Raw genomic sequence first — 57,671 nt, forward strand, 5'->3', positions numbered from 1 at the left:
ACCAATTCAAGGCTTTAATCATACGCTATGAAACCAGAGTAGATACGTGGGTAAATTTGTTAATTTTATCCTTTATGGTCATTTTTATCCGAAGAATTATCAAAAAAAATAAATCCTAAACAACCTCCGAATTTTAATTACTTACTGCCTTGGAAGTGCAAAAATTTATAGAGTCAGGTATATTGAGTGTGTATGTTTTAGGGATTGCCACCGAAGAAGAAAAGCAAGAAGTGGAACGTATGGCGGCTTTGTATCCTGAAATTAGAGAGGAGTTGGAAAGCCTGCAAAATGCTGTAAATGAATATGTAGCTCAATACGAAGTACCTGTACCTACTCATCTCAAACAAAAAGTTTTTGAAAAAATTCAAAAAACTGAAAATGTACAGACAAAGCTAAAATCTGACCATAACCTTGAGGGCTATTCAGTGCCTTTTCCTTCGGTGCAAAAGTGGAAATATGGTTTAGTGGCTTCTTTGATGTTGCTGGCTTTCAGTGCTTTGTTGAATGTACAATTGTACCAAAACTTGAAAGAAACGCAAAGAGAGCTATCTATTGCTCAAGCCCAAAATATGGAAAGCGAGAAAAAAATCACCGCTTTGCAAACTCAATACCAAAGTATTGAGCAAGAACTTGCTTTGTTGCAAAATCCTGATTATCAAATTACTTATCTAAAAGGTTTGCAAGAGGTTGCTCCAAGAGCTTATGCAACAGTTTTCTGGAATGAAAAAGAAAACAAAGCCTTTATTTTTACTAATTCACTCCCCCAACCACCCCAAGGCAAACAATATCAACTTTGGGCACTTACAGATGATAACATCGTTTGGGACGCAGGGGTATTTGATTGGGGTAGGTTTTCACCTGTCAAATGTTTCAAAAAACCTCAAAAATTTATCATTACACTTGAAAAGAAAGGAGGCGTCCCCAAAGCCGAAGGTGCCGCTTATGCTATGGGAAGTGTGAAAAGTTAGGAATGCTCATTCTGCTCCATTGATGCTTTTTGAAAGAAAACCCAAGTATTTTCTTGCCATTGGTAGCTTTCAAGAGCAGAAAAGCGTTTTTTGTAATCGTAAAATGAGCTTTTATCGTAAGCATAGCCCAAATATAAATATTTCTTGTCTAACTCTTTTGCCCATTGTATTTCTTGCAAAAGAGTAAAAATCCCCAAACTATACTCCGAGTAGTCTGTATCAAACATTGCATAAATGCTTGAAAACGCTTGTGGCGTAATATCTACAAAAGTGCAAGCTATTAGCTTTTCTTTATCCCAAACTTCAAGATTATACGTAGGTAGGGGCGTAATATCGGGAGTTTTTGAAAGGAAATTGTATAAAGACATAGGACGGCTATGCTCTGAAAAACGCAAGGCGTGTTTTTCAAATAAGAGGTGCTTTTCAGAGGTGAGTTTCACCAACTGCCTTTTGATAGAAAACTGCTCATTTTTTCTTAAAATTTTACGCTGACTTTTAGAAAACTTGAAATTTGGCAAAAAAATACGCAAAGGAATTACTTTCACAGGGAGATATTCGTTTTCACTTTCCAAATAAGAACTTTCATAACGAAAAAAGTAAGTTCCAAAGTGCCTCCAGCCTTGCGAAAGTAAAAAATCTAAATATTCGGGTGAGATATTTTCTTGATAAAAGTGTTGATTGAGCATTGCTTGCGAGTTATTTTTTTACTTTTTCCATATTGCGGGCAAAATCAAAGCCAATGGGTTCTCGCTTGTTGCATTCCCAAGCGGTCATTTCTTGCATAAACTCTTCAATATGGCTCAAAATAAGGGTTTGATTGATGTCTTTGGGCTCAAAATTTCCAAGCACAATAGGCTCTCGTTTTTCAACCCATTGTTCAATGTAAGGGAAATAAATGGTGGCTGTAATGGTTCGGTTGTAGGTTTGGGCATAGCTCAACATACCGCCATATTTGATGTAAGATTTTACACTATCAATGGTTTTGAGTAAAATACCGCTATATGTATTTTTAAGATGTAAAGAAACGGCTTCTAAATTGATACTTTGGGGGGCGTGGTCGTTGTATTCCTGCAAACCTATGTACCATTCCAAAGGCACTTGCTTGGTAACCTTATCCATTACCTCAATGAGAAAGTTTTTGGTGCTTTGAAGCCAAATTTGATGCCTTTCCTGAATTTTGGCGAGGCTTTGCAGATACGCCTCACGATGCTTCTTGATTTTTTCTATCAATTGTTCCATAAAAACAAGTTTGGGTGTTCAACTTTCTAAGTTACATCTTTTGCCTTAAACATTTTTCAAACTATCAAATATTTTTCAGAAATACAAATAAAAATTTTTGAGTAATGCCTTAAATTCATCTGTATATTCGCCTTTTTCGTTTCTGATAAATAAATTTTCATTTACAAGATTACTTTCATTAAATCCAAAAGCCGCAATTTCACGCAGTATTGGGTGCTTGGGGCTATGAAAAATATGCAATTTTTTTTGAAGTAAGAGGTTGTGATTTTTGGCTAAAATGCAAAACTTATTCATAAAAAACGGAGGAAGCAATACAAAGGCTTTTCCTGATGATTTTAGCAATAAATCTAAAATTTCTGCTAATTCGTGCAATTGGAGGCAATTTTGGTGCAGAGCCAAGTTAAGTTTTTCATCTTTACTTTGCAAATAATCGGCATAAAAAGGCGGATTGCAAACTATAAGGTCGTAGGTGGGTGCTTTTTGGGTTTGGGCAAATGCCTGAATGGAAGTATGATAAAGGCGAATTTGGGAGGAAAAAGGACTATTCTTAAAATTGCTTTGGGCTTGTTGAAAAGCCTTTTTTTCTATTTCTACGGCTTCAATTTGGCTCTTTGGGAAGCGTTGGGCAAGCATTAGCGAGAGCAGTCCTGTACCTGTGCCAATATCTAAAATCTTTTGTGGATTTTCCGCAAAAGCCCAAGCACCTAAAATACAAGCCTCTGTACTTACTTTCATAGCGGTATCGGCTTGCTCTATGCGAAATTGTTTGAACTGAAAATAAGTGTTTTTTTGTCTTTTCACAAAATTACTTTTGACAAAAAAAGCTAAAATCTGACTAATTGCATAGCTCAAAAGAAAAAAAATAAAATTTCAAGCAGAATAAAATTTTGTTTGAATGAGGTTTTTGGTTTTTATTTTAGGTTTTAATAAAAGTTTTATTATTGCATTTTGAAAAGTAAATTTATTGACAAATTGACATTTTTTTGAATTTCAATTTGTATTTTTTCAATCTTTTTATTGAATTTTTTTAAGTTAAAAATTTTACCATTAAAAATTTTGTACAAAATTTTGTTTGGCAAAAAATTTGTTTATATTTTTGCGTAAGAAACAGCAAAAACGAGTTTTAGCTATGTTGAACTTTAAGGAAATTTTGACCGTATCATTGATTTTATTTTCGGTAATTGACATTTTAGGCTCTGTACCTGTCATTATTGATTTGAAAAAACGCACAGGTGCATTACACGCCACGCAAGCCACTTTTGTAGCAGGTCTGATAATGATTGCTTTCCTTTTCTTGGGGGAAAGTATTTTACGAGTTTTAGGCTTGGATACCCCTTCTTTTGCCATTGCGGGGGCATTGGTTATCTTTTTTTTAGGGCTGGAAATGGTGCTTGGGATTCACTTTTTCCGTGGCGAAATGCAAGGTAGTGGCTCTTCGGCTTCTATTGTACCTATTGCGTTCCCGATTATCGCAGGGGCAGGTACAATGACAACTATCCTTTCGCTTCGTGCTGAATATCAGCAAGTTTCTATTCTTATTGCTATCGTTCTAAACTTGATTTTAGTGTATGTGGTTTTGAAGGCTTCGGGCTGGATAGAACGCAAACTCGGACAAGCAGGCACAGATGTACTGCGTAAAGTATTCGGCGTGATTTTACTGGCTATTGCTATCAAAATGTTCAGGGTGCATTTAGGAATGTAAAATAAAACCTTCACTTCGCCGTGAAGGTTTTATTTTTGGGATCTCACTTCAATATTTACAATAACTTCATCACCAAGCACCCAACTTTTGCCTCCTACGCCAAAATCTCTGCGATTGATACTAAAACTACCCGAAAAACTTGCTTCATTACCATTAGGTATAAAACGAAAAGGCATTTGTACTGCTTGGGTTTTATTGCGAATAGTAAGCTCAAAATAGCCCACAAACTGGTCTTTCTCTCTGATAATTTTCGTTGATTTCATACGCAAAAACGGAAATTGCACTGCATCAAAATAATCATCTTGGCGTAAGTGTCTGTCGCGACTTTTATTGCCTGTGTTAATGGTTTCAGCCTTTACAGAGGCTTCTATGGTGCTTTGGGCTAAATTTTCAGGTGAAAACTCAATTATTGCCTCCAAACCACTCAAAGAGCCATTTACGTAGCTACCAAAATTTTTAATTTTGAAGTTGATTTGAGCATCTTTCACTTGCCAATTGGTTTGGGCTTTTGCTTTGAAACAGCAAAAGAGTAAAGTTGAAAAAATCAACACCTGACAGATTTTCATAGTATTCTTTTGCCTAAAATAACACATTTTTTCACAAATTGTTTGGGCAATGTACTAAATTGCTTATGAAAACGTTTTGAAAAAAACAAAACCTAAAAGCAATGCAAAAGAAATCACTTATTCTATTGTTTTTGGTGGGCTACTTTTTTCAAGTATTTGCCCAAGAAGATTTGAAGTATCAGAAGCCCTCTGCTCCTATACTGGCATTAGCCGATTATGAAAGACCCCCTTCCATCAGTATGGATAAGGATAAAAACTATATGCTTTTGCTCTACCGAGACACTTACAAAAGTTTAGACGAACTAAACCAAGACGAATTAAGGCTGGCAGGGTTGCGTATCAATCCTAATTTGTTTGTAAGTTCTACAATGAACTATGTCAAAAATCTTAAAATCAGAAAAGTAAAAGATGTAAAAGCTGAGCCCACTCCTGTAAAAGGGCTACCTTCTAATGCGAAAATCTCTTTTATCACTTGGTCGCCCGATTACAAAAAAATAGCCTTCACCCATACTACTGAAAAAGGGGTAGAACTCTGGTGGATAGATGTAAGCTCTGCCCAAGCTCAAAAAATAACAGAGGCTACCCTGAATGCAAGTGTAGGAAGTCCTTTTGTTTGGTATAAAGATAGTGAGCATTTGCTTGTGAAGTTCATTCCCGAACCACGCCCCCAACTGATTGATAAATCCAAAGAAACGCCCAAAGGTCCCATTGTTTCTGTAGCCGAAGGCAAAGCCTCACAGAATAGAACCTTTCAAGATTTGCTTAAAAACAAAATAGATGAACAAAACTTTGAAAGTTTGCTTAGTTCCCAACTTTTCAAAGTCCATATTAGCGGTACAAAAAATTTACTTAAAGATAAAGAACTCTATGTAGGTATGTCGTTTTCGCCTGATGGCAATTATTTAATGCTTACCAACTTGCAAAAGCCATTTTCTTACCTTGTGCCTTACAATCGGTTTCCACAAATAAGCAAAGTATATGACAACAAAGGCAATTTGATAAAAGTTGTGAATGAAGTACCTTTGAACGAAATTATGCCCAAAGGTTTTTCGGCAGTTCGTAAGGGCAAGAGAAATATGGCTTGGCGTGATGATATGCCCGCAACTTTATACTTTGTAGAAGCCCTTGACGAGGGCGACCCTGCTAAAAAAGTAGAGTACCGCGATGAAATTTTTGTGTGGCAAGCTCCTTTTGATAAAGACCCTGTTTCCATTGCAAAAACTCAACAACGTTTTGCAGGGATTATTTGGGGTAACGAACAAGTTGCCATAATGTATGATTCTTGGTATGATACTCGCAATCAGAAGACCTATCTTATCAATCCATCGCAACCTAATTTATCGGCTCGTGTCATTGCCGACCGCAATTATCAAGACCTTTACAACGACCCAGGCAGGTTCAGCACCCAAATCAATCAGTTTGGACAGGAAGTTTTAGCTATTGAAAATAATAAATTATTTCTTATAGGCGAAGGTTTTAGCCCCAAAGGGCAATTTCCTTTCATAGATGAGCTTGACCTGAAAACACTGAAAAAACAGCGTTTGTATCAGTCTGCTTTTACGGATAAAAAAGAGGACATCGTTTCTATTGAAGACCATAAAGCAGGTGTAGCTTTGGTCCAAATTCAATCTCCAACCGAGTACCCCAACTATTTCTTGAGAAACTATAAAAAGCGTATTGCTCCTGTGCAAATTACTTTTACGCCCAATCCTTTTGAAAGCATCAAAAATATCAAGAAACAGGTAATCAAATACAAAAGAAACGATGGTTTGGAACTTTCTGGAACGCTCTATCTGCCCTTGGGTTATGATGAAAATAAAAAAGAGAAATTACCCTTGCTTATATGGGCGTACCCACGTGAATATAAAGATATGCAAACAGCAGGGCAGTCCAACCAAAATCCAAATGAGTTTACTTTTCCCAATTATGGTTCATTTATCTATTGGGTAACCAAAGGGTACGTGGTATTAGACGATGCCTCATTTCCGATTGTAGGGGAAGGCAGTCAAGAACCCAATGATACTTTCATTGAACAACTGGTTGCCAATGCCAAAGCCGCAATTGATGCCGTGGATAATCTCGGATATATTGATAGAAACAAAGTAGCCATTGGAGGGCATTCTTACGGGGCATTTATGACAGCCAATTTGCTCGCACATTCCGATTTGTTTGTGTGTGGAGTGGCTCGCAGTGGAGCGTATAATCGTACCCTTACACCTTTCGGCTTTCAGAGCGAACAGCGTAACTATTGGGACGCTCCCGAAGTGTATAACAAAATGTCGCCTTTTATGAACGCTCATAAAATCAAAAAGCCTATTCTGCTTATTCACGGCGAAGCAGATAATAATCCGGGTACTTTTACTTTACAAACAGAGCGACTTTTCCAGGCTATAAAGGGTTTAGGGGGTACGGCAAGAATGGTTATTTTACCTCGTGAAAGCCACGGTTACGTCGCCAAAGAAAGTATCTTGCACGTATTATGGGAGCAGGAGCAGTTTTTAGACAAGCATTTGAAAGGGGTAAATAAATAAAAAAAATCAAGCGACCATAACATCAAATTTATGGTCGCTTTTTGATTAAAATTAGCTGACAATACTGATTTTTATGGCGTTGGTGCGTTGTTTTTCTTCAATAGGCATACTGGCAAGCTGAATAACTACATCACCTTCTTTGAGGTAGTTTTTATCTTTCAAAATTTCAATAATATCTTTGAAGGTCGTATCTGTGGAAACGAACTTATCATAAAAGAAAGTTCTTACTCCCCAAACCAAGTTAAGCGTATTCATTAAGGGGTTGTTGCTGGTAAAAATAAAAATATCTGCTTCGGGACGATGGCTTGCCAAACGATATGCAGTGTAACCCGAGTTAGTCATTCCAACAATAGCTTTGGCACCTGTCTGACGAGCCAAATTGCAAGCCGCCGCTATCAGACTATCGCTGTAAAAGGTTTTAGAATTTTTATCTACTTCTAAATTTTTGTGATACAATTTCTTAACGCGTTCTTCTACATATTGAATAGTTTTCGCCATACTGCGAATTACCTGCATTGGGTACAATCCTGTGGCTGTTTCTGCTGAAAGCATCAGAGCATCTGCTCCATCTACTACGGCATTGGCAATATCATTGGTTTCGGCACGTGTAGGACGTGGATTGTTTATCATACTTTCCATCATTTGCGTAGCAATGATAACAGGCTTTGCGGCTTTTTGGCATTTTTCTACAATCATTTTTTGCAAAAGAGGTACTAGTTCAGCGTCCATTTCTACACCCAAATCGCCCCGAGCTACCATAATACCATCAGCAACCTTGATGATTTCGTCAATGTTTTCAATAGCTTCGGGACGCTCAATTTTAGCGATAATTTTGGGATTTTTGCCTTTGAGCTGAACCAAATGCTTCAAGAGCAAAATATCAGTAGCTGTTCTTACGAAAGAAAGAGCTATCCATTCCAAATTATTTTCCAAGCCAAAAAGTACATCTTCGCTATCTTTTTCTGTAAGCGAAGGAGAGGAAACTTCGGTTTGGGGCAGGTTCATACCCTTTTTAGATTTGAGCAAACCGCCGTGAATGACCTTTGTAAATACTTGTCTATCGTTTTTTCCTGTAACAATCAGTTCTATTTTGCCGTCATCAAGCAAAATTGTTTCGCCAATTTTAACATCTTTGGGCAAAAACTGATACACCGTACTTACCATTTGCTTATTGCCAAGCATTTCGTCTATGGTAATGATAAAATCTTGCCCTTCTTCCAGTTCTACACCATTGTTTTCTACTGCCCCAATGCGAATTTTAGGACCCTGTAAATCTTGCAGACAGCACAAATTTAAGCCATATTCTTGGTTGATTTCCCTAATATGATTGATAACTTCCTGATGCCCTTCGTGAGTACCGTGAGAAAAATTGAGCCTAAACACATCTACGCCTGCTTGGGCAAGTTGGAGAATTTTCTCTTTGGTATTGGTAGCAGGACCGAGCGTGGCGATGATTTTGGTTTTGTTGAAAAGAATTCCCATAGCTTTAAGAGTTGTAGATTGCGAAATTTTGCTTCAAGTTAAAACTATTCGGCTAAAAGCCCAAATTTTGCATAAAAACATTTTTTTCACAAGAAAAGCAATTTGGTTTTTCAAAATGTTGTAAATTAGAGCAACCTTTTTCAATATTTTTACTAAAAAAATCACGTATGAAAGCAACATCAACTTTGCTGGTATTTTTGTTTTTAGCTCATTGGGGAGCGTATAGCCAAAATTTTTGGCAACCTACCGAAGAAAGTAAAATTCTCCCTAATCCTGCAAAAAAGCGTTTGGTTCTTGCAAATGAGTACAAAGTGTTTCGCTTGAATGTGAGTGCATTTAAGATTTTTGCTCGTTCTGTACCTATGGAAACTGCTGACCGTAGTTTTTCAGCTCAAAATTCTGATGTAGAAATGGATTTCCCGCTTCCCAATGGTACTTTTGCCCGTTTTCGTATAGCTAAAACACCTGTTTTGCACCCTGAATTAGCCGCTCAATTTCCCGAAATACAAACTTTTGAGGGCTATCGTGTAGGTGGTTATGGTTATGTGCGTTTTGATTTTACTCATCAAGGCTTTCACGCTCTTATTTTTACAGAAGACGGACAAATCTACATAGACCCTTACCGCCAAAATGACCAAGAAAACTACATCTGCTACTACAAAAGGCATTTTGTTTCAGATAAAAAAATGAGTTGCACGATTGTAGATGAAGATGAACAAGCGGAAAGAATACGCAATTGGCTTCGTGATAACAATGCCCGCCCCGCAGGGGCTCGCTTGCTCACCTACCGAGCGGCTATTGCCACCACAGGGGAATACACGCAGTTTCACGGAGGTACCGTAGCAGGAGCTTTGAGTGCCGTTACCACTTCGCTCAATAGAGTATCAGGTATCTATCAAATTGAAACTTCTATTCGCTTTCAACTAATTTCTAACAATAATACCATTATTTACACCAACCCAGCTACTGACCCTTATACTAACAACAACGGTGGGGCAATGCTCGGGGAAAATCAAAGCAATCTTGATGCAGTAATTGGTAATGCAAATTACGACATCGGACACGTGTTCAGTACAGGTGGGGGAGGAATTGCAGGATTAGGCGTAGTTTGTAGAACAGGGCAAAAGGCAAGAGGCGTTACAGGCAGTGGCTCTCCTGTGGGCGACCCTTTTGATGTAGATTATGTAGCACACGAAATGGGGCATCAGTTTGGAGCAAACCATACTTTTAATAGCGTGCAAGGTGGTTGTAATGGTAATCGTAGCAGTTCTACTGCTTATGAGCCGGGTAGTGGCATTTGTATAATGGGTTATGCGGGTTTGTGTGGTACGGATAATCTTGCCCCCAATAGCATTGAAACTTTTCACGTGATTAGTTTTGATGAAATTTTCGCCTACACACGTGGTTCGGGTGCTGGTGCCACCTGTCCCAACGATACCCCTAATGGTACTAATTTGCCTCCTGTGCCTTCTGTACCTACGGGAGGCTGGGTAATTCCTATCAATACCCCCTTTGAACTTACTGGCTCTGCCACAGACCCTAATAGCGATGCTCTGACTTATTGTTGGGAACAATTCAATTTAGGTCCTGCGGGCTCGTTGAGTAGCCCTTCGGGTGATGCCCCTATTTTTAGGAATTTCTTGCCTTCTACTTCGCCTACACGAACATTCCCTCGTCTTTCGGATATTATTGCTAATAATCTCAATCCTTTGGGAGAGCGACTGCCTTCTTATACACGTAATCTAACTTTCCGAATGACCGTGAGAGATGGCGTAGGGGGCTATGATTATGCTTCGGTAAGTTTTACAGCCAATGCGGCAGCGGGTCCTTTTTTAGTTACTTACCCCAATACAGCTATTACTTGGCAACAAGGCACACGCCAAATGGTAACTTGGGACGTGGCGAACACTCATCTTGCCCCTGTCAATTGCCAAAATGTGAATATTCGCCTTTCCACAGATGGGGGTTTTACATATCCGATTGCTTTGGCGACCAATGTTCCTAACAATGGCTATGCTGAAATTACGGTGCCTGCTGTTACTACTACACAGGCACGTGTGCGTGTAGAAGCCGTAGGCAATATTTTCTTTGATATTTCTAATGCCAATTTTACGATAAATAACTCAACTCCTTCGGGAAATCCTTTGGTAAATTCGTTTTCGCCTCCCGACAACAGCACCACAGCCCCTGCCAATACCAACTTGCTGATTTATTTTAACCAAAATATTCTCAAAGGTACAGGTAATTTGCTTATCAAGCGTTATGCCAATGATGCTGTGGTAGAAACTATAGATGTAGCTGGCTCGCGGGTGAGTGTATCGGGTAATGTGGCTACCATTGACCCCGTGAATGATTTAGAGGCAGGAGTTATGTATTATGTAGAAATTCCTAATACGGCTTTCCGAAATGCAAGCAGTCAGTTTTATGCAGGTACAGCCAACAAAGATACTTGGAATTTCTCAGTTTCCGACAATGTCGCACCAAACATCGTCAGTCTTGAACCTGCTGATAATTCGGAAGGCGTGCCACTCAATGCCGATTTGCGTATTACTTTTAGTGAGCCTATCAATAGAGGTACAGGTAGTATTACTATTAGAAGAGCCGATAATTCCGTAAAGCAAACGCTTTCTGTCAATAATCTTGCTGTAAATGTAAGTGGCAGTATAGTAACTATTGACATCAGCGATTTGGAGCAGAATACAGACTATTACGTACAAATGCCTGCGGGTACGTTCAGAGATTTAGCAAACAATAACTTTGCAGGTATTACTGATAATACCACTTGGAACTTTTCTACTCGCCCTCCTGCCTCATTGGTTATGCTTTCCAAAGGAAAACTCCTCATTTATCCTAATCCAACCAAAGGTAAAATTTTCTTACGTCTGGAAAATGGAATGAACATAGAGAAAGCCGAAGTTTGGAATGTTTTAGGTCAGAAACTTTCAGATTTGCAAGTAAAAAATAATCAAGAAATATCTTTGGATCATTTGCCTGCGGCAATGTATTTGCTTAAATTGCAAATATCGGGCGAAATTGTTCAACAAAGAATTATCAAGCAATAGTTTATAGCTTTCTTGCAATCATCAAGCCATCTCGCAAGGGTAGAAGTAGATTTTCTACCCTTGCATCGTTTTGAACCAACTCATTAAAAGCCCGCAGTGCCTCTGTATCCTTATCAATAAATTTCGTATCTGCCACCTTGCCCGACCAAAGCACGTTATCGGCAATAATCCAGCCTCCCTTGCGTACTTGGGGCAAAACCATTTCGTAATATTTGGCATAATTGAGCTTATCGGCATCAATAAACACCAAATCCCAAGTTTCTTGGAGGGTAGGGATAATTTCCAAAGCATTGCCAATAAGCATTTCAATTTTTTTCTCCAAACCTGCTTTTGCAAAAAACTTTTTGGCAAAATCTTCTAATTCTTCGTTTTTATCAATTGTAATGAGTTTGCCGTTTTCTTGCAAACCTTCCGCAAGGCACAAAGCCGAATAACCCGTATAAGTACCTATTTCCAGAATACGCTGTGGGGCAAGCATTTGCGAAATCATTGCTAAAAAACGCCCCTGCAAATGCCCCGAAAGCATACGAGGCATTAGAACTTTTAGGTGTGTCTGCCGATGGAGTTCTCTTAAAACAGCATTTTCTGAGGAGGTATGTGTTTCAGCATACTTTTGGATAGCTTCAGAAAGTAATTCCATTGATTAGCTAAATTAAAACATAATTTTTATGACGCAAAGATAGTTATGAATGTGCCAATTAACATAAAATTCACATACTTTACTTGATTTTTTTCCTAAAAATGCTAAACTTTGTGTATAACAAAATTATGAACACTTATGAAACATTTTTTGGTTGTGGTAAAGATTGTATGATATTTTTGTAAAAGACAAAGAGGGCGTATTTTTGTAATATGTGTGAAGTATTAACAAAAGTAAACTGCCCTCACTGTCAAGGTGCAAAGGTAGTGAAAAATGGTCGTAAAAAAGATGGGACACAAAATTTTTTGTGTAAATCTTGTGGTAAGCAGTTTCAACAGGCTTATCGGTACAAAGGAGCTGACCCTAAAATTAAACATCTGATAGTGAGTATGTTGCTAAGAAATAGCCGCATACGAGATATTGCTATGGTCTTACAAGTCAGTCGTGTTTGTGTGTTAAATCAGCTACTAAAACAGTCTGAAAAGTGTGTGCTAACTCCCAAGCAAAAGCACTACAAAAGTGTTCAGATAGACGAATTTTGGTCTTATGTTCAACACAAGAAAAAGCACAAGCGATGGCTTTTCTATGCGTATGCTCCTGAAACGAATGAGGTCTTAGGCTATGTGATAGGCAATCGCAGTGCTAAAACAATTAAAAAACTACTTCAAATGCTTAAAGATATTGAAATTGAACAGTATTGTACCAACAATTGGTCTGCTTTTGCAGAGGTATTAGCAGGGCAAAACCATCAAGTTGGCAAACACCTGACGCGGCATATTGAGGGAGTGAATAATGCTTTACGAGCCAGAAATAGACGTTTGGTACGAAAAACTACTTGCTTTTCTAAAAAAGACAAGTATCACGAAGCAGCTATCAAAATTATGTTTCAACAATGGAATTATGACTATCATACATTCTAAACCACAGCCCATTTTTTACTCTTATTTCTAACGACAATTTTGCTTACCACTTGCAAACCTTTTTTAGAAAGAAAGGTAATGCTTGCGACGCTTCCCATTGAAGAAAAAAACGATAGCACGCTCATTCTGAAAGCTCATCTGATAGACTACAATCCTAAAAAGGCTATTAAAGAATTTGGTTTTGCAATAGGAATTGATGACTCCACGCAACTGCACACACTTTCTAAAAAGATTTGCACTCAACACCCTGACTCGGTGAACTTGGAACATTTGACCTTGCAATACATTGATACCAACCTGCTTTACAGAAATCCAACCCCTGCTACTCTTGTGAGCAAAAAAGTCTATGCTAAAAGCTATGTATGGCTTGAAAATGACCAAATCATTTGGGGCAATCTGCAAGAAATTGAATTAAGTTGGGGAAGCATTGAGAATATCTCTGCCACAACTACAAGCATTACTTTTGATTATGTGATTGATTGGAGAGAGAATTGTCCTGATGTTGTTGATAATAACTATGGACTTGAATATGGTTTTTACTATCACATTCAGCCCAATCCATCGGAAAGTAATTATTTAGGAAAAATTACAGAGGCTTTGGGTGATGACTTTCTACTCGCTTGTTTCGCTGAACTTCCACGTTATGTAAAAACAATCACTATTACAGGTTTGCAGCCACGCACTACTTAGTCGTCCCTTAAAAAGTATATTTGAATTTATTTTTCACCCAGAGCAACCTTTGAAGCGAGTAAAAAAGTCTCTGCAAAAATAGGCAAAAAGAAACCTTGTAGTGGTTCATCAGCCTCTTGAAGTTAAAAGCAGCCGCAGCAAGCATAATGTTGATGTTATCGCCCACGATACCCTTGTAGAAGTTTCGCTTCAATCGGTAGTCAGTTTTCAAATGTCCAATCACCGCCTCAATACCTGCTCGCTTTCGGTGTAATCGGCTTAATTTGCGTTTCTGGTAGTAGCTTTGTGTCTTATCGGGTGGGGAGGGTAACAAAATTTCTGTCCCCTCAACATTTTTTTCGCCCCTGTAACCTCTATCCACTTTGGCTTGCTTGGGCAACTTACCCACCAAACGCTTGACCTGTTCAAGGGCAGGTCGCAAAGTGTGTCCATCATATTCATTGCGAAATCCCATAGCCCCCACGATTACTCCACTATCAGTAAGCACAATAGAGACCTTATTCCCAAATTCATAAGGCTGATGCTCTTTCCCTTTGGAAATACAACAAACATCTACTTCGTGCAATGAATAAATCTTTCCTTTACTATGCCTTTCCTGTGCCAAGACCTGCTTGTATAATTGCAAATCCTTCTGATACACCGAACCCACAGGCAGTTTCCGCTCCAACTCCCTGACCAGCCTACCTGCTATCGTTTTTATCTTTTTATCCGCTTTCCTTGCTCGCTTTTTATTCTTGGGGTGATTGCGAAAACGTTGTGCCCGTTTCAGTTGCTTTAAGGTTTGCTCATAGCTTTGTCTTAACACCACCTGCTCTTGCTTAGCTATCGCTTGACAGCGTTTGATGATTTTTTGGTGCAATTTAGCGTCAGTGGGAAAGGTGATATTTTTTTCCTGTACCGTCGTATCTACGCTTACCTGCTCATCTTGGCTGTCTTGACCATTCACTCGAATGCTCTCTTGCAGAATCAATTCTATCCCTTTTTCTCCTATCCTTTTCCTAAAATGCACTAATTCAGAAGCCTCACAAGGATAACCCGGTACAAAAGATGTCGCCCCACAAAAATATTGGTAGTAAATGTTTTCACTCCACTGCTCTACTACACTTTCATCAGAAAGATTGCGGATATGCTTTAACATCAACAAACCCACCATTAGCCGAATAGGCTTGGCTGGTCTGCCATTAGTGCTACTGTACAAAGGCTCAAATGCCTGCTCAAAGATTGACCAATTGATTTGTTGGGCTAAAACATAAAGCGGATGTTTTTGATTGAGCGTATCGGCAAAACTAAAAAATAAACTCAACTGATTGGTAGATGCTTTCTTGGGTAGCATAACAAACAATAATTTTGCAGGATTTTTGACACAAATTTACAAAATCTTGCATTTTCTCAAACGAAAATACCCAAATAATTTATTGATATTGAAATACTTATACCATTTTTAAGGGACGACTACTTACTATATTAGGTACTACGTAATAGTAGGTAATGAAATTCACTATGGACAAAGTTTTAGTGCAAGAACACTATGAGAACAAAAATCTTATTCGGTTTTTTTTTGTTTATTCTTACTACCTGCAAACCTTTTTTAGAAAGAAAGGTAATGCTTGCGACGCTTCCCATTGAAGAGAAAAACGATAGCACGCTCATTCTGAAAGCTCATCTGATAGACTACAATCCTAAAAAGGCTGTTAAAGAATTTGGCTTTGCAATAGGAATTGATGACTCCACGCAATTGCACACACTTTCCAAAAAGATTTGCACTCAACACCCCGACTCGGTACATTTAGAGTTTTTAACTTTTGAATATGTTGATAGAACTTTAATTAACCAAAACCCCAACCCTGCTACTCTTGTGAGCAAAAAAGTATATGCCAAAAGTTATGTATGGCTTGAAAATGACCAAATCATTTGGGGTAGCCTGCAAGAAATTGAATTAAATTGGGGAAGCATTGAGAATATCTCTGCCACAACTACAAGCATTACTTTTGATTATGTGATTGATTTGGCAGGGGACTGTTTGAATGCGGCTTTTAATAATTTTAGCATAGAATATGGTTTTTACTATCACATTCAGCCCAATCCATCGGAAAGTAATTATTTAGGAAAAATTACAGAAAGCTATGCCGATGACTTACTTTTAGCTTGCCAGTTTGGCGAATCACGTTTTGTAAAAACAATTACCATTGCAGGTTTGCAGTCTCGTACTACTTACTATATTAGGTACTACGTAAAAGTAGGTAATGAAATTCGCTATGGACAAAGTTTTAGTGTAACTACACAATAATAACTCCTACTTACTTTTTAACTCCACTTCATCGCCATCTTTCAGTTTTTTATCAATGGCTTGAAAGGGAGCAATTACAATTTTTTCGCCTACTTTCAACCCCGAAACAATTTCAATATTTTCAAAATCGCTAATACCTGTTTTTACTTCACGAAGAGCTACTTTTTTGTTTTTTTCATCATACACAAAAACATACTCTTTCTTTTCATTTTCAGCTTTTCCCTTTTTTTCGTCTTTGGTATTATCAGTAGAACTTTTTTCTGTTTTTTCTTGCTTTCCTGTTTGTTTTTTCACTTCCTCATCACTTTTGGCTACTACCGCCGCAAGAGGTACAACAGGAATATTTCTTTTGGTTTGCGTAATAATTTCTACGCTGGCACTTGTGCCTGGGCGAAAAGGCGAAAGTCTGCCACTTTTCGCCTTCAAATCTTGATAAGATTCGCCCAAAATCTTCACTTTTACTTGAAACTCAGTAACCGCCTCTGCTGAAACAGTAGCATTGGCAGTATTTGCAATAGCCGTAACAATGCCCTTGAATTTACGATTACGATAGGCTTCTACCTCTACATCAGCGGTATCACCCAAAGAAACTCGGATAATATCATTTTCATTGACATCAACACGCACTTCCATTTCATTCAGATTGGCAATGCGTAATAGTTCTGTTCCTGCCATTTGGGCTGTTCCTACGACACGCTCGCCTTTTTCTACGGCAAGTTTGGAAATAACACCACTCATAGGGGCATATACGGAGGTACGCGTAAGGTTCTGGATAGTTTCATTGACGGTAGCCGAAGCACTCTGAATGTTGAATTGTGCGGCAATTACATTTTGTTTGGCAGATTCTAATTCTTGCTGAGCTACTTTGTATTCGGCGGTGGCTTGCTCAAACTCTAATTCAGAAATGACTTTTTGCTCAAAAAGTTTTTTTTGCCTTTCGTAGTTGGCTTGGCTACGTGTAAATTGAGCTTCTGCCTGTAATTTACGAGCCTCTGCCTGTGCCAAAGCGGCACGGCTGTTGTTGAGCGTTGCTTGCGAACGTTGAACTGCCAGTTCGTAGTTATCAGGGCGGATACGCAAGAGTAACTGCCCTTTTACAACCGAATCCCCTTCTTTTACGTAAAGTTCTGTAATTTCTCCCGAAACATCAGGGCTTAATTTTACTTCTGTAACAGGTTGCACTTTTCCCGAAGCACCCACCTTTTCGGTGATTGTTCCATTTTTGACTTCCGCAATTTCTATTTGCTCCAATTTTTTCTTGTTACCACCTAAAAAAACAGATAAAACAACTAAAATAACCACAATTCCTATCAGATACCCAATAACTTTTTTTGATGATTTTTTTTTCTTTTCCTTGCTCATAACATTAGAACTTTCCATAGCTTTTATTTTGCTTGTTGATTTTTTATTTAGGTTGAACAATAATACCTCCGCCTGCCCCTACATACTGGGGAGTTTGCCCATTCCATTTTTTAATTTTCTCGTACTCAATAAGATTGGGAGATATAGATTCTGCCAATTTACGATTGTATTCAGATTCAGCTTCGGCACGAATACGCATTGCTTCGGCGTAACCCTTGGCTTTTTCTACTTCTTTTTGAGCTTCGGCACGTTCTTGGGCTACCTCTTGCTCTTTTTTGAGGGCAATTTGGCGAGCATTGATTTTAGCATTGATATTATCTACAACACCTTGTGGCAAACGAAGTTCATTGAGTAATACAACTTGCTCCACCACAAAACCCTCTCTTCCCAAAAAACTCTTGATTTCCGCTTCCGATTCGTTCTGAAACTGAATTTTGTTTTCATATAGTTGCTCGGCAGTGTATTTACCCGAAACCTTATTGTAAGCCTCACGCATATAGTTACGCATCACGGTTTTGTCTAACTCTTCTAGCGGTTTTCTGTACTTTCGGAAAATTTCAGCGGCTTTGTTGGGGGCAACACGGTAATTCATTGAAACATCAAAAGAAACCACTAACCCATCTTTGGTTGTAACTCTGAACTCCTCGTTACTTCTGCTGCCTTCGGTGGCATCGCGAGTAAAAACTACATTCTGCACAAAGGTAGGAAACTCAATTTGGGTAGTAAAGGGATTGTACCAAACCCAGCCTGTAGCTTCGGTAACATCTTGCACACCACGCTCCGAGCCATATAGTTTTACAACAAGCCCTACGTGTCCTGCGTCTATACGTTTGCAAGCACTGGAAATAATTGTGATTATCACAATTACTGCGGCTAATGCTCCTATAATTTTGAACAAACCACCAATACCACTTGAATTTTTGATTGCCATAACAATAATGTTTAGTTCTAAACGCAAAGATAAATTTTTTAGTACAGAAATTGCAATATTTAATTAGAGTAATAAAAAAACCCTGCTTAAACAGGGTTTTTAGTTTGGGAATAAGTTTTCTTAATATTTAGTTGGAGGCTTTTAGAGTAAGCATTTGGTTATTTCCTTTTCCAACAAATTTAGATTTAGAAAGTTCTAAAATTTCCATTTCACTTTCTTTTTCGCCTTCAATTTGCATTTTCAATTTTTTACCATCATCACTGATAGACCACATACCTTTCACTTTTTGTCCTGTTATACTTGCCTCAAAAGAACCGTCTTTTTTGAATTCAAAGTACATATCCTTCATCATTTCTTCGGCAAGTTTCATTTGAGCATCAGAAAGTTTGTTACCGCTTTTTTCACTTTCCTTTTTCAAAGATTCTATATCAATTACCCATTTTCTAGCGATTAAATCTTTGGGACTTCCTTTGCAGGCTACCATAGCAATAGCTACAACTAAAAGCAAAATTTGGGATAGTCTTTTCATAAAAACAAAATTAAATTGTGAAAGAATTGAACATTTTTTTTCAAAGAACTTGTTTTTTTTTTTCAAAACCAAAAAAAAATCAAAAAAATATTCAAAATCTTACTCAAATAGGAGTAAAACGCAGAAAATAGCCATTGGCTAAGCAAACTCCAAAGTATAGTTTTAGAAAAAATGGAAACATTATCACACACAAAACTAACCTAATAAATATTTTTGCAGAATGCTCAACAAAACATTATTTTTGAGTGTTTTTTGATAATAAAAAATAGTTGAGGCTTTTGAATGCAAATTTTCTTAAAATTAAATAGAGTATAAGAGTTAATTGGCAATGTTTCAATCTAAAAAAATGCGTGTAGTAGTTGGAATGTCGGGGGGGGTAGATTCCAGTGTGGCGGCGTATCTGCTCAAAGAGCAAGGTTACGAGGTAATTGGGATTTTTATGAAAAACTGGCACGATGAGCGGGTCGTTATCAATAATGAATGTCCTTGGGTAGAAGATAGCAACGATGCTCTCATTGTAGCAGAAAAACTAAATATTCCTTTTCGGGTATTGGATTTGAGCAAAGAATACAAACAGCGAATTGTTGATTATATGTTTGCCGAGTACGAAGCAGGCAGAACCCCTAACCCCGATGTACTTTGCAACCGAGAAATTAAATTTGATGTATTTCTGAATGCCGCCCTGCAATTAGGTGCTGATTTTGTAGCCACAGGGCATTACGCACAGAAAGATACTTTTACCAAAGAAGGGAGAACTATTCATCGCTTACTTGCGGGCAAAGATGAAAATAAAGACCAAAGCTATTTTCTTTGTCAACTTACACAAACACAACTCGCCAAAGCACTTTTTCCCATCGGGAACTTGAAAAAAAGCGAAGTGAGAGCTATTGCCAAAAAAGCAGATTTGATTACAGCCGAAAAAAAAGATTCGCAAGGGTTGTGCTTTGTAGGAAAAATTCGCCTGCCTGAATTTTTACAACAACAACTTGCCCCTAAAAAAGGCAGAATTATTGAAATTGATGCTAATAGTCCTATTTTCAGACAAAATGGAAAAACCGAAACTTTACACACGCTAACTGAGCCTTATCATTTCCACCCCACTGATGGAAAAGTGGTGGGAGAGCATATTGGGGCACATTTTTTTACGATAGGTCAAAGAAAAGGTTTGAATGTAGGCGGAAAACCCAAACCTTTGTTTGTTTTGGCTACTGATGTTGCTGAAAATATTGTTTATGTAGGACAAGGACACGAACACCCCGCACTGAACCGAAAAGGCTTGCGGGTACGAAATGCAGAGGTGCATTGGGTTCGTGAAGATTTGCGTATGCAAGTAGGTGAAAAAAGAGAATATTTAGCTCGTATTCGCTACCGACAACCATTAAGTAAGGCTATGCTTTATCAGGAAAATGATTTTCTGTATGTAATTTTTGATGAAGCACAAAGTGCGATTACCCCCGGACAATTTGTAGTTTGGTATGAAAATAATGAACTGATAGGTTCGGGAGTAATTGCTTAAATGAAAAGAACAAATTGACTTTTGAACACAAACAATTACTTTTTTCAACAACCATAAACTTTTTTTACTTATGCACACACAAGGAATGTTACGTGAAAATGCTCTTTCGGGCAAAACCATAGTAGTTACAGGTGGTGGTACGGGGCTGGGATATTCTATGAGTAAATATTTTTTAGAGCTTGGAGCAAATGTAGTGATTACAAGCCGAAAAGTAGAGGTTCTGCAAGAGGCGGCTCAAAAACTCTATTCCGAAACTAATAATGCCAATATTGCTTATTTTGCTTGTGATGTGCGTAAATACGAGGAAGTAGAAGCTATGCTTGCTCAAAGCATTGAGCGTTTTGGAAAAGTAAACGGACTTGTAAATAATGCCGCAGGAAACTTTATCAGTCCTACGGAAAGGCTTTCGGCAAAAGCCTTTGATACCGTCGTAGATATTGTTCTGAAAGGCACTTATTACTGCACACTTGCTTTCGGCAAATATTGGATAAAAGAGCAAATTCCCGCCAGTGTTTTAAGCATCGTAACTACCTATGCTTGGACAGGTTCGGGGTTTGTAGTGCCTTCGGCTTGTGCCAAAGCGGGAGTGCTTGCTCTTACACGCTCGCTTGCGGTAGAGTGGGCAAGACATAAAATTCGCTTCAACGCCATTGCTCCCGGTCCTTTTCCAACGCCCGGGGCTTGGGAACGCCTTTTCCCGCCTGCACTTGCTGAAACCGATTTAGGTAAAAAACTTTCTCCTGAACATCGTATTCCTTTGGGTAGGGTAGGGGAGCATCAGGAACTTGCCAATTTAGCCGCTTATTTGATGTCTGATTTTTCTGCTTACATCAATGGTGAAGTAATAACCATCGACGGCGGCGAATGGATTAGAGGAGCGGGCGAATTTAATGACCTTGTCGCCTTGCCCGAACAAATGTGGGATTTCTTGGAGCAAATGCGTAAAAAGGGATAGATTTTCTTTTCCAAAGCTAAACCTTTTACCTGCACAAGTAGTATAAGGTAGAAAATTTACCTTGTACTACTTATGCTTTACCAACTCTATCGTAGGCAGATTTTGCCTATTTCTTTGGAAGAGGCGTGGGAGTTTTTTTCCTCACCTTTTAACCTAAAAAAAATAACGCCTCCTGATATGGGGTTTGAAGTCAAACTCATCAGCCCTGAACAAAAAATGTATGCAGGAATGATTATTGCCTACAAAGTGCGTCCATTGTTAGGTATTCCGATGAACTGGGTAACCGAAATTACCCACGTGAGAGAGCCTTATTTTTTTGTAGATGAACAGCGTTTCGGTCCGTATAGTTTGTGGCATCATCAGCATCATTTCAGAGAGGTTGCCGAGGGGGTAGAAATGGAAGATTTGGTAAGTTACAAAGTCCCTTTGGGCATTTTAGGAAGACTTGCCAACGTTCTTTTTGTTCGTAAGCGTTTGGAATATATTTTTGATTACCGCTATAAAGTTTTAGAGGAGATTTTTCCGAAAACAGCAGTTTTACGATAAATTTTCAGCACAAGTAAAAAGGGACGTAAATTTTTTACGTCCCTAATTTTTATCTATCCTCTGCCGTGCATCATTTTTACAAGTTTGCGAGAGATGGCAAATAGTACCAACCCTGCAAATATGGCAAAGCCTCCAATAGCCGCAAAGATTTCCAAAGCTCCTAATCTTTCCACATAGCTGGCAATATAACCGCCTACAATTTGGGCTAAAAATGGGGCTAAAAACCAAACTCCCATTAGCATTGAGGCAAGTTTCACAGGGGCAAGACGCGTAACCATAGAAAGCCCAATCGGTGAAAGGCACAATTCGCCAATAGTATGGAACAGATACGTCATTACCAACCACATCAAACTTGCCTTGATATTGACATCGGCACTATTTCCGCCACGTTCCATCACAGCTCCTACCATAAAGAAAAAGCCGATACCCAGCAAAACCATTCCTAAACTCATCTTAATGGGTATGCTTAAATCTTTGCCCTTTTTGGCTAAACTTAGCCATAGCATTGAAAATAGCGGTCCCAGAGCTACAATAAATAGCGGATTGACAGACTGAAACCAAGAAGTAGGTATCACAAAATCACCTATTTTGCGGTTGATGTAGCTATCGGTGTAAAGTGTTAGCGAACTACCTGCTTGTTCAAAGCCCGCCCAAAAGAACACGGTGAATATGGTTAGTGTGAGAATAACTGCCATTCTATCGCGTTCTTCATCGCTAAGTGGTTGATTATGTACTTCTTGTTCCTCTTTACTTTGAATTTTTATACCTTTTCCGATGCTTCCAAGTAAGCGAGGTGCAAGCGTATTGAACACAATTTGCCCTACGAGCATTCCTATACCCGCCGCTAAAAAGCCGTATTGAAAAGCGTAACGTTCAATAACTTCTTTGCCATCAACTACTTTTTTCACGGCAAATAAATCTTCTGCTAAAAATCCACATACCAAAGGGGCAAAAAATGCTCCTAAATTGATACCCATATAAAAAATAGTAAAAGCACTATCACGACGAGGGTCGCCTTGTGGATACAAAGCCCCTACAATGGTTGAAATATTGGGTTTGAAAAACCCGTTTCCTATGATAAGCAGTGCCAAACCGAGCCAAGTAGCCCAAACACCCAATTGAGGCGTGGAAGCTAAACTGAATTGACCAAACATCATTGTTACGCCGCCTATCAGAATGGCTTTTCTTTGTCCTATGTATCTATCAGCAATATAGCCTCCAATAATGGGCGTTAGATATACCAAACCTGTAAACCAACCATAAATAATAGAAGCATCATCTTTGGCAAAACCTAAACCGCCTTGCATTGCAGTTTTAGAAAGGTAAAGCGTAAGAATGCCCCGCATACCATAATAACTGAAACGTTCCCACATTTCAGTAAAGAAAAGCAAATATAGCCCAGGGGGGTGTCCGTTTTTGGTAGTAGTTGTTTCCTGCATATTTTCTTGTAGTTTTTTCAGTGTTTAACCCCTCAAAATACAAGGAAAAATTACTTTAATCCAAATTTTTTTACAAAAATTTGCAATCAAGCAAACTTTATCCGCATTTTGAAGTTTTTGGATTTAAGCAAATATGCTTTTAATTTGATTGCTATGATAACCATTGTTGTAAGTACCAACCGAAATGACTCTACCTCTGAAATTGTCGCAGAATACTATCAAAAAGTTTTATTAAATAAGCAAGTGCAAGCTGAAATTATCAACCTTAAAAATTTACCGCCTGATTTTATTGTATCGGCTTTGTATGAAAACGAAGGTAAAAATCCTGTTTTTAATGCTCTGCGAGAAAAAGTATTGACTGCTGAAAAGCTCATTTTTATTGTTCCCGAGTACAATGGCTCTTTTCCGGGAGTATTGAAGGCTTTTATTGATGGAATGCCTTATCCAAATGCTTTTATGGATAAAAAAATTGCCCTCGTGGGGCTTTCGGCGGGGGTGCAGGGAGGGGCATTGGCTCTTAGCCACCTGAACGATATTTTTTCCTACCTCAATGCTCACGTATTGGGCTATAAAGTAAAACTTATTCAGATTGAAAAAAATATGAAAGATGAAAAAATTATCAATAATTTTTACTTGCAACTTATTGATAATCAAATAGAAAAGTTTATAAATTTTTGAAAATTTCTTATTACATACTTGATTAGTTATGTTTCAGACGCTTCGGCTTATTCTCGGCGACCAACTCAATGACAATCATTCTTGGCTTAAAGAAAAAAATGATAAAACGCTTTATGTACTAATGGAAATTCGTCAGGAGACGGACTATGTGGTGCATCATATTCAAAAAATCCTCGCTTTTTTTGCTGCAATGCGAAATTTTGCCCAAGAACTTCAAAATAAGGGGGGGCATAAGGTTTTTTATTTTACATTAGATAATCCTGAAAATCGGCAAGATTTATGCAAGAATTTGGAACTTTTAATTCAGAAATTTCAGATTCAAAAATTTGAATACCAATTGCCTGATGAGTATCGTTTGGATAAACAATTATCGGAATTCTGTCAAAAAATTTCTATCCCAAGTCAAGCCTTTGATACAGAGCATTTTTTGAGCGAGCGAAATGAAGTAAGCAAACACTTTGGTACGAAAAACTATCTTTTGGAGAGTTTTTATCGTAAAATGCGAAAAAAGTACAATATTCTTATGGAAGGCGATAAGCCCCTTACAGGACGCTGGAACTATGATGCCGAAAATCGTAAAAAATACAATTATCAAGTGTCTGTGCCTAATGAACCTTTTTTCAAAAATGAAGTAACAGATTTGATTAAAACTCTACAAAAACATCAAATTCAGACGATTGGCTTTATCCCTCCCAATAACATTCTCAATGTACCCATTTCTCGCAAGCAAGCTCTGCAACTTTTAGAACACTTCGTAAGTAATTTACTTCCTCATTTTGGTACTTACGAAGATGCAATGCATACACAGGAGCCACATTTATTTCATTCGCAACTTTCCTTTGCCTTGAATGTAAAAATTCTACACCCTTTGGAAGTTTTGCAAAAAGCCATTGAGGCTTGGCAAAGCAACCCCCAAAAAGTTTCCATTGCTCAAATTGAAGGTTTTGTAAGGCAAATTTTGGGTTGGCGTGAATATATGCGTGGCGTGTATTGGGCAAAAATGCCTGATTATGCCAAAAATAATTATTTTGAACATTCCGCACCCTTGCCTTCTTGGTATTGGACGGGCGAAACCCGAATGAATTGTGCTAAATTCGCCATTAGTCAATCTTTGCAAGAGGCTTTTGCTCATCATATCCAAAGATTGATGGTTACGGGTAATATCGCTTTACTTTTGGGCGTTTCGCCCGATGAGGTGGATAAGTGGTATTTGGGCATCTATCGAGATGCTATTGAGTGGGTTGAAATCACCAATACGCGTGGTATGAGCCAATATGCTGATGGTGGACTGGTTGCAAGTAAGCCCTATACGGCTTCGGCTAATTATATGGACAAAATGAGCAATTATTGTGAAAGTTGTTTCTATGATAAGAAAAAACGACACGGCAAGAGAGCCTGCCCTTTGAATAGCCTGTATTGGGAATTTCATTATCGCCACCGAGAAAAACTTTCTAAAAATCAGCGTTTAGGAATGGTGTATCAGACCCTTGCCAAAATGGATAAGGCAGAACTGCAAAAAATTGTAGAACAAGCCGAATTTTATAGAAAAAACTCGGAAAACTTGTAATCTAATAAAAAATTACCCCCCTTGTTTTGTTTTTACAAGAAAACCTTGCATATTTGAGGCACTTTGCAAAAGAGTATTTCACCAAAATTTTTTCGCAATGAAAGCCAAAGAAATCCGTGATTTGATAGATTTTATCGCTCAATCGCCGCTTGATGAAGTGCATATTGAAACCGATGAGTTCAAAATTAGCGTAAAGAGACATAGTGGGGGAGCTAAAATGGAATTACCAAGCTCATCAACCCCTTTTGTACCCGCAGTGGTATCTACTTCGCCTGTTGCTACACCTACCTCTAAACCAGAACCCCAAACAGATAGCACAGAAGCTAAACCTTCTGCATCGGGCAATTATCTTACTATTAAATCACCAATGATTGGAACATTTTACAGGGCTCCCAAACCCGATGCTCCTAATTTTGTGAATGTAGGCGATGAAATCAAACCTGGGCAAGTAGTTTGTATTGTAGAAGCGATGAAACTCTTTAATGAAATTGAGTCAGAAGTTGCAGGTCGTATTGTGAAAGTCTTGGTAGAAAATGCCAGCCCTGTGGAATATGACCAACCTTTATTCTTGGTAGAACCTCTCTAAAAAGAAAACCTTCCATTTGGAAGGTTTTTTTTGTTTTATCTGAAAAAAAGCTGAATAATTTTACCAACTCTTTCCGCTGAACTTGCTTTGCCTGAAAGTATATTTTCAAATTCTTCGCTTTCTGCGGCACTCATTTGCGACTTGAAATCTACTTTGTTCAAATCTACGGATTTGCCCGCCATTTGCCAACTTGGGAAATTTCGCTCTTTTACAGGTACTAAACCTAACATAATAGCCTCTGAATGACGCTTATCTAATTTAATTTTGTCATAAAGGGCTAATAAGTGGCTCAATTCACCTTCAATACACTGCAAAAACTTTTCTTTGGAATACAGCAGAACGCCTGTTATATTCTTTTTAGCGTTATTTTCTACGCTGATTTGTAAAATTTTTTCTATATCTTCGTCGCTACATTTCGGCGATCTTTTACTTACATAAAATAATTGTGCTAACATAGCTTTTCCTTTTTTTATACAAAACCACAGAAAAATAAAATTGTTTGCGTACCTTTCTGCTTTCAAATAGAAAAGTTATGTTTTACATTCTCTCTAAAACGCTTTTTTATTTCCTAATGCCCCTAACGTGGATTTTAATTTGTTTGGGGCTGAGTATTTTTAGCAAATCGGCAAAAAGAAAGAAAATTTTTTTTCGTTGGGCAGTGGGTTTGCTTTTGTTTTTCACTAATCCTTTTTTTATCAACGAAGCTCTTTTAGCTTGGGAAATCCCTGCTACGGCTTGGGAGAAAGTTCAAAAGTACGAAGTGGGAATTTTACTGACGGGCATTTCTAACGCCCAAAAAGACCCCGCTGATAGGCTCTACTTGAATAAAGGTGGCGACCGCCTCACACATACGCTTATACTTTACAAGATGGGAAAAATTAAGAAAATTTTAATTTCAGGAGGACATTTCTTCAAAAACGATATTCAGGAAGGTAGGGAGATTAAAAAAATTTTACTACTTGCAGGCGTGCCTGAAACAGATATTATTTTGGAGGAAAAATCATTGAATACACGTGAAAATGCACTTTTTACTGCAAAGATTTTACAAGAGCAGTTTCCTAATCAAAAATATTTGCTTATTACTTCGGCTTTTCACTTGCGGAGGGCGAAAGCCTGTTTTGAAAAAGTAGGTATTCAGGTTAATGTTTTTTCTGTGGATTTTTATAGTCAGAATCGTAGTTGGTTGCCCGCGAGTTGGCTTGTGCCTAACGAAAAATCACTCTATTATTGGTATGTGCTTTTGCACGAAATTGTGGGGTACCTTGTCTACAAAATTGTAGGGTATGCCTAAAAATCAAGTTTTTTTTTCGCAAATTTTGTTTATCTTTGAAAAAAAATAATTGTATGCTTACCACCGAACAACGCCGCAAATTAGAGCAACTCAAAAGTGAGTTTGGGCTTTCAAGCTACGAGGCACTGCATATTCTTTTGCAAATGGAGCAAAACGAGGCTTTACGCAATCTTACAGCCCTGCTAATGGTAGGAGATAACCCCATAAGAATGGCTTTTCAGCAGTTTTCCCCTCAAGATTTTTCTAAAATGGGAGAAACTATCAGCAATACAATTGCTAATATTTTCAAAAAAATTGAGGTAGTTAAAAATAAAGAAAATGTTGATAATCAGGGAAAAGAATAGCCCCTATTTTCAAAAAATTAGGCTTTTAGCAATTCTCGGATTGCTTGTAAAAAAGGATGATGTGTTTTGTAATACCGACCTTCTATTTGGCTAATCGCTTCAATGCCTGCTACATTGCTCGTAAAAATAGTTTCTGCCATTAGCAACTCTTCCTTGTGAAAAAAACTTTCTTCAACTTCTATACCATTTTCATCACAAAATTCTAAAATTACGTTTCGCATAATTCCTTTTTTGCCACCACAAAAGAGTGCAGGGGTACAAACACGTTCCTCTGTGAGCCAGAAAATATTGGAAACCAAGGCATCGGCAACATTACCGTGGCAGTCCAGTAAAATCACTTCATCAGCCTTTTGCCTATTTTTTTCTATGCCTGCAAGCACATAGGGCAAGGCACTGCAAGTTTTATAGGGCGAAATGGAGGAATTTACCAAAGGCACTTGGTCAAAAAAAATAGCTTTCTCTTTGATAAGGGGCTTTTGGATATGTGGAAAAACACGAATTAACCACGAAATTTCATTTTTTTCAGGGGCATACCAACCTGAACTATCTCGCCATACATTGATTTTGACGCGAAAAGCATCTGTAAAATTATTTTTTTGGGCTACTTGCCAGATAGCTTTTTCCACAAAATCCATTGTAAAAAAAGCAGGCTTTTCAAGAGAAAGAGCCTGCATAGCTTCGCAAAGTCTTTGGTAGTGCTTTTCCCAAAAGAAAATTTTATTTTTCCGTACTATAATAGTTTCAAAAATGCCGTCGCCGTATTCAAAGGCACGATTAGAGGCAAAATTTTCTACAAAATTTCCATTTAATAGGGCAAAATCCATTATTATCCGTATTGTTCTAAATACTTGCTGATGCCTCCAATTAGGTTTCTAACATTCTGAAAACCTTTGCCTTGCAAAAATTTTTTAGCATTTTCGCTTCTCGCACCCGAACGGCAATGCACAATAATTTCTTTATCTTTCCACGCTTCAATTTCTGCAAGGCGATGAGGAAGTTCTCCCAAAGGAATGAGCTTCCCGTTCAGGTTGGATTCTGCATATTCCCATTCTTCGCGTACATCTAAAATAAGCAGATTTTCGTCTTGAGAAAGTCTTTGATTAAGTTCTTGAACATCTATATCTGGCATAAAACTACATTTTAGTCGTAACATTGATACTACTATCCATTTTCATATCCATACCTTGCATTTGCATAGTTAGTTTTTGCTTGATATTACTTTCAAGGGCAAGACCTGTTTTGGAGTCAATTTTAGTTGTACCCGACATTTCTCCTTGTTCTTTGTTATCAATAAAAATTTTACCACTTACTTGAACTTCAACAATGTTATTATTAATTGAGCTAACTTTATAGGTACTTTTTACTTTCATTTCTCCCAGTTGTGCATTTTTAGTAACCTGCTCACTTTCCCAAGAGTCGCCTACACCAACGGGGTTTTCGGGGTATTCTACATTGTTTTGTTGCATAGGAGACTGCTGCGAATCACCTTTGATTTCTACTATTTTTCCACGAGGACTAATAACCATAGTAAACTTTGTACCTTTGAGTTGTTTGAGCTGTTCAAGTTCAGCGGGTTGTTTGGAAGGATTTTCTGAATCAAATTCCATATCGCCCATAGGCGAGGATTGCTTTAGATAAATTTTTTCATAAGTGGCTTCGTGGCTTTGATTACCATTAGCGGCTACATCAGTTACTATGACTTTCATACTCATATTTTGCTTTTGAGGGATTTGCATTCCCATAGTTTCTATATTCATATCCATACTAATGGATTGTGTGTAAGAATTTCCTTTGGTCAAATTGTAACGCAAAAGGACTTTACTCACTTGTGGAGTAGTATTTTCTGATGTTTCTTTGTTTTTTTTCTTTTTCTTTTGGGCAAAACTTTCGTTGAAGTTGGCTAAAACTACAAAAACGAGCAGGAAGGCAAATAAACGTTTCATAAAATTGTATTTTTTTAGGTTTATGAGTTGAATTTGATTAAATCTAAAAGAACTTGAATAGCATTTTTCTTGTACAAATCTTTGATGTTTTTGTATTGTTCAACAGGTTTTATTTTGGGCTTGTTTTCAGTATTTTCTTCACTATTTTCGTTTTCTTTTTTCTCTTCGGTTTTGTTTTCTTCTTCCTCTAAATTGCTGGTTGGCTCTTCTAATTCTTTTCGCTCTTTTTCAAGTTTTTCTTTTTCAGCTTTGCGTTTGGCTTCATTGAGCGAAAGCAGGGTTTCTTTTCGTCTCTGACGAGCCTTTTCAGTGCTTGCAATGAGTTTTTTTAAGTCTTCGTCTGTTTTGAGCCTTTTCTGAAAATTATTTTGCAAAGCTACCAAAGTTTTACTTTTTACCTCATTGGTAGGTTTGAAAGAACTTGCAGGGCTGATTTCGTCCCAAGGAAGGGAGGTAGGATAAGAGGCTTCGCTCAATTCGTTTGCTTCAAAAGGGCTGGGTAAAAGAATATCAGGGGTTACGCCCTTATTCTGCACACTGCTACCCGATGCACGATAGTATTTAGAAACGGTCAGGTTTAGCTGTCCTATTCCATTGCTATTGGGGTTGGGGTTAGTTTCATTGGGCAAAAAGCGGGCTAGATCTACTACATTTTGCACAGTACCTTTACCATAAGTACTTTCTCCAACAATTACCCCTCTTTTGTAGTCTTGAATAGCTCCTGAAAAAATTTCTGAAGCCGAAGCACTGAAACGATTAGTCATCACTACCAAAGGACCTTCATATACTTGCGTAAAATCATCGGTATCGCCTACACTTATTCTGTTATTGGCATCTTTAATTTGCACTACGGCACCACCCTTAATAAACAAACTGGTTAGGTCAATGGCTTCTTTAAGTGAGCCACCGCCGTTGTAGCGTAAATCTACAATAATTCCTTCTACTTTTTCGGCTTTTAGCTCTTCCAAAAGTTTTTTGACATCATTGGTAGTGCTTTTGTAATCTTTTTTACCTTCGCGGTATTCATCAAAATTGATATAAAAGGCAGGAATGCTAATGATACCGATACGGCGTTTCTTTTTATCTTCTTCAATTTCAATGATTTGCTTGGTAGCCGATTGCTCCTCAAAAGTGATTTTTTCACGTATCATACGCACTTCAATAGGTTTGGCGGCAGCACCATCGCGAGCAGGTAAAATTTTCAGTCTTACTACGGTACCTTTTTTACCACGAATGAGTTGTACAGCTTCATCAACACGCCAGCCTACAATATCTACCATTTCGCCTTCGTCGCCTTGGGCTACGGCAATAATTCTATCATTTTTGAAAATCTTTTTGCTCTTAAAAGCAGGACCGCCCGGTCTTACTTCGCGTATTACAATATAATCATTTTCACTGGATAGCACCGCTCCAATGCCTTCCAAAGAGCGTTTCATTGAATTGTTGAAGTTATCGGCATTGACAGGCGAGAAATAATTCGTATGTGGGTCGTAAGCCATAGCGAGGGCGTTCATATAGGTTTGAAAAACGTCCTCTATGGTAGTTTTCAAGAGGTTTTTCTTGAAATTTTCATAACGTTTTTCTAATTTGCTTACGCTCTCTTCCACTTTTTCGCCTGATAGCTTTCCTTCTAAAATACTATTTTTAAGTAGTTTTCGCCATTCATTATCAGCATCTTGTATATTCTTGGGAAAAGGAAGTTTTTTGCGGTCGGTTTCAAAATATTCGTCTTGGTTGAAATCAAACTTTTCTTTCAAGAGTGTTTTATTACGTTCCAAACGCTCCAAAACTCGCTTCATATAACGATTGTAAATAAAATAAGCAGTGTTCAGATTGTTTTTTTCCTGACGTAACTCATCATCAAGCGTGTATTTGAACTTACTGAACTCATCAATATCACTTTGAAGCAAATACAAGCGATTTTCGTCTAAATCCTTGATGAAATTATCCCAAATCATTTCTGAAACTTTGTCATCAAGGTTCATTCGCTTGTAATGTCTATTGACAATCAGGGCTACAATAGCAGTAGCTTTTCTTTCGTAATGAGTGGTAGGTTTGAGCTGAAAGGTATCTACACTGACAAAAACTTTATTTTCTTTGGAAAGAACAAATAAATCAGCTGAGGGCATATCTTCAGCCTGCTTGTATTTTTCAATTCCCCATTGTACTGCCCAGGCTGTCAGAATGGCAACAGGTAGAGCTATCAGAAATTTACGCATAAGAAACATTTTGGAAAGAATTAAATGAAAAACGTTTTTGCAAATTATGCAAATAACGTGCAAATTAAATTTTTGTTGCAAACAAATTTTCTATGCAAATTTACGAAAAAATTTCACTTTGCCAATGAATTTACTCAAAGACTTGCAGGCATATATTTTCAGGGAAAATTTATTTGGAAAGCAAGATAAAATTCTTGTGGCAGTGAGTGGTGGCGTGGATTCAGTGGTTTTACTTCACTTGTTACATCTTTTGGGCTATAAAATAGGAGTGGTACATTGCCATTTTAGCCTGCGAGCCGAAGCCGACCAAGAAGCTGAATTTGTTAGGAATTTAGCCGAGAAACTGCAAGTGCCTTTTCATTTCCAAAAGTTTGAAACGGCTCGTTTTGCACAACAAGAAAGCATTTCTATTCAAATGGCGGCTCGCAGACTTCGTTATGAGTTTTTTGAGCAAATTCGCAAGCAAGAAAATTATGATTTTATTGCTACGGCTCATCACCTTAACGATAATTTGGAAACTGCTATTTTTAATTTTTCCAAAGGTACGGGCATTGCGGGTTTAAGGGGGATATTACCCAAGAATGGCTTTATTGTTCGTCCTTTGCTTTTTGCAAGTAAGGCAGAAATTATTTTGTATGCTCAAAAACAGAGCTTGCAGTGGTTGGAAGATAGTTCTAATGCATCTTTTGATTACACACGAAATTTTATTCGGCACAATGTTTTACCACTTTTAGAGCAAATCAACCCGAATATTTTGCAAAATTTTGCGGAAACTGCTCAAAGATTATTTTCTGTGGAAAAAATTTGGCAGTCTAAATTACAAGAAATTGAGCAAAAATACATTCAGGAGCAGGGAGAAATTTGTCAAATACAATTTGCAGAAGAGATTGATGTAGTGATTTTACATCATTTTTTAGAAAAATGGGGTTTTTCGTTTCGGCAGTGCCAAGATATTTACGAAAGTAAGCAAGTTGGAGCAGAGTTTTTTTCATCAACGCATTGGCTCGTCAGAGATAGAAATGCTTGGGTCATTGTTCCTTTGGCATTTCATCAAGACGAAAGCCAAGTGTTTGAATTAGGAAAAAATTTTATTTTACAAACAAACAACTTTGAAGTTAAAAGTGAAATTATTGAAGCTAATCAATTTCAGTTACCGCATCATTCTTTTGAGGCATATTTTGATGCAGAAAAATTACAATTTCCGTTGCGTGTGCGAGTGTGGCGAGAGGGTGATATGTTTCAGCCTTTTGGAATGAAAGGTAGAAAGAAAATCAGTGATTTTTTGGTAGATTGTAAAGTACCCAAAAACCTGAAAAAACGTGTTTTTGTGATAGAAAGTGGTAATGAAATTATCTATGTAGCAGGCTTACGAAGCAGTGAATATGCCAAAGTAAGCCCAAAAACACAAAAAATATGCAAACTAACCTTCCGATTTATTTAATTCCTTTTTCGTTGAGGGCTTTTTGGTATAGGCGGGCATTGCGATTGTGTTCGGCAAGGGTTTGGGCAAAATTGTGATAGCCTGAAAAATCTTCTTTGGCACAAAAATAGTAATAATCGTGCTTTTCGGCATTCAGAACCGCCTCAATGGAGCTAATATCAGGGAAATTGATAGCTCCCGGTGGTAACCCCGTGTATTTGTAGGTATTGTAAGGAGAATCAATGCTTAAATGGCTATTTAAGAGGCGTTTGATACTGAAATCTCTGTGAGCAAAAACTACCGTAGGGTCGGCTTGAAGTAAATCATTTTTTGCCAAGCGATTCAGATATACGCCTGCTATACGAGGTTTTTCATCGTTTTTAGTAGTTTCAGCTTGAACGATAGAGGCTAAAATCATTACTTGGGTGGGCGTAAGACCAAGATTTTGGGCTTTTTGCTTGCGTTCAGTGTTCCAAAATTTTTGATATTCTTTGTACATTCTCTCCAAAAGCTCTTGGGCGGTGGTTGTCCAATAGACTTCGTAAGTGTTGGGAATGAAAATAGTGCCAATGGTATAAGTATTTAATCCGTATTTTTGGGCAATCTCTTCACTTTGTAAAAGGCTTAAAAGTGTATCTTTGGGAATAGGCAATTGCTCGCTGATACGTTCTGCCAAATCTTCTTTGGTGCGTAAATTATTGAAAGTAAGTTTTATAGTTATCTGTTGACCGCTACGCAACTTGCGAATAACAGAGATATTGCTTTCGTTGGGTTCAATGAGGTAGGCACCAGCTTTTACGTTTTCCTGATAATTCATTATTTTGGCTACAAAAGCAAAAGAAACGACATTATTGATAAGTTGTTCTCGTTTGAGGATTTCTATCAGTCCTTGAAAATTTGTGCCTTTGGGGATATACAAAATTTTATTTTGTTTGCTTTCTCCTATTTGCACATTCAAATTTCCGCTATAAAGAGCTTGATAAGCATAAAAAGCAAATGATGCAAGCAAAACAGCAAGCACCACGAAGGCAATCATTAAAAATTTAGGTAGTTTTTTCATAGTTGAGGAAGGTTCAGAGTTTTGAGATTTTGAAAAAAGTTAGGCAATGTACGTTTCAATGATATTTTCTCCTGATTTCAGAATTTTAGAAACAGGGCAGGCATCGGCAATGTGTTTAAGCCGTTCTCTTTGCTCACTACTCAAAGATTTTTCAAAACGAATATGGCGAAGGAAATGAGCTTTTTTCGCACCATTTTCGCCAATTTCCTTGAAATTTATTTCTATGATAATAGTACCTAATTTCCAATTTTTGCGTTCTGCATACATACGCAAGGTAGCCAGCGTACAAGAAGCTAAACTCGCACAAAGCAATTCGTGGGGGTTCATACCTTTATCTTTGCCGCCAAGATTTTCTGGCTCATCTGAAATAATGGTATGTTTGCCATTCTGAATAGTTACTACGTAGTCTTCATTTTCTAAAATAGCTTGTACTTTTTCCATATTGTTTGGAGTTTTGAGTTTGGCGGGGGCTTGAAGTTTTAAGGTTCAAGGTTTTATGTTTGTGTCTGATTTCCTCACAGAAACGTTATTTTGACTTAAAAAGTTTTTTAGCTCACCAATCAAAATTTCACCAAAATGAAATACACTTGCCGCCAGTGCCGCATCGGCTTTGCCTTCTCGGAAAACATTCAAAAAATCGTTTTTACTGCCTGCTCCTCCCGAAGCAATTACAGGAATAGCAACACTTTCGGCAACTTGGGCAGTAATGGGTAAATCAAAACCTTGCTTTGTGCCATCGGCATCCATAGAGGTAAGTAGAATTTCCCCTGCACCTCGCTGAAAAACTTCTTTTGCCCAAGATAAAGTTGGTACATTAGTAGCTTTTCTGCCCCCGTGTGTATGAACGTAGTGCGTGCTTGCTATGCTTTTGGTATCAATGGCTACAACAATACATTGTGAGCCAAATTCTTGAGAAAGTTCATCTATAAGATTAGGATTGCGAACTGCCGCCGAATTGATAGAAATTTTATCGGCACCCGCTTGTAAAAGGGCATATACATCTGATTTGCTACCAATTCCTCCTCCTACCGTAAAGGGAATATTTAGCACAGAGGCAATTTCTTTTACTAAACTGATGAGCGTACTTCTGTTTTCAATAGTGGCATTGATGTCTAAAAAAACGAGTTCATCTGCTCCTGCTTGGGCGTACTTTTGGGCAAGTTCTACGGGATTGCCTGCGTCAATAAGATTAACAAAATTTACACCTTTTACGGTTCTGCCGTCTTTGATATCCAAACAGGGAATTATTCGTTTAGTGTGCATTTGAAAATTTTTAGCCCTGCAAAAATAGCGAAGCCAAGTGATTTTTCCAAAAATGAATATTTACCTATTCAATTTTTTGAAAATCGTAAGTAGTTTTTTTGGCTTCCAGCCAACTGGCATTGAGTTCAAAGCCTAAAATGAGCAAAAATGAGAGTAAATAAATCCATAGCATAAGGGCAATGAGCGTTCCGATAGAGCCATAGAGTTTGTTATAGCTTGCAAAATTTTCTAAATAAAATGAAAAAAGGTTGGTAGTAAGTATGGCACTGATAGAAGTGAAAATAGAACCTATGGAAATAAAACGCCACCTATCGTGGCTTGCAGGAGCAATGTAATAAATCAACGAAATGACAAAGAAAAAAACGGAAAAAGCAATGATGTATTTAGAAATTACCAAGAGCCACCATAAAAAATCATCATTCAGAAATCCCCATTTGAGAAGTGCTTTCAGGGCAAAACGACTGCCAATCAGAATGACAACAGCGAAAAGAAAAGTGAAAGAAATAATACCCGTAAGGTATAAAGCTATCAATCTTTGTTGCCAAAAGCTACGTTTTTCGGCATATAAAAAAGTTTTATTAAAAGATTCAATCAGTGCCGACATTCCGTTGGTGGCTGTGTAAAGTGTAAAAAGAAAGCTCACCGAAAGCAAGTCAGTACGTTTGTTAGAAAGAATATCACTAATAGTAGTTTCCACGAAATGAAAAATTTCTTTGGGAATATTGTAACGAGCAAAACTCATTACTTGTTGGTAATCCAGTGGGGTATAGGGAATGAGCGTGAGCAAGAAAAGTAAAAATGGAAATAAAGAAAGCGTAAGGCTAAAAGCCACTGAACTTGCCCGAATATGTAAATCGTTGTTAAGTAGATTTTTGAGTAAAATTTTTCCAAAAGTGTAAAAAGGCACTTGAATGGAACTGCCTATGTGCCAAGTTGAAAGCCAATTGTCCAGACGAATAAACCATTTCTTGCTAACTACATATTTGCGAAGAAAGCTTTGAAACATTGAGCTTTTATGTTTTGTTTATTTTTGTCCCTTTTTGAATTTCTCTTCGGCTTCTTTTTTACGGAGCATAATGAGTTCATCAGGAGTTGCTTTTTTTACAACGGTTACAATATCAGGGACTATAATGGCTTCGGGGAAACGCTTTTTGAGCTGTCGGTATAGCTCGCGAGCGTCTTCGCGTGTGAGAAAATCACCAACTTTTACGCGATAATTGGGGCGGTCGTAATGCAGATAGGCTTGGTCATCAAATTTCATATTCAAGCACATACCCCGAATGCGTTGGGCTTCGTCGCGATCTTTGCCTGCATACACTTGCACTCGGAAGCCGGGCTTTTCCAATTTTACCGTAACCTCTTCGGGGCGATAGTCTAAAGTTTTATTCAGGCTTGCAGTAATAGCATAATTGAAATTCAGTGCAGAATCAGGCAGATTAGTATTTTCAATGTTTCTAACAACTTCGTAAATTTCCTGTTTGCCTTTGAAAACGGGCTTTTGATACTGATAAGTGGGTAGGTATTGCTCAATAGAATCTGAAAAAGTGATTGCAGTTTCTTTTTTATTTTTTTGGGCAAAAACACTGCCCATAGCCATACATAAAGTGAGCGAAAAAATAATTTTTTTCATAGAGCTAAAAGACTTTTCACAAAAATAGCGGTTTTCTTTGAAAAATCTGTAATTTTGCGAAAAATTTTTATTCAATGGCGAGTAAAGCGGAAAAAAGCGAAATGACTTTCTTAGAGCATTTGGAGGTGCTTCGTAAGCACCTTGTTCGTTCTGTAATTGTGGTGGTGGTATTGATGATTGTAGCCTTCGGATTTACTGAATTTATTTTTGAAGAGGTATTATTCGGTCCTGCCAAAGCAGATTTCTGGACGTATCGTAAAATGTGCGAATTGGGTCGTTGGCTTGGCTCCGAAGGCTTGTGCGTAGGAGTTAATCTGAATTTTGTGAATTTTACCATTACAGGGCAATTTATGACGCATATTACTTCGGCAATTGTAATAGGTTTGGTTTTAGGCTTTCCGTATATCGTTTGGGAAATATGGCGTTTTGTAAAACCTGCTTTATATGAAAAAGAGTTAAAAGCTACAAAAGGAGTAGTTTTTTATATTGCTTTGCTTTTTGTGGTAGGGGTTTTATTTGGCTATTTTATTCTCACACCAATTTCTGTTAATTTTTTAGCTACTTACAAGATTTCCTCACGTATCAATCCTAATCTTGAATTTGATTTACATAGTTATGTTTCTATTGTTACGTGGCTTACACTGATTAGTGCCTTGATGTTTCAACTACCTATGGTGGCGTATTTTTTGGGGAAAGTAGGTTTGCTAACGGCTTCGTTTATGCGGAGTTATCGTCGTCATAGCATTGTGGGGGTGCTGATACTTGCGGCAATTATTACACCCACAGGGGATATTTTTTCGCAACTCATTGTAGCTTTGCCTTTGTATGTGCTGTATGAGGCAAGTATTTTTATTGTCGCTCGGGTGGAAAAGAGCGAAAAAGAACTAGAAAAAGCACAAGAAATTCAATATACACAGGTTATTTCGCCACAAACCCCTGCACCTCGTTTAGACCAAATGTTGGAGTGAAAAAACCAAAGGGTTTCATTTTTGGTGAAACCCTTTGGTTTTGATAATTAGTCTTTATCCGAAATCGTATCAGGATTTCCTGCAATAGAATCTCGCATTTTGGTATCAGCAATGATATTTTTCATTCGGTAGTAATCCATAATCCCCAAATTCCCTGATTTGAAAGACTCGGCAATGGCTTTAGGAATTTCGGCTTCAGCTTCAATCACTCTGGCACGAGCTTCTTGGGCTTTGGCTTTCATTTCTTGCTCAAAGGCAACTGCCATAGCACGGCGTTCTTCGGCTTTGGCTTCTGCAATTTTCAAGTCGGCGGCGGCTTTGTCTATTTGAAGCTTCGCTCCAATGTTTTCGCCTACATCAATATCTGCAATATCAATGGAGAGAATTTTGAAGGCTGTACCTGCGTCCAAGCCACGAGCCAGTACAACTTTTGAAATTGCATCAGGATTTTCAAGAACCATTTGATGATTTTCTGCTGAGCCAATAGAAGTTACGATACCTTCGCCTACACGTGCTAAAATAGTATCTTCGCCTGCTCCTCCGACAAGTTGCTGAAGGTTGGCTCTCACGGTAATACGAGCCTTCACAACAAGTTGAATGCCATCTTTGGAAACAGCTGTAACGTTAGGCGTATTGATAACACGTGGATTTACAGATACTTGTACGGCATCAAAAACATCTCTACCTGCCAAATCAATAGCAGTAGCTTGTCGGAAAGAAAGGTCTAAACCTGCTTTATCGGCTGAAATCAGGGCACGAATTACATTTTGTACATTTCCACCCGCCAAATAGTGCGTTTCCAAATCATCGGCGGTTACCTGAATACCTGCTTTGTGAGCTGTAATTAAAGATTCCACAATGGCACGTGGAGGTACACGGCGAATACGCATAAATATCAGACGCAAAAGCCCAACCGGAACGCCTGAAAATAACGCCGTAACCCATAAATTTACAGGTACGAAATACAAAAAAATAAAAAAACCGATAATTCCTGCGATGAGGAAAACAAAAAATGAGTTTTCAAAATTCATAACTTAAACTGATTTAGGTTTTAGTTTATTTTATTTCGCAAACTATAACTTTTTACAAGCAAAAACAAAATTTTTAAGCATTTTTTTACAAAAATAAAGCAAATTGTTAGTTTTGCAAAAAAAGAAGATATGAAAAAAATATTTGCATTTTCATTGATTTTGCTCACTGCTTGCGGAGGCAGTAAAGAAGAAAAAAGTCAGAAAGGGGATTGGAATGATAAAGATAAAGCTAAATTTGTAGAAAATTGCACTGAAAAGTACAAGAAAGATGAGGCAATCAAAGCCGCAGGCACCGATGTAGCCGAGCTTTGTAAGTGTATGGCAGAAAAAGCTCAAAGCTATTTCGATAGCCCTAATGCCGTAGGAAAAGCAGGTGAAAACAAACTTTTGGACGAGTGCTTCAAAATCCGATGAATTTTCTTATTGTTGATGATTTACACCCTCTTCTGATTGATGTTTTTGAGCAAAAAAACATTTCATATAGCTACGAACCTACAATTTTGCCCCAAGAGATTGCAGAACGTTTGCAAGATTTTGAGGCAATTGTTATTCGTAGCAAAATACACCTGAACAAGGCTATTTTAAGTCAAAATCCGCAACTCAAACTCATTGTAAGGGCAGGTTCAGGGCTTGATAATATTGATGTAGATTTTGCAGAAAAGCAGAAAATTCATCTTATCAACGCTCCCGAAGCCAACTGCGATGCCGTAGCCGAGCATTGTTTGGGTATGCTCTTTTCTTTGATGAATAAAATCCACACCGCTGATTTACAGGTAAAACAAAAAATTTGGCGAAGAGAAGCTAACAGGGGTACAGAACTGCAAGGCAAAACTATTGGTATCATTGGCTATGGGCATACAGGAAAGGCTTTTGCCAGAAGGTTGAGCAATTTGGGCGTAAAAATTTTATGCTTTGATAGAAATCCCGAAAAAGCAGATAATTATGCTCAAATGACGGCTCTATCGCATATCCAACAAGAAGCTGATGTAATTTCTTTGCACGTTTCGCTCAATGAGCAAAGCCGAAAAATGCTCAATCAGGCATTTATTGAGGGTTGCTCAAAACCTTTTTGGTTGCTCAACACAGCAAGAGGTGAAGTAGCTGATTTAGAAGCTATTGTAAATGCTTTGGAAAGTGGCAAAATTTTAGGGGCAGGGTTAGATGTTTTGGAAAATGAAAAATTAGATACCCTTTCTCCCAAGCAAGAAGAGACCTTTCAGAAATTGGTTTCTATGCCGAATGTAATTCTTACACCTCACGTAGCAGGCTGGACAAAAGAGTCGTATCTAAAAATTAGTCAGGTGCTTGCAGAAAAAATATTGAAATATCTCAACCAGTAAAAATATCAAACTTCAACCATTTATGGCAAAATTTTTATTTGTTGTACAAGGCGAAGGCAGAGGTCATCTCACGCAGGCTCTTGCTTTGCAAGATATTTTGCATAACGCAGGGCACAAGGTGGTGGCTGTATTAGTTGGCAAAAGTTACAGGAAAATTCCTGACTTTTTTATTACAAAAATGCAAGCCCCTTTGCATTATTTTGAAAGTCCCAATTTTGTAAAAGATAGCAACAATCGTAGCATACTGATAGGAAAAACCATTGCCTACAACTTGCTCAAAACCCGTATTTTTTTAGCAAGTATGCGAGAACTTTCAGCTTACTATCAGCAATATCAGCCTGATGTAATTATCAACTTCTATGACCTTTTGGCGGGTTTTTACAATCTATTTCATAAAGCCCCTGCTCCTATGGTAGTGGTAGGGCATCAGTTTTTTTTACAACACCCCCAATTTGAGTATCCCCAAGGACATAAAGTAGAAAAATTTTTGCTCAACCTCAATACCAATCTTACGGCACATAAAGCAAAGCTCAAATTAGCTCTTTCTTTTGCTCCTTATCTTGCTGATTTCAAGAATATTAGGGTAGTTCCTCCTTTGCTTCGCAAAGAAGTGCTTTCGCTTACGCCTGAAACACAAAATTTTATTCTGTGTTATGTGAATAATGATGGCTACGGAGATGATATTATCGCTTGGCACAAGCAAAATCCTGATGTAAAATTAGAGTGTTTTTGGGATAGAAAAAATGCCCCCGAAGTTGAACATTTTAGCGAAAACCTGACTTTTCATCAAATCAGTGATACAAAATTTTTGGAAAAAATGCGAACTTGCAGGGGGGTAGTTACAACGGCAGGTTTTGAATCAGTTTGCGAGGCAATGTATTTGGGCAAACCTGTAATGATGGTGCCAGTAGAAGGACAATTTGAACAAAGTTGCAACGCTCTGGATGCCCAAAAAGCAGGGGCAGGCATTGTAAGCAAAAATTTCAATATCACGCCTTTTTTGAAATATTTAGAAACCTACCAGCCCACTACACAAATGCGTGAATGGGTGCAAAAAGCCCCTAAAATGTTTGTAGAAAGTTTGGAAAAAATTCTATGACTACCGAAATACGCAAAGCTCTACGAAAAAAACTTATTCAATTGCTTAAAAAGCATAATAAACTACTTACGCTCTGGAGTACAGCAGAAGGCTTTTTTGATATACGTATTCAAACGCCCAAAGGTAGAAATATCCTGCTTTCTTTTGCAAATTATCAATTTTTTCAGCGAAAAATTTTTCAGTTTATAGACTTTCCTGATTATGCTTTGGATAAAACTATCGCCTTCAAAAGTGCGGGTTTAGGAAAAATATATCTTGGTAAGAAAAAACAAATCATTTGGAAATGTAAGTTTTCTACAAATTGTGGTAGTTTAGAGCTTTTAGAAAAACCCCGTCAAGAGCTTGAAATCCAAAATTTTTACTTTGATTTTGACGATAAATTCCGTTTGATAAAATACAATAAGAGCTTTGATGTAGAACTTTGGTTGCATTATAGTTATCTTTTTAATTTGGATTTATATTCAGCAGAACTTGTAGCAAACCCCAAAGACGAAACCAAAAGTCAGAAATTTAGAATCTCCAAAAAAGCTCAAAATTATTGGATTGAAATAGTAAGGAGACTTTCAAAACCTTTGTATGCCCAAGAAAAACACGAACTTTATATCCCGCCTTGTATAGAAAAAATACGTAAGCATCGTTTTCCCAAAAAACCCATTTGTAAGCCTTTTTTATTTGGTATTGATGTAAGCTCCAAAATTGTAGATGGAAATCAAATACTTATCACCTTGCACCGAGATTATGAATACATCAATTTCAAACGAGAACGTATAGTTTTACTCTGATGAAACATCTTGCGATTCGTGAAATTTCATTACATAATTTCAAAAATTATCCCAAGCGGGAATTTACCTTTGACGCTTCGCACACACTTATATTTGGCAGAAATGGTATTGGCAAAACGAACCTTTTAGATGCTATTTATTTTCTTTCACTTACCAAAAGTGCTTTTCATAGCGATAGGCAACTTATTTTACAGAATGAAAATTTTTGTCGCGTTGATGCCACCTTTCAGGAAAATGAAACTTTACACAAACTTACAGCTATCTATGCTCCACCTGAACGCAAACGTTTTATTCTTGATGATTATGCTTTTCCTACACTTGCCGAATATATTGGACGTTTCCCCGTGATAATGATTGCCCCCAACGATACCGACCTCATACGTGAAGGTAGCGAAGAACGCAGACGCTTTGCTGATACTATTCTTTGTCAGACAGATAAAGTCTATTTGCAAGCACTATCGCAATACAATTATTTGCTCAAACAACGCAATAGTTTGCTTTCTCAAAATCCTTTTCCTACTTCTGCCTACAAACTTTTAGAGGTGTATAACTATCAACTTTCCCCCTTAAACCAAAAAATTGCCCAAAAAAGGCAAGATTTTGCAAATAGTTTAGCTCCGCTTTTGCAGAAAAATTATGCTGAAATGGCTCAAAAAGACGCAAATGCAGAAATTTCATACGAAACGAATTGCTTGCAGAGCGATTTTGAGGAAATTTTTCGCCAATCTTTGGAAAAAGATATTGCTTTGCGGCGTACTTCCGTTGGAATACACAAAGATGATTTTGTATTTATGCTCAATGCCAATCCTATCAAGAAATTTGGTTCGCAGGGAGAGCAAAAAACTTTTGTGATAGCCTTGAAATTGGCAGTTTTTGAGTTCCTGAAAGAAAATCTACAAATTACTCCTATTCTTTTGCTTGATGATATTCTGGATAAATTGGACGAAACACGTACTTTTCAGCTTTTGCAGAAAGTTATGCAAAATCCTTTTGGACAAGTTTTGCTTACCGAAGCAAATCCCAAACGCTTGGAACAAATTCCTGTTCTTAAAAATTGGCAGAAAATTGAAATATTTGATTAAGCCACGAATATTACGAATTGAACAGAAATTTTTATTTGTGCATTTGTGGCAATATTGACCAACTAAAAATAAATTATTTCGTCTTGTGAGGTTTCTAAGTATTGCCGAATAATTTTTTGGGCATCTTTGGTATCGGGCTGTTTTTGTGTAAAACTTTTGGCTTCGTGTATGCTTTTCAGCTCTGCTAAAACTTCGCTATCAATAAAGCCAAAACCCCAATACAAGCCATTTTCTACCCAAACCAAAGATTTTTCTGTATGTTTTCTACCTTTGCCAACAATGCAAAAATTAGGTTTTCTGAACTGGCTTAACTGGGCTATTGCTTGTTCAACTCGCTTGTTGTATTCTTCAAATGGCTCTTGGCTTACGCAAGCCCCTGCACATTCGCCTACACGATAGCCAAAACAAGCTCCTGCGTGGCGGTACATATCACAAAGTTTTTTACAAAGTTTGAATTTTTGTTGATATTTTTCAATAATAAGTCTTGCTATTACACTGCTTTCTGTGAAATAAATAGGCATTTTTTCAGACTTAATTTTATCGGCGTATAGATGCAAATACCCTTCACTACTTTTGCGAACAAAAATGCCGTGATTGTAATTATCTCGTCTTTGAGCTTTATTGAAACGAGGTTTATATTTTTTTATTTCTGCCGACTCCAGCAGTAAAGCCACTAATTCGCTTCCTGTAATTTCGTAGCTAATATCTGCAATGGTTTCTTTGAGGGCGTAATGTTTGCGGTTTTTGCTGAAAAGTTGAAAATGTGAGGCTATGCGTTTGCGAATATTGCGACTTTTACCTATGTAAATTACAGAGCCTTTTTCATCGTGAAAATAATAAACACCCGTTTCTTCGGGCAAATTGGCGACTTGTTCTTGTGTAATTTTGGGGGGGAGTGTTGGGAATTTAATTTCAGCCTCAATAATGTCGCTTTCTACGTGAGAGCGGTTGATTTGCACCAAACGAGTAAGCAATTTAGCAGTAGCTTCGGCATCGCCTTTGGCTCGGTGGCGTTCGTGGATTTTTATTCCTAAACTCTCGCAAAGTCTGCCAAGTGAGTAGGAGGGCAGATGGGGAATGAGCTTTCGGCTCAAACGTACCGTGCAGAGGGTCTGACGCTGATAGTTGTAGCCTAAACTACGAAATTCATTTTTCAGGAAAGAATAGTCAAATTGTACATTGTGGGCAACAAAAATATGCCCTTCGGTAAATTGCACAACTTTTTTGGCAATTTCATAAAATTTCGGGGCATTAGTTACCATTTCGTTGCTAATACCTGTGAGTTTGGTAATAAAATCAGGAATGTAGCGTTCAGGATTGATAAGTGAGCAGAAAGCATCAACAATTTTTTCGCCGTCGTGCAGATAAATCGCTATTTCTATAATTTTATCGTAATCGGGTTTGCTTCCTGTGGTTTCTATATCTACAATTGCGTACATTACTAAAACCTTAAACTTCTACCACAAATGAAAATTTTTGAATACTATCGGGCTTTCCGTATAGGTAGCTTTTTTCTACAAAGGTGATTTTGTCGTTAATATCCCAAAGCAGTATAGTGGAGGCACAAGTTCCATAATGTTCGCTGCGGATAAACATAGGAGCAAGCATTTTTTCTTGTTCAAAGGGCAAGCCAGTTTGTTGAATAAAATGCTCTTCGGCGGGCAAACTTTCATCTTCCAAAATGCCAAGTAAATCATCAATATTTAGCCTATTATTCTGATTGAGGTAATTTTCTAATTTTTCTTTACCTAAACTTACTTTGTACCAATACGTATTGAGCAAGTGATTGCTTAAGCCGTGTATGCCGTCACCAATTTTCTGAATACTTTTGGCATAGTTGGAATAGTAAAAAATATCTTCTCGGTTGCCTACAAGCAGATTGAATCCATTAAAACTTTGAGCGTTAAATTGCACTTGAAACATATATTTGAGTGGGTCTGTTTGCGAAAGCAGATAATTTTGGACAAGTTCCCCGCGACTGGGGGCTTGGGTTTTGATATTTTTAGGGTCTCGGTAGTTGGTAATAGCTGAAAAACGCCCTTTTTTATCAATACCTAACCAAGTTCCCCCTGCTTGCAAATCTTTGCCTGCAATCACTTTACTTGCACAATCCCATTCGTGAGCTTTAGCCGTTGGGCGAGCATAAAACTCATCTCGATTGGCAAGTAAAACCAACTTGTAGTCGGGGTGATGATTCAAAGCAAAAATCAGCAAACACATAGCACAAATGGGTTGGTAATTTGTAGTTTGTAATTTGTAAAAAAAAAAACAAAAATCCAAATACAAAAGGGCATTTACTTGAAAATTTGGAATGACTTGTTTTTTTGAGCTTCTTTGTAGAGTTCATCTTCTAACTGCTTGATAAGCAAGGTTTTTCTTTGGTTAAGAATCATACTTCTGATACGCTCGCGAACAAACTCCAAAGGTGAAATCTGTTCTGAAATTTTATAGTCCTTGATAGCCAAAATATACGAAAACTCCCCATCTTGCATCTGCGAAATTTTATTGTTTTTCAGAAAATTCACTTTATTGGGTATGCTTTCAAAAGGAGTGAGTTTGGTGAGTTCATCAAAATCTACCCAGAGAGTATCTTGCAAATAGTAAGAAATGGCTTTTTCATTACAAAACCGCACAAGTTCGTTTCGGTCTTCGCTTTTTTCAGAAAGCATTATTTTTTTTATTGTTTCATTGTCTTTTTCATTTTTAGCCACCTTGATAAAAATAGCCTTCACGATATTTTGCCGAAGTTCAAACTCTTGTTTGTTTTTTTCGTAAAAATCTTTGATTTCTTGTTCCGTAATGGTATCCGAAAACTTTTTAGCGACATATTGTTTTTCAAATTCGTGTGTGAGCAATGCGAAGCGGTATTCGTCTAAACGTTTTTGCAATTCTTGCTCATCTATTTTTACTTCTTTTTCGGCTTTTTGGTAAAGCAATTGCTTACGAATCCAATTGTCAATATATCTTTCTACAAATTCAGTACTATCTTGGGAATTCATTTTGTTGGGCATTGCAGATTTTACTTCTATAAAAAATAGTTCCTGATTGCCTACTTGGGCGAGTTTTTTCCCTTTGGGAGTTTCTTTTTTTTCGCCGCAGGCAAATAGAAAAAAAACAAACATATGAAGTCGCCAAATATGAAGCCAATATTTCATTTTGAAAGTATTTTTATGTTTGGTAATTAGTAACGGGTTTCAAAATTAGTTATATTTGCTCTTTATGCAAATGCTTACCAGCAAACTTCTTTTGTAAAAAATAGTAAATCTGCATAAATTGCAGAAAAATTTAGTAAAAATGGAATACCTCGAAGGATTGAATGAACCCCAACGCCAAGCCGTTATTCATACCGAAGGACCGCTGATGATCATCGCAGGGGCAGGTTCAGGAAAAACACGTGTACTTACGTACAGAATTGCTCATTTGATTTATCACGGAGTAGATCCTTATCAAATTTTGGCACTCACTTTTACCAACAAAGCCGCTAATGAAATGCGAGAACGCATTGAAAAAGTGGTAGGACACGAAGCCAAAAATATTTGGATGGGAACTTTCCACTCGGTTTTTGCCAAAATTTTACGCATAGAGGGGCATAGATTAGGCTATACACGCGATTTTAGCATTTACGATACCGAAGACTCCAAGAATCTTATCAAGAACATTGTTAAGGAACTCAACCTTGATGATAAACTCTACAAGCCTGCTACGGTGTTTTCTCGTATTTCGGGGGCAAAAAATAGACTTGTTTCGTATCGTGAGTACAACAACAACCCCATTTACCGAGCCGATGACGAAAGTTGCCAAAGACCTGAAATCGGCAGAATTTATCAAATTTATCAAGAAAGGCTTTTCAAAGCCAATGCAATGGATTTTGATGATTTGCTTTTCAATACCAACGTACTTTTTCGCGATCATCTGGACGTGCTGAATAAATACCAGCACAAGTTTCGTTACGTAATGGTAGATGAGTTTCAGGATACGAATGTTTCGCAATATCTCATTACTCGCAAGCTCGCGGCAGTACATCAGAATATTGCCGTAGTAGGTGATGATGCCCAAAGCATTTATGCTTTCCGTGGAGCAGATATTCAAAATATCTTGAATTTTGAAAGGGATTACCCCAATCTGAAAACAGTGCGTTTGGAGCAGAATTATCGTTCTACCAAAACCATTGTACAAGCCGCCAATTCGGTTATTGCCAAAAACCAAGCCCAACTCAAAAAGAATGTTTGGACAGCCAATTCCGAAGGTGAAGCCATAGAACTGCTCAAAGCTACTTCCGATGCCGAAGAAGCTCGTATGGTGGCACAAAATATTTTTGAGGAGAAAATGCAGAAAAAACGCAAAAATAGCGATTTCGCAATCCTTTACCGAACTAATGCTCAGTCTCGTACTTTTGAAGAGGCTCTTCGCAAACTGAATATTCGCTATAAAGTAGTAGGGGGGCTTTCTTTCTACCAACGTAAAGAAATCAAAGATTTAATTGCTTATTTTCGTTTTGCACTCAATCAGAACGATGAAGAGGCTTTTCGCCGAATTATCAATCTACCCAAACGGGGCGTAGGAGATGCTACCATTGCTCGCATAGTAGTCATTGCAGATGAACATAAAATTTCCATTTGGGACGTGCTTTGCAATGCTTTCAAATACATTGGCGGAAGGGTGGCATTGGCTTTGGATACTTTTGCGACACTTATCAAGAGTTTCAAAATTGCTATTGAGCAAAAAAACGCCTATGATGCCGCAATGGAAATTGCTAAAAATTCAGGATTGCTCAAAGAACTTTACGAAGATAAATCCATTGAAGGATTAGCCCGTTACGAAAACGTGCAAGAACTTTTGAATGGTATCAAGGAGTTTGTAGATAACCCTGAAAATACGGATAAAGGTTTGGGGGCGTTCTTACAGGAAGTTTCTTTGCTTACCAATGCAGATGAGCCTGAAAGCGAAGAGGACAAAAAAGATGCTGTAACTCTAATGACTATCCACTCGGCGAAAGGTCTGGAATTTAAGCACGTTTTTGTGGTAGGAATGGAGGAAGATCTTTTCCCTTCGCAAATGATGATTGGCAGTAGGGCTGAGTTGGAAGAGGAAAGAAGACTCTTTTATGTGGCTATTACCAGAGCAGAGGAGAAATTAACGCTTACCTATGCAACTTCTCGCTATCGTTTTGGTAGAATTAAAGACTGCGAACCCAGCCGCTTTCTTGATGAAATTGACCCTCGTTGCATTAAACAGAAAAAAACGATTATTCCTTCGGCTTCGGTAAGTGATAGAATAGCGGTGAAAAACTTTCTGAACTCTTTGCAAGCTACTACGGCTCAAACAAATAAAACCACTTACAAACCCTCGCCCGATTTCAAACCCAGCGATACTACTTACCTTGCACCAGGTATGCGTGTAGAACATTTGAAATTTGGTTTTGGATTGGTTTTAGAAATACAAGGCGAAGAAAAAGAACGAAAAGCACGTATCAAATTTGATGAAGTAGGCGAAAAAACTTTACTTCTAAGTTTTGCAAAACTGAAAGTACACGGATAAGTATTTGTTTGTTAGAATTTTATATTGATTTATCGTAAAGTTTTCTTACATTTGACTTGGAGTGTAAGAAAAATTTTTTACTTTTCGCTATCCTAAACGTATTTTGATTTTTGTATGGATAATGAAAGAGTAGATGCCTACATCAAAGAAATGATGAGGCTCAAAGAACGCCGAGAGCGTGAAAACCAGAAATCAGATTTGAAAGAAATTGCCCGAGAATTGGGTATGAGTGATGATGATTTTGAGGCAGTAGAGGAAGAAAGAAAGAAAATGCTTGAATCGGCAAAAGGTTTGCTCAATCATCAGCAAAGTGATGATGCCATCGCCCTGCTTGAAACCGCTTACAATCTTGAACCTGATGATGCCGAAACAATTAGTCTGCTTGCCCAAGCCTATGGAATGAAATACATTCAAACAAATATTCCTTCTTACAAAAAGAAAAGTGAGGAGTTTGCCTCTTTGGCAATTCTCAAAAATCCCCAAGACCAAAAAGCAATGGAACTGCTACGTTCTGTTCGTTACAAGCCTAAAAAAGAACTTCAATTGGGGAAAATAGTAGGTTTAGTGGTTTTTCTGGCAGTTTTAGGGCTTTTAGGGTATTGGATAATGTCTCCTTCGTCCAAAGGTTCTAACAACACCCCTGCTAAAACGGAGCAAACTCTTCAACCAAACTATTCCAATACAAATAATATTGTTTCCTATACAAATGCAAACGGCGAAAGTGCAACTTTTGAGCGTGCAGGTTCGGAAATGATTATTCATTATGAGGGTACTTTGCTTAAAGGGAAAACTAAATCCGCAGAAAAAAATAAATACACCGATGCACAAGGAACTAACATAGCAGAAGTAAAAGCCAAAGACTCCGATGGTTTCAAAGTTCGCACACCCGATGGGCAAACTTTGCTTTGGAAAATAAAATTAGCAGGCGATAAAATTAAGATTTCCAATAACGAAGAAAACCGCAATCCTTATGAAATCAAACGCAAAGAAAACAAAATCAAAATCAGTAAAAACGATGTAGAAATTACTGAACTGAAAGGGAAAGACAAATTTTCAGAAGCAGTAATGTATCTTACTGATATTCCCAAGCCACAGCGTTATATTATTGTAGCCGAACTTTTGATGAGAAATTTGTAAAATTTTGCTTATTAACCTCAAAACAATAAATTTTATGGAAGAAAAAGTATGGTTCAAAAGCTATCCCTCACGAGTACCTAAGGAAATCAATCCTGATGCTTACCCTTCGCTTGTAGCTTTTTTGGAAGAGCATTTTCAGAAGTTTGCAGATTTACCTGCTTATCAGTTTATGGACAAAGTGCTTACCTACAAAGAAGTAGATAAAAAATCGCGGGATTTTGCGGCTTTCTTGCAAAGTTTGGGCTTGCAAAAAGGTGATAAAGTAGGTTTGCAAATGCCCAATATAATGCAGTACCCTGTGGCTTTGTTCGGTATTTTAAGGGCAGGTTGTACAGCGGTGAATGTCAATCCGCAGTACACGGTGCGTGAAATGGAGCATCAATACAAAGACGCTGATGTAAAAGCAACTATCATACTTGCCAACTTTGCAAGCAATTTGGAGAAAACTCTCCCTCATACCAATATCAAGCACGTTATTGTTACGGAAGTAGGGGATATGTTGGGCTTTTTGAAGGGAAAAATCGTGAATTACGTAGTGAAGCATAAGAAAAAAATGGTGCCTCCTTTCAATATTCCCAACGCTATTCCTTTTGGTAAAGCATTGAGTTTAGGAGCAAAAAATCCTTACAAACGTCCTGAAATTGCTTCGCAGGATATTGCATTCTTGCAATACACAGGTGGAACAACAGGGGTTTCCAAAGGGGCAATGCTCACACATCGCAATATTATTGCCAATATGATGCAAATTAAGGCGTGGATGGCACCTAAATTGGTAGAGCGTCAGGAAGTTATTGTTACGCCTTTACCCTTGTATCACGTTTTTGCCCTTACGGTAAATTGCTTTTCAATGATTGCCATTGGGGCTAAAAATATTCTTATCGCCAACCCTCGTGATATGCAAGGCTTTTTGGCAGAGCTTATCAAAAACCGCTTTACCGTGATGACGGGGCTGAATACGCTCTTTATTGGTATGATGAACCACCCCGATTTCAAAAAAATCAATTGGAGTGGTGTAAAAACCATTGTAGCAGGGGGTATGGCTATGCAGAAACCTGTAGCCGAAAAATGGAAGCAACTCACAGGTATTGCAGTAGCCGAAGGCTACGGATTGAGCGAAACTTCACCTGTACTTACCTGCAACCCTATTGACGGCACCGAGCAAATCGGAACTATCGGTATTCCTTTGCCGAATGTAGATTTGAAACTTATTGATGAAGATGGCAGAGAAGTACCTATGGGTGAGGCAGGTGAAATCTGTGCCAAAGGTCCTAATGTGATGCTCGGCTATTGGAATCGTCCTGATGAAACTGCCAAAGTCTTTACAGAAGATGGTTGGTTCAAAACAGGAGATATTGGCGTAATGCAACCTGATGGCTTTTTCAAAATTGTAGATAGAAAGAAAGATATGATTTTGGTTTCAGGCTTTAATGTCTATCCTAATGAAGTAGAAGATGTGGTTGCAGGACACCCCAAAGTTTTGGAAGTTGCCGCTATTGGCGTGCCTGATGCCAAAGCCACTGAAAGAGTAAAAATTTATGTGGTAAAAAAAGACGAAAGCCTCACAGAACAAGAACTGCGTAAATATTGCGAAGAAAACCTAACAGGCTACAAACAGCCTCGTGATATAGAGTTTCGTAATGAATTGCCTAAATCCAACGTGGGTAAAATTTTGCGTAAGGTACTTAAAGATGAACTCAAAGCTCAATTGGAAACACAGAGCAAGACAGGTACAAGTTCATAGGTGTTTCACGCAAAAAACTTCGCCTACTAGCGAAGTTTTTTGCTTAAAAATAAGACTCTTTTTCGTTGGGAAAATCTTTGTTTTTTACGTCCTCAATATATTTCTCTACGGCTTGATGAATGATGCTATTCAAATCGGCATAGCGGCGAAGGAAACGAGGACTGAAATCCTTATTGATACCTAACATATCGTGAAGTACAAGCACTTGCCCATCTACGTAAGGACCTGCCCCAATACCTATGACAGGAATACTTACGCTTTCAGCTACTTGTTTAGCGAGCATTGCAGGGATTTTCTCCAAAACCAAAGCAAAACAGCCTAATTTATCCAGAAGCATTGCATCTTCTAAAAGTTTTTTAGCTTCGGCTTCTTCTTTGGCTCGGACGTTGTAAGTTCCGAACTTGTAAATGGATTGTGGGGTAAGTCCTAAATGCCCCATTACAGGCACGCCTGCACTCAATATGCGTGTGATAGACTCTCCAATTTCTGCCCCCCCTTCCATTTTGATAGCGTGTCCGCCTGTTTCTTTCATAATGCGAATGGTAGATTGCAAAGCCTCTTTGGAATTGCCCTGATACGAGCCAAAGGGTAAATCTACTACTACCAAAGCCCTTTTCACGGCTCGCACTACACTGGCGGCGTGATAAATCATTTGGTCAAGGGTGATGGGTAAGGTAGTTTCGTAGCCCGCCATAACGTTGGAAGCACTATCGCCTACTAAAATAATATCAATACCTGCTTCATCAACAATTTTGGCAAGTGAGTAATCATAGGCGGTGAGCATAGATATTTTTTCGCCCTTGTGTTTCATTTCCAAGAGCTTATGCGTAGTTACCTTTTTAATTTCTGAATGAACTGACATAATGCAGAAAAAATTTGGAGTGCATTTTTCAAAATTGAAAAATTTTTCGCAGAAAAAAATGTTTTTCAAAAGTTTTTTTACAAAATCTGTATTTTTGCAATCTGTTCAAAACCTATCGGCTATGCTAAATATTATTCAGAATCCTGCTCGTAAGCAGTGGGAAACCCTATTGCAACGTCCTACGGCTCTTTACAGCGATATTGTTGCAAGCGTAGAAAGTATATTAGAAGAAGTGCGTGAAAATGGTGATAAAGCGGTTCGCAAGTTCAATCAGAAATTTGATAATTATGGCGGTGATTTGCTCGTAAGTGAAGCAGAAATTCAGAAAGCTGTTAAAAATCTTGATAAAAAACTTCGCAAAGCCATTGAGCAAGCCTATGCAAATATTTACAAATTTCACGCAAAGCAAGTTGAAAAACCCAAGAAAGTACAAACGATGCAAGGCGTAACCTGTTGGCGGAAAAGTGTAGGCATTGAAAAAGTAGGTTTGTACATACCTGGGGGAACAGCTCCACTTTTTTCTACGGTGCTTATGCTTGGCGTACCTGCTCAAATTGCGGGTTGTAAGGAAGTGATTTTATGCACGCCTGCCAGAAATGGAGAAATTCACCCTGCTGTTTTGTTTTCGGCTTGGAAAGTAGGAGTGCATAAAATTTTCAAAATTGGCGGGGTGCAGGCGATTGGAGCAATGGCATTTGGTACAGAAAGCGTGCCGAAGGTGTATAAAATTTTTGGTCCGGGCAATCAGTTTGTAACCGTTGCCAAACAGCAAGTAGCACGCGATGGGGTAGCGATTGATATGCCCGCAGGACCTTCGGAAGTAATGGTTTGGGCTGATGAAACGGCTCGTCCTGCTTTTGTTGCCGCCGATTTACTCTCACAAGCCGAACACGGCACCGATAGCCAAGTGATTTTAGTTACTCATTCGTTGAAGGTTGCTGAAAAAGTAAGGCAAGAAGTGCAAAAACAACTACTCACCTTGCCCCGCAATGAAATTGCCGAAAAAGCCCTTGCCCAAAGTAGAATAATTGTTTTAGAAAAGTTTAATGAGGCTTTGGATTTAGTCAATTTGTATGCTCCTGAACATTTGATTTTAGCTCTTAAAAATGCAGAAAAAGTTGCAGAAAAAATCATCAATGCGGGTTCGGTGTTTTTGGGCAATTACACTCCCGAAAGTGCAGGAGATTATGCATCAGGCACTAATCATACTTTGCCTACCAACGGATTTGCCAAAGCGTATAGTGGTGTTTCGGTAGATAGTTTTGTAAGAAAAATCACTTTTCAGAAAATTACGCAAAAAGGTTTGCAGAATATCGGTGAAACCATCGCTATTATGGCTGAAAACGAACAATTAGAAGCCCACAAAAGAGCCGTAACCATAAGATTGGCATAGCGTTTATTTCTGAAATTTTTAATATTTTCAAGAAAGGAAAAGCCACGAATGCACGAATGTTAATTTGTGTTTAATTCGTGTTATTCGTGGCTAAATTTGTTTTTTTAAGAAATTAGCTTACACCTTCGCTAAGTTTTTCGGCGTTTTCGGCAAGGCGTAGAGCTTCAATAAATTGCCCAATATCGCCTGCCATAACGGCATCAAGATTATAGACAGTCATACCGATACGATGATCGGTTACGCGGCTTTGGGGATAGTTGTAGGTGCGAATTTTCTCGGAGCGGTCGCCTGAACGCACCTGTGATTTGCGTTGCTGAATTAGCTCCTGATTTTGCTTTTCAAATTCTATTTCGTAAAGTTTGGTACGGAGCATTTGCATAGCCCGCTCACGATTGGCGTGTTGGGAACGCTCCACTTGGCAAACTACTACAATACCTGTGGGTTTGTGGGTAAGTTGTACTTTGGTTTCAACTTTATTTACGTTCTGCCCGCCTGCTCCTCCAGAGCGTGAGGTTTGCATTTCAATATCAGCAGGATTGATTTCAATATCTACTTCTTCGGCTTCGGGCAGTACCATTACGGTAGCGGCGGAGGTATGTACGCGTCCTTGTGTTTCGGTAGCGGGTACGCGTTGCACTCTATGGACGCCTGATTCGTACTTCATTTTTCCATACACATCTTCGCCTTTGATGCTCACAATCACTTCTTTGTAGCCTCCTACGGTGCCTTCGGTGTAGTCTAAAATTTCAAAAGTCCAACCTTGGCTTTGGGCAAAGCGTTGATACATTTCCAGCAAATCACCTGCAAAAAGCGAAGCCTCATCGCCGCCTGTGCCAGCCCGAATTTCTAAAATTACGTTTTTGCTATCGTTGGGGTCTTTGGGAATGAGTAAAACTTTGATTTCTTCCTCAATTTGTTCTTTTTTAGGTAAAAGTTCGTCTAATTCCAATTTTGCCATTTCACGAAAATCCTCATCTTTTTCGTTAGCAATGACTTGCTTGGCGTTTTCAATATTGCCTAAAATGAGTTTGTATTCGTTGTATTTATCAACAATTTTTTGTAAATCTTTGTATTCTTTGTTGAGTTTGGCAAAGTTTTTCATATCTGCCATAGTTTCAGGCAGGGTAATTTGGTGGCTTACCTCATCAAAGCGGTTTTTGATGGCTTCTAACTTATCAAGCATATGACTTGCAGTTTAAGACTTCCGATAGAAAAAAACACAAGAGAGCAAACCTTGCGTAGATTTGCTCTCTTGTGAAGGAATTAAAAAGCTAAACGTGTAAAGTACCTTTTTTTGCCGATTCTTTGATAACTGCATCAATACCTTTTTTGTTGATAGTACGCAAGGCTTTAGCAGAAACTTTCAAAGTAATCCACTCGCCGAGTTCGGGAGAATAAAACTTTTTAGTGAGAAGATTGATATCAAATCTTCTTTTGGTTTTATTGTTGGAGTGAGAAACATTGTTTCCTACTCGGGGACGTTTTCCTGTAAGTTGGCAAACTCTTGACATAACCTTTTCAATTTTTAGAAACGCAAAGGTAAAAGAAATTTTTATTTTTTCCAAAAAAAATCGTAAATTTTTAATCTCTGTAAAAGTTCAAAATGAGAATGAGGTCATCGGCTTCATTGGTAATTTTACGCAAATTATCAAAGGCTTTATCATCACCTTTGATGTAAGAAACATTTTCCACTTTGGCGTTCCAGTTGCTTACAATCATTTTCCAAAGTTCGGGAGCTTCTTCGGGAATGGCTAAAAAGGCGTTTTGTACTTTTTGGCGGAAGCCAGCATCAAGTTCTTTCAAAATAGCGACCGGTCCGTGAGGAATTTCAGGGGAAATCCAAAGGATACGGAAATCTTCTTTTTTATATTTGCCAGCATTGATTTGGTCTTGCCAAAAGCTATATGCACAGGCTCCTACGGCATTAGTTGTCTTGCTGAGGTGTTCAATAACGTTGGCGTGAGTACCTTTGAAACTCACATCTTTGAAAATTGTTTCAGCATCAATTTTTTGAGAGTTTAAGTACAAACGAGGAACTAAATGTCCCGAAGTAGAGGCAGCATTGACAAAAGCCATCTCCAACTTACTACCCATTTTTTTGAGGTCGGAGAGTGTTTTTACTTGCGATTTAGCATTGACGAGCAAACAACTATTATAGGTTTCTAAATTTTTATTTTTATCCCCCCGAATAGCAATGACATCAACCTTTCCGTTCAAAGAAGCCATTACATACCCAAAAGGATTGATATCTACCACGTGAATTTTACCACTATCTATTTTTTCAAGCATTTCAAAGATGTTTTTCGGATAAATTACTTTCACTGGCATTTGCAATTTTTTCTGTAAATATTCTTGCAGAGGTTTATCTACTTGCACACCTTGCTTATCCATTTTGGTATGCCCAATCGCTACTATCAACTCTTTGGGAACATTTTGAGCCACAGCCCAATTCCAAAGCACAAAGGCTAAAAAAGTTGAAATTTTTTTCATACAAATTTTAGTTTAGCTTTTACAAAGATACAAAATAACAATATAAAAACTGACCAAACAAAATTATGTTTTTGAGAGTTGTAATAGCAAAGGCGTAAGTAGAAAAAGAAAAGTATAATTTACCATTTCTTAAACATAAAAAACACGGCAAGAACAATTAAGCCAAAGGCTACCAAATAGTTCCAACGGATACCTTCTTTCAGGTAAAAGATAGAAAATCCTGCAAAAACTACAAGTGTAATAACTTCCTGTAAAATTTTAAGTTGTGCGGCAGAAAAGTATTGATGCCCGTAGCGATTGGCAGGGACTTGTAAGCAGTATTCCAAAAAAGCAATGCCCCAACTTGCTAAAATCACTTTCCACAGGGCAGTTTCTTTGAATTTCAGATGCCCATACCAAGCGAAGGTCATAAAAATATTGGAAAGCAAAAGCAGAACAATGGTGCGTAGCATTTTAGTATTTCAGTATCCAAGCATCAATTCCTAATACATTTTTGATTTCCTCTAATTTAGCATCTGCTTCGGGGCGTGAATTGTAGCCACCTACAACCACACGATACAGATTTTTAGCATCAAAAGGCGGAATGACTCTTACATTATCTACGCCCATTTTTTTAGTTTCTCGGGCTTTTTTATAGGCATTGGCTTGGTTACCAAAACCTGCAATGACAACAAAAAACTGATTTTTACGCCCTTCTACCAAAATACCATCACTTTGCGGTTTAGTTTCTTGGTTTTGTTTGGTTTCGGTAGCAGTTTTTATTTCAGTTTCTTGCTGATTTACAGAATTTTGAGTATTGGTTTCTGCAATAGTTTTATTTTCAGCAGTATTTTCGTTAGTGG

Annotated in this window: 56 protein-coding genes and 1 pseudogene (1 of these 57 running past the window's edge); 26 read left to right on the top strand and 31 right to left on the bottom strand. The window is 38.0% G+C overall.

Features of this window, described 5'->3' with window-relative positions; all coding sequences use genetic code 11:
* Nucleotides 1–155: 155 nt before the first annotated feature.
* Entirely contained in the window at nt 156–968 is an 813-nt protein-coding gene (locus Rain11_RS00010) for an anti-sigma factor (protein ID WP_133121447.1), read from the top strand.
* Here the strand turns inward: Rain11_RS00010 and Rain11_RS00015 are convergent.
* From Rain11_RS00015 to Rain11_RS00025, 3 genes are all read right to left on the bottom strand, one after another.
* Complete coding sequence (locus tag Rain11_RS00015; RefSeq protein ID WP_101357273.1) at nt 965–1,654, bottom strand: arginine-tRNA-protein transferase; 690 nt, start codon at nt 1,652–1,654, stop codon at nt 965–967. The genes Rain11_RS00010 and Rain11_RS00015 overlap by 4 nt on opposite strands.
* A 10-nt stretch (nt 1,655–1,664) precedes the next feature.
* Nucleotides 1,665–2,207, bottom strand: coding sequence for a hypothetical protein (locus tag Rain11_RS00020; RefSeq protein ID WP_101357274.1), 543 nt, complete (start codon nt 2,205–2,207; stop codon nt 1,665–1,667).
* Between the two features lie 75 nt (nt 2,208–2,282).
* Complete coding sequence (locus Rain11_RS00025) at nt 2,283–3,059, bottom strand: tRNA1(Val) (adenine(37)-N6)-methyltransferase (protein WP_101357275.1); 777 nt, start codon at nt 3,057–3,059, stop codon at nt 2,283–2,285.
* A gap of 277 nt (nt 3,060–3,336) precedes the next feature.
* Here Rain11_RS00025 and Rain11_RS00030 point away from each other — a divergent pair, with 277 nt between their 5' ends.
* A complete protein-coding gene (locus Rain11_RS00030) occupies nt 3,337–3,909 on the top strand; it encodes a MarC family protein (protein ID WP_101357276.1) in 573 nt (190 codons plus the stop codon).
* 29 nt (nt 3,910–3,938) lie between these two features.
* Here the strand turns inward: Rain11_RS00030 and Rain11_RS00035 are convergent, their stop codons facing one another.
* On the bottom strand, nt 3,939–4,475 hold the full coding sequence (locus Rain11_RS00035) for a YceI family protein (RefSeq protein WP_165778039.1): 537 nt from the start codon (nt 4,473–4,475) through the stop codon (nt 3,939–3,941).
* A 101-nt stretch (nt 4,476–4,576) separates the two neighbouring features.
* Between Rain11_RS00035 and Rain11_RS00040 the strand changes: the two genes are divergently transcribed.
* Nucleotides 4,577–7,006: an alpha/beta hydrolase family protein gene (locus Rain11_RS00040; protein WP_101357278.1), complete on the top strand. Its 2,430-nt coding sequence runs from the start codon at nt 4,577–4,579 to the stop codon at nt 7,004–7,006.
* Between the two features lie 51 nt (nt 7,007–7,057).
* On the opposite strand, the gene pyk is transcribed toward Rain11_RS00040, so the two are convergent.
* Nucleotides 7,058–8,488, bottom strand: coding sequence for a pyruvate kinase (gene pyk, locus Rain11_RS00045; RefSeq protein ID WP_101357279.1), 1,431 nt, complete (start codon nt 8,486–8,488; stop codon nt 7,058–7,060).
* Nucleotides 8,489–8,655: 167 nt separating this feature from the next.
* Here pyk and Rain11_RS00050 point away from each other — a divergent pair, with 167 nt between their 5' ends.
* Nucleotides 8,656–11,550, top strand: a complete 2,895-nt coding sequence (locus Rain11_RS00050; protein ID WP_101357280.1) for a reprolysin-like metallopeptidase — start codon at nt 8,656–8,658, stop codon at nt 11,548–11,550.
* Between the two features lies 1 nt (nt 11,551).
* On the opposite strand, the gene Rain11_RS00055 is transcribed toward Rain11_RS00050, so the two are convergent.
* The gene (locus Rain11_RS00055; protein ID WP_101357281.1) at nt 11,552–12,190 is read right to left on the bottom strand and encodes an O-methyltransferase; all 639 of its coding nucleotides are present in this window, start codon (nt 12,188–12,190) and stop codon (nt 11,552–11,554) included.
* A 212-nt stretch (nt 12,191–12,402) separates the two neighbouring features.
* On the opposite strand from Rain11_RS00055, the gene Rain11_RS00060 reads away from it, so the two are divergent.
* The gene (locus Rain11_RS00060; protein WP_101357361.1) at nt 12,403–13,110 is read left to right on the top strand and encodes an IS1 family transposase; all 708 of its coding nucleotides are present in this window, start codon (nt 12,403–12,405) and stop codon (nt 13,108–13,110) included.
* 78 nt (nt 13,111–13,188) lie between these two features.
* Entirely contained in the window at nt 13,189–13,800 is a 612-nt protein-coding gene (locus Rain11_RS00065) for a hypothetical protein (RefSeq protein ID WP_101357282.1), read from the top strand.
* Between the two features lie 106 nt (nt 13,801–13,906).
* On the opposite strand, the pseudogene Rain11_RS00070 reads toward Rain11_RS00065, so the two are convergent.
* Nucleotides 13,907–15,133 (bottom strand): annotated as a pseudogene (locus Rain11_RS00070) (IS5 family transposase); the annotation flags it as partial.
* 195 nt (nt 15,134–15,328) lie between these two features.
* On the opposite strand from Rain11_RS00070, the gene Rain11_RS00075 reads away from it, so the two are divergent.
* Nucleotides 15,329–16,087, top strand: coding sequence for a hypothetical protein (locus tag Rain11_RS00075; RefSeq protein WP_101357284.1), 759 nt, complete (start codon nt 15,329–15,331; stop codon nt 16,085–16,087).
* A 6-nt stretch (nt 16,088–16,093) separates the two neighbouring features.
* Here the strand turns inward: Rain11_RS00075 and Rain11_RS00080 are convergent, their stop codons facing one another.
* The 3 genes from Rain11_RS00080 to Rain11_RS00090 form a co-directional block, all read right to left on the bottom strand.
* On the bottom strand, nt 16,094–17,467 hold the full coding sequence (locus Rain11_RS00080; RefSeq protein WP_243390512.1) for an efflux RND transporter periplasmic adaptor subunit: 1,374 nt from the start codon (nt 17,465–17,467) through the stop codon (nt 16,094–16,096).
* Nucleotides 17,468–17,492: 25 nt separating this feature from the next.
* Nucleotides 17,493–18,380, bottom strand: a complete 888-nt coding sequence (locus tag Rain11_RS00085) for a prohibitin family protein (RefSeq protein WP_101357285.1) — start codon at nt 18,378–18,380, stop codon at nt 17,493–17,495.
* A 127-nt stretch (nt 18,381–18,507) separates the two neighbouring features.
* Nucleotides 18,508–18,909 carry a lipocalin family protein gene (locus tag Rain11_RS00090; protein WP_101357286.1) on the bottom strand — a complete coding sequence of 134 codons (402 nt, stop codon included), beginning with the start codon at nt 18,907–18,909 and terminating at the stop codon, nt 18,508–18,510.
* A 346-nt stretch (nt 18,910–19,255) separates the two neighbouring features.
* Between Rain11_RS00090 and mnmA the strand changes: the two genes are divergently transcribed.
* The 3 genes from mnmA (at nt 19,256) to Rain11_RS00105 (ending at nt 21,926) form a co-directional block, all read left to right on the top strand.
* Nucleotides 19,256–20,425 (top strand): tRNA 2-thiouridine(34) synthase MnmA, encoded by a 1,170-nt coding sequence (gene mnmA, locus Rain11_RS00095; protein WP_101357363.1) that lies wholly within the window; start codon nt 19,256–19,258, stop codon nt 20,423–20,425.
* Nucleotides 20,426–20,495: 70 nt separating this feature from the next.
* Nucleotides 20,496–21,380 (top strand): SDR family oxidoreductase, encoded by an 885-nt coding sequence (locus Rain11_RS00100; RefSeq protein ID WP_101357287.1) that lies wholly within the window; start codon nt 20,496–20,498, stop codon nt 21,378–21,380.
* Between the two features lie 72 nt (nt 21,381–21,452).
* Nucleotides 21,453–21,926 (top strand): SRPBCC family protein, encoded by a 474-nt coding sequence (locus Rain11_RS00105; protein ID WP_101357288.1) that lies wholly within the window; start codon nt 21,453–21,455, stop codon nt 21,924–21,926.
* Between the two features lie 53 nt (nt 21,927–21,979).
* Here Rain11_RS00105 and Rain11_RS00110 read toward each other — a convergent pair whose 3' ends face one another.
* Nucleotides 21,980–23,365 (bottom strand): peptide MFS transporter, encoded by a 1,386-nt coding sequence (locus tag Rain11_RS00110; protein WP_101357289.1) that lies wholly within the window; start codon nt 23,363–23,365, stop codon nt 21,980–21,982.
* Nucleotides 23,366–23,473: 108 nt separating this feature from the next.
* Between Rain11_RS00110 and Rain11_RS00115 the strand changes: the two genes are divergently transcribed.
* The 3 genes from Rain11_RS00115 (at nt 23,474) to accB (ending at nt 26,196) form a co-directional block, all read left to right on the top strand.
* A complete protein-coding gene (locus Rain11_RS00115) occupies nt 23,474–24,043 on the top strand; it encodes an NADPH-dependent FMN reductase (RefSeq protein ID WP_317042730.1) in 570 nt (189 codons plus the stop codon).
* Between the two features lie 28 nt (nt 24,044–24,071).
* Nucleotides 24,072–25,610: a cryptochrome/photolyase family protein gene (locus Rain11_RS00120; RefSeq protein WP_101357290.1), complete on the top strand. Its 1,539-nt coding sequence runs from the start codon at nt 24,072–24,074 to the stop codon at nt 25,608–25,610.
* Nucleotides 25,611–25,707: 97 nt separating this feature from the next.
* On the top strand, nt 25,708–26,196 hold the full coding sequence (gene accB / locus Rain11_RS00125; RefSeq protein ID WP_101357291.1) for an acetyl-CoA carboxylase biotin carboxyl carrier protein: 489 nt from the start codon (nt 25,708–25,710) through the stop codon (nt 26,194–26,196).
* Nucleotides 26,197–26,231: 35 nt separating this feature from the next.
* On the opposite strand, the gene Rain11_RS00130 is transcribed toward accB, so the two are convergent.
* Complete coding sequence (locus Rain11_RS00130; RefSeq protein ID WP_101357365.1) at nt 26,232–26,651, bottom strand: BLUF domain-containing protein; 420 nt, start codon at nt 26,649–26,651, stop codon at nt 26,232–26,234.
* A gap of 77 nt (nt 26,652–26,728) precedes the next feature.
* Between Rain11_RS00130 and Rain11_RS00135 the strand changes: the two genes are divergently transcribed.
* Complete coding sequence (locus tag Rain11_RS00135) at nt 26,729–27,487, top strand: YdcF family protein (protein ID WP_133121449.1); 759 nt, start codon at nt 26,729–26,731, stop codon at nt 27,485–27,487.
* A gap of 53 nt (nt 27,488–27,540) precedes the next feature.
* Complete coding sequence (locus Rain11_RS00140) at nt 27,541–27,831, top strand: hypothetical protein (protein ID WP_101357293.1); 291 nt, start codon at nt 27,541–27,543, stop codon at nt 27,829–27,831.
* 17 nt (nt 27,832–27,848) lie between these two features.
* On the opposite strand, the gene Rain11_RS00145 is transcribed toward Rain11_RS00140, so the two are convergent.
* Genes Rain11_RS00145 through Rain11_RS00160 form a run of 4 tightly spaced genes read right to left on the bottom strand, consistent with a single transcriptional unit; the run spans nt 27,849 to nt 31,993 of the window.
* Complete coding sequence (locus Rain11_RS00145; protein WP_101357294.1) at nt 27,849–28,655, bottom strand: aminotransferase class IV; 807 nt, start codon at nt 28,653–28,655, stop codon at nt 27,849–27,851.
* Between the two features lie 2 nt (nt 28,656–28,657).
* Nucleotides 28,658–28,960: a rhodanese-like domain-containing protein gene (locus tag Rain11_RS00150; RefSeq protein ID WP_101357295.1), complete on the bottom strand. Its 303-nt coding sequence runs from the start codon at nt 28,958–28,960 to the stop codon at nt 28,658–28,660.
* Between the two features lie 4 nt (nt 28,961–28,964).
* A complete protein-coding gene (locus Rain11_RS00155) occupies nt 28,965–29,774 on the bottom strand; it encodes a DUF6263 family protein (RefSeq protein WP_101357296.1) in 810 nt (269 codons plus the stop codon).
* Nucleotides 29,775–29,794: 20 nt separating this feature from the next.
* The gene (locus Rain11_RS00160; protein ID WP_165778041.1) at nt 29,795–31,993 is read right to left on the bottom strand and encodes a carboxy terminal-processing peptidase; all 2,199 of its coding nucleotides are present in this window, start codon (nt 31,991–31,993) and stop codon (nt 29,795–29,797) included.
* Nucleotides 31,994–32,117: 124 nt separating this feature from the next.
* On the opposite strand from Rain11_RS00160, the gene tilS reads away from it, so the two are divergent.
* Nucleotides 32,118–33,434: a tRNA lysidine(34) synthetase TilS gene (gene tilS, locus Rain11_RS00165; protein WP_165778042.1), complete on the top strand. Its 1,317-nt coding sequence runs from the start codon at nt 32,118–32,120 to the stop codon at nt 33,432–33,434.
* Here the strand turns inward: tilS and mltG are convergent.
* The 5 genes from mltG to Rain11_RS00190 all read right to left on the bottom strand — a co-directional run bounded on the left by mltG (nt 33,427) and on the right by Rain11_RS00190 (nt 37,366).
* Entirely contained in the window at nt 33,427–34,473 is a 1,047-nt protein-coding gene (gene mltG / locus Rain11_RS00170) for an endolytic transglycosylase MltG (protein ID WP_101357299.1), read from the bottom strand. The two genes, tilS and mltG, sit on opposite strands and share 8 nt — an antisense overlap.
* Before the next feature lie 39 nt (nt 34,474–34,512).
* The gene (locus tag Rain11_RS00175; RefSeq protein WP_101357300.1) at nt 34,513–34,914 is read right to left on the bottom strand and encodes an OsmC family protein; all 402 of its coding nucleotides are present in this window, start codon (nt 34,912–34,914) and stop codon (nt 34,513–34,515) included.
* A gap of 45 nt (nt 34,915–34,959) precedes the next feature.
* On the bottom strand, nt 34,960–35,736 hold the full coding sequence (hisF, locus tag Rain11_RS00180; protein ID WP_101357301.1) for an imidazole glycerol phosphate synthase subunit HisF: 777 nt from the start codon (nt 35,734–35,736) through the stop codon (nt 34,960–34,962).
* Nucleotides 35,737–35,800: 64 nt separating this feature from the next.
* Entirely contained in the window at nt 35,801–36,742 is a 942-nt protein-coding gene (locus tag Rain11_RS00185) for a YihY/virulence factor BrkB family protein (protein WP_101357302.1), read from the bottom strand.
* Nucleotides 36,743–36,760: 18 nt separating this feature from the next.
* Entirely contained in the window at nt 36,761–37,366 is a 606-nt protein-coding gene (locus Rain11_RS00190; RefSeq protein WP_133121450.1) for an SPOR domain-containing protein, read from the bottom strand.
* Nucleotides 37,367–37,440: 74 nt separating this feature from the next.
* Here Rain11_RS00190 and tatC point away from each other — a divergent pair, with 74 nt between their 5' ends.
* Nucleotides 37,441–38,334 (top strand): twin-arginine translocase subunit TatC, encoded by an 894-nt coding sequence (gene tatC / locus Rain11_RS00195; protein WP_243390513.1) that lies wholly within the window; start codon nt 37,441–37,443, stop codon nt 38,332–38,334.
* A gap of 47 nt (nt 38,335–38,381) precedes the next feature.
* Here the strand turns inward: tatC and floA are convergent, their stop codons facing one another.
* On the bottom strand, nt 38,382–39,365 hold the full coding sequence (gene floA / locus Rain11_RS00200) for a flotillin-like protein FloA (RefSeq protein WP_101357304.1): 984 nt from the start codon (nt 39,363–39,365) through the stop codon (nt 38,382–38,384).
* A 129-nt stretch (nt 39,366–39,494) separates the two neighbouring features.
* Between floA and Rain11_RS00205 the strand changes: the two genes are divergently transcribed.
* From Rain11_RS00205 to recF, 5 genes are read left to right on the top strand one after another with little or no spacing between them, the layout of a single operon-like run.
* Complete coding sequence (locus Rain11_RS00205) at nt 39,495–39,779, top strand: hypothetical protein (RefSeq protein ID WP_101357305.1); 285 nt, start codon at nt 39,495–39,497, stop codon at nt 39,777–39,779.
* Nucleotides 39,776–40,705, top strand: a complete 930-nt coding sequence (locus tag Rain11_RS00210; protein ID WP_101357306.1) for an NAD(P)-dependent oxidoreductase — start codon at nt 39,776–39,778, stop codon at nt 40,703–40,705. Before Rain11_RS00205 ends, Rain11_RS00210 begins: the two co-directional genes overlap by 4 nt.
* 22 nt (nt 40,706–40,727) lie before the next feature.
* Nucleotides 40,728–41,804, top strand: a complete 1,077-nt coding sequence (locus Rain11_RS00215; protein WP_101357307.1) for a glycosyltransferase family protein — start codon at nt 40,728–40,730, stop codon at nt 41,802–41,804.
* The gene (locus Rain11_RS00220; RefSeq protein ID WP_101357308.1) at nt 41,801–42,586 is read left to right on the top strand and encodes a hypothetical protein; all 786 of its coding nucleotides are present in this window, start codon (nt 41,801–41,803) and stop codon (nt 42,584–42,586) included. The genes Rain11_RS00215 and Rain11_RS00220 overlap by 4 nt, the downstream gene beginning before the upstream one ends.
* Nucleotides 42,586–43,668, top strand: coding sequence for a DNA replication/repair protein RecF (gene recF / locus Rain11_RS00225; protein ID WP_101357309.1), 1,083 nt, complete (start codon nt 42,586–42,588; stop codon nt 43,666–43,668). The genes Rain11_RS00220 and recF overlap by 1 nt, the downstream gene beginning before the upstream one ends.
* 62 nt (nt 43,669–43,730) lie before the next feature.
* On the opposite strand, the gene Rain11_RS00230 is transcribed toward recF, so the two are convergent.
* The 3 genes from Rain11_RS00230 to Rain11_RS00240 form a co-directional block, all read right to left on the bottom strand.
* Nucleotides 43,731–45,107 carry an exonuclease domain-containing protein gene (locus Rain11_RS00230; protein ID WP_101357310.1) on the bottom strand — a complete coding sequence of 459 codons (1,377 nt, stop codon included), beginning with the start codon at nt 45,105–45,107 and terminating at the stop codon, nt 43,731–43,733.
* A gap of 10 nt (nt 45,108–45,117) precedes the next feature.
* On the bottom strand, nt 45,118–45,888 hold the full coding sequence (locus Rain11_RS00235) for an NRDE family protein (RefSeq protein ID WP_101357367.1): 771 nt from the start codon (nt 45,886–45,888) through the stop codon (nt 45,118–45,120).
* A gap of 74 nt (nt 45,889–45,962) precedes the next feature.
* The gene (locus Rain11_RS00240) at nt 45,963–46,823 is read right to left on the bottom strand and encodes a peptidyl-prolyl cis-trans isomerase (protein ID WP_101357311.1); all 861 of its coding nucleotides are present in this window, start codon (nt 46,821–46,823) and stop codon (nt 45,963–45,965) included.
* Between the two features lie 139 nt (nt 46,824–46,962).
* Here Rain11_RS00240 and Rain11_RS00245 point away from each other — a divergent pair, with 139 nt between their 5' ends.
* The 3 genes from Rain11_RS00245 to Rain11_RS00255 all read left to right on the top strand — a co-directional run bounded on the left by Rain11_RS00245 (nt 46,963) and on the right by Rain11_RS00255 (nt 52,084).
* A complete protein-coding gene (locus tag Rain11_RS00245) occupies nt 46,963–49,206 on the top strand; it encodes an ATP-dependent helicase (RefSeq protein ID WP_101357312.1) in 2,244 nt (747 codons plus the stop codon).
* 114 nt (nt 49,207–49,320) lie between these two features.
* On the top strand, nt 49,321–50,343 hold the full coding sequence (locus Rain11_RS00250) for a tetratricopeptide repeat protein (RefSeq protein ID WP_101357313.1): 1,023 nt from the start codon (nt 49,321–49,323) through the stop codon (nt 50,341–50,343).
* A 34-nt stretch (nt 50,344–50,377) separates the two neighbouring features.
* A complete protein-coding gene (locus tag Rain11_RS00255) occupies nt 50,378–52,084 on the top strand; it encodes an AMP-binding protein (protein WP_101357314.1) in 1,707 nt (568 codons plus the stop codon).
* Between the two features lie 43 nt (nt 52,085–52,127).
* Here the strand turns inward: Rain11_RS00255 and panB are convergent, their stop codons facing one another.
* On the bottom strand, nt 52,128–52,946 hold the full coding sequence (gene panB / locus Rain11_RS00260; protein ID WP_101357368.1) for a 3-methyl-2-oxobutanoate hydroxymethyltransferase: 819 nt from the start codon (nt 52,944–52,946) through the stop codon (nt 52,128–52,130).
* A gap of 121 nt (nt 52,947–53,067) precedes the next feature.
* Between panB and hisD the strand changes: the two genes are divergently transcribed.
* Nucleotides 53,068–54,339 carry a histidinol dehydrogenase gene (hisD, locus tag Rain11_RS00265; RefSeq protein ID WP_101357369.1) on the top strand — a complete coding sequence of 424 codons (1,272 nt, stop codon included), beginning with the start codon at nt 53,068–53,070 and terminating at the stop codon, nt 54,337–54,339.
* A 112-nt stretch (nt 54,340–54,451) separates the two neighbouring features.
* On the opposite strand, the gene prfA is transcribed toward hisD, so the two are convergent.
* From prfA to Rain11_RS00290, 5 genes are all read right to left on the bottom strand, one after another.
* Nucleotides 54,452–55,522, bottom strand: coding sequence for a peptide chain release factor 1 (gene prfA, locus Rain11_RS00270; RefSeq protein WP_101357315.1), 1,071 nt, complete (start codon nt 55,520–55,522; stop codon nt 54,452–54,454).
* 88 nt (nt 55,523–55,610) lie between these two features.
* Nucleotides 55,611–55,850: a 50S ribosomal protein L28 gene (rpmB, locus tag Rain11_RS00275; RefSeq protein ID WP_101357370.1), complete on the bottom strand. Its 240-nt coding sequence runs from the start codon at nt 55,848–55,850 to the stop codon at nt 55,611–55,613.
* A 70-nt stretch (nt 55,851–55,920) separates the two neighbouring features.
* Nucleotides 55,921–56,829, bottom strand: a complete 909-nt coding sequence (locus tag Rain11_RS00280) for a phosphate/phosphite/phosphonate ABC transporter substrate-binding protein (RefSeq protein ID WP_101357316.1) — start codon at nt 56,827–56,829, stop codon at nt 55,921–55,923.
* Nucleotides 56,830–56,948: 119 nt separating this feature from the next.
* Nucleotides 56,949–57,281: a DMT family protein gene (locus Rain11_RS00285; protein WP_101357317.1), complete on the bottom strand. Its 333-nt coding sequence runs from the start codon at nt 57,279–57,281 to the stop codon at nt 56,949–56,951.
* Between the two features lies 1 nt (nt 57,282).
* Nucleotides 57,283–57,671, bottom strand: partial view of an SPOR domain-containing protein gene (locus Rain11_RS00290; RefSeq protein ID WP_101357318.1) — the 3' end only. It continues 766 nt past the right edge of the window; 389 of the gene's 1,155 nt are visible here — the last part of the coding sequence; the start codon falls outside the window, past its right edge; it ends in the stop codon at nt 57,283–57,285.

The sequence above is a fragment of the Raineya orbicola genome (genome assembly GCF_002843425.1).
In the GTDB taxonomy this organism is placed as follows: Bacteria; Bacteroidota; Bacteroidia; order Cytophagales; family Thermonemataceae; genus Raineya; species Raineya orbicola.

Coding starts and splice junctions, on each gene's coding strand:
- Rain11_RS00015 (WP_101357273.1), bottom strand. CDS start 1,654: ATGCTCAATCAACACTTTTATCAAGAAAATATCTCACCCGAATATTTA.
- Rain11_RS00020 (WP_101357274.1), bottom strand. CDS start 2,207: ATGGAACAATTGATAGAAAAAATCAAGAAGCATCGTGAGGCGTATCTG.
- Rain11_RS00030 (WP_101357276.1), top strand. CDS start 3,337: ATGTTGAACTTTAAGGAAATTTTGACCGTATCATTGATTTTATTTTCG.
- Rain11_RS00035 (WP_165778039.1), bottom strand. CDS start 4,475: ATGAAAATCTGTCAGGTGTTGATTTTTTCAACTTTACTCTTTTGCTGT.
- Rain11_RS00040 (WP_101357278.1), top strand. CDS start 4,577: ATGCAAAAGAAATCACTTATTCTATTGTTTTTGGTGGGCTACTTTTTT.
- pyk (WP_101357279.1), bottom strand. CDS start 8,488: ATGGGAATTCTTTTCAACAAAACCAAAATCATCGCCACGCTCGGTCCT.
- Rain11_RS00050 (WP_101357280.1), top strand. CDS start 8,656: ATGAAAGCAACATCAACTTTGCTGGTATTTTTGTTTTTAGCTCATTGG.
- Rain11_RS00055 (WP_101357281.1), bottom strand. CDS start 12,190: ATGGAATTACTTTCTGAAGCTATCCAAAAGTATGCTGAAACACATACC.
- Rain11_RS00060 (WP_101357361.1), top strand. CDS start 12,403: ATGTGTGAAGTATTAACAAAAGTAAACTGCCCTCACTGTCAAGGTGCA.
- Rain11_RS00065 (WP_101357282.1), top strand. CDS start 13,189: ATGCTTGCGACGCTTCCCATTGAAGAAAAAAACGATAGCACGCTCATT.
- Rain11_RS00075 (WP_101357284.1), top strand. CDS start 15,329: ATGAGAACAAAAATCTTATTCGGTTTTTTTTTGTTTATTCTTACTACC.
- Rain11_RS00080 (WP_243390512.1), bottom strand. CDS start 17,467: ATGGAAAGTTCTAATGTTATGAGCAAGGAAAAGAAAAAAAAATCATCA.
- Rain11_RS00085 (WP_101357285.1), bottom strand. CDS start 18,380: ATGGCAATCAAAAATTCAAGTGGTATTGGTGGTTTGTTCAAAATTATA.
- Rain11_RS00090 (WP_101357286.1), bottom strand. CDS start 18,909: ATGAAAAGACTATCCCAAATTTTGCTTTTAGTTGTAGCTATTGCTATG.
- mnmA (WP_101357363.1), top strand. CDS start 19,256: ATGCGTGTAGTAGTTGGAATGTCGGGGGGGGTAGATTCCAGTGTGGCG.
- Rain11_RS00100 (WP_101357287.1), top strand. CDS start 20,496: ATGCACACACAAGGAATGTTACGTGAAAATGCTCTTTCGGGCAAAACC.
- Rain11_RS00105 (WP_101357288.1), top strand. CDS start 21,453: ATGCTTTACCAACTCTATCGTAGGCAGATTTTGCCTATTTCTTTGGAA.
- Rain11_RS00110 (WP_101357289.1), bottom strand. CDS start 23,365: ATGCAGGAAACAACTACTACCAAAAACGGACACCCCCCTGGGCTATAT.
- Rain11_RS00120 (WP_101357290.1), top strand. CDS start 24,072: ATGTTTCAGACGCTTCGGCTTATTCTCGGCGACCAACTCAATGACAAT.
- accB (WP_101357291.1), top strand. CDS start 25,708: ATGAAAGCCAAAGAAATCCGTGATTTGATAGATTTTATCGCTCAATCG.
- Rain11_RS00130 (WP_101357365.1), bottom strand. CDS start 26,651: ATGTTAGCACAATTATTTTATGTAAGTAAAAGATCGCCGAAATGTAGC.
- Rain11_RS00135 (WP_133121449.1), top strand. CDS start 26,729: ATGTTTTACATTCTCTCTAAAACGCTTTTTTATTTCCTAATGCCCCTA.
- Rain11_RS00140 (WP_101357293.1), top strand. CDS start 27,541: ATGCTTACCACCGAACAACGCCGCAAATTAGAGCAACTCAAAAGTGAG.
- Rain11_RS00145 (WP_101357294.1), bottom strand. CDS start 28,655: ATGGATTTTGCCCTATTAAATGGAAATTTTGTAGAAAATTTTGCCTCT.
- Rain11_RS00150 (WP_101357295.1), bottom strand. CDS start 28,960: ATGCCAGATATAGATGTTCAAGAACTTAATCAAAGACTTTCTCAAGAC.
- Rain11_RS00155 (WP_101357296.1), bottom strand. CDS start 29,774: ATGAAACGTTTATTTGCCTTCCTGCTCGTTTTTGTAGTTTTAGCCAAC.
- Rain11_RS00160 (WP_165778041.1), bottom strand. CDS start 31,993: ATGCGTAAATTTCTGATAGCTCTACCTGTTGCCATTCTGACAGCCTGG.
- tilS (WP_165778042.1), top strand. CDS start 32,118: ATGAATTTACTCAAAGACTTGCAGGCATATATTTTCAGGGAAAATTTA.
- mltG (WP_101357299.1), bottom strand. CDS start 34,473: ATGAAAAAACTACCTAAATTTTTAATGATTGCCTTCGTGGTGCTTGCT.
- Rain11_RS00175 (WP_101357300.1), bottom strand. CDS start 34,914: ATGGAAAAAGTACAAGCTATTTTAGAAAATGAAGACTACGTAGTAACT.
- hisF (WP_101357301.1), bottom strand. CDS start 35,736: ATGCACACTAAACGAATAATTCCCTGTTTGGATATCAAAGACGGCAGA.
- Rain11_RS00185 (WP_101357302.1), bottom strand. CDS start 36,742: ATGTTTCAAAGCTTTCTTCGCAAATATGTAGTTAGCAAGAAATGGTTT.
- Rain11_RS00190 (WP_133121450.1), bottom strand. CDS start 37,366: ATGAAAAAAATTATTTTTTCGCTCACTTTATGTATGGCTATGGGCAGT.
- tatC (WP_243390513.1), top strand. CDS start 37,441: ATGGCGAGTAAAGCGGAAAAAAGCGAAATGACTTTCTTAGAGCATTTG.
- floA (WP_101357304.1), bottom strand. CDS start 39,365: ATGAATTTTGAAAACTCATTTTTTGTTTTCCTCATCGCAGGAATTATC.
- Rain11_RS00205 (WP_101357305.1), top strand. CDS start 39,495: ATGAAAAAAATATTTGCATTTTCATTGATTTTGCTCACTGCTTGCGGA.
- Rain11_RS00210 (WP_101357306.1), top strand. CDS start 39,776: ATGAATTTTCTTATTGTTGATGATTTACACCCTCTTCTGATTGATGTT.
- Rain11_RS00215 (WP_101357307.1), top strand. CDS start 40,728: ATGGCAAAATTTTTATTTGTTGTACAAGGCGAAGGCAGAGGTCATCTC.
- Rain11_RS00220 (WP_101357308.1), top strand. CDS start 41,801: ATGACTACCGAAATACGCAAAGCTCTACGAAAAAAACTTATTCAATTG.
- recF (WP_101357309.1), top strand. CDS start 42,586: ATGAAACATCTTGCGATTCGTGAAATTTCATTACATAATTTCAAAAAT.
- Rain11_RS00230 (WP_101357310.1), bottom strand. CDS start 45,107: ATGTACGCAATTGTAGATATAGAAACCACAGGAAGCAAACCCGATTAC.
- Rain11_RS00235 (WP_101357367.1), bottom strand. CDS start 45,888: ATGTGTTTGCTGATTTTTGCTTTGAATCATCACCCCGACTACAAGTTG.
- Rain11_RS00240 (WP_101357311.1), bottom strand. CDS start 46,823: ATGAAATATTGGCTTCATATTTGGCGACTTCATATGTTTGTTTTTTTT.
- Rain11_RS00245 (WP_101357312.1), top strand. CDS start 46,963: ATGGAATACCTCGAAGGATTGAATGAACCCCAACGCCAAGCCGTTATT.
- Rain11_RS00250 (WP_101357313.1), top strand. CDS start 49,321: ATGGATAATGAAAGAGTAGATGCCTACATCAAAGAAATGATGAGGCTC.
- Rain11_RS00255 (WP_101357314.1), top strand. CDS start 50,378: ATGGAAGAAAAAGTATGGTTCAAAAGCTATCCCTCACGAGTACCTAAG.
- panB (WP_101357368.1), bottom strand. CDS start 52,946: ATGTCAGTTCATTCAGAAATTAAAAAGGTAACTACGCATAAGCTCTTG.
- hisD (WP_101357369.1), top strand. CDS start 53,068: ATGCTAAATATTATTCAGAATCCTGCTCGTAAGCAGTGGGAAACCCTA.
- prfA (WP_101357315.1), bottom strand. CDS start 55,522: ATGCTTGATAAGTTAGAAGCCATCAAAAACCGCTTTGATGAGGTAAGC.
- rpmB (WP_101357370.1), bottom strand. CDS start 55,850: ATGTCAAGAGTTTGCCAACTTACAGGAAAACGTCCCCGAGTAGGAAAC.
- Rain11_RS00280 (WP_101357316.1), bottom strand. CDS start 56,829: ATGAAAAAAATTTCAACTTTTTTAGCCTTTGTGCTTTGGAATTGGGCT.
- Rain11_RS00285 (WP_101357317.1), bottom strand. CDS start 57,281: ATGCTACGCACCATTGTTCTGCTTTTGCTTTCCAATATTTTTATGACC.